This window comes from Novilysobacter erysipheiresistens (assembly GCF_036663935.1).
Lineage (GTDB): Bacteria > Pseudomonadota > Gammaproteobacteria > Xanthomonadales > Xanthomonadaceae > Novilysobacter > Novilysobacter erysipheiresistens.
In genome coordinates this window covers 282,243-338,321 of sequence record NZ_JAXGFP010000004.1, presented here as the reverse complement: position 1 = coordinate 338,321, position 56,079 = coordinate 282,243, and the positions used below count along the sequence as shown (strand labels likewise).

The window sequence follows — 56,079 nt, the reverse complement described above, 5'->3', positions numbered from 1 at the left end:
CTGCGCCAGCGCGCCGGTCTCGGCCACCCGCTGCCAGAACACGTGGTTGCAGAACACCGAAAAGAACAGACTGGACAGCAGTGCCAGCGTTTCGATGCGCAATTGCGGCCGGTAGGCCAGGGTCTGTAGCAGGTCCTCAGGCGTTCGGGGCTGGACGACGCTGCTCACGGCTGGCAACCAGGTGCGCGGCTTTTGAGCCGGCCGTGGTGTCGGATGTCCAGATGGAGGCTGTAGGCGGCGGTGAAGGCCGGGAACAGGTTCTGGATGACCCCGACCGAGTCCTGGTTGTGGGAGAAGATGAAGTAGGAAAGCGTCATCGTGCTCCCGATCAGGCTCATGTACCAGAACAGCCGCGGGATCATCGGTCGTCCGGCACGCTTTGACGCGATGAACTGGACCAGCCAGCGCCCACCGAACATGAAGGCGCCGGTCCAGCCGATGAGTTTCCAGATGGACAGGTGCAAACCGGTCCATGCCAGGAACGGAAGCGGGATATCCATGAAGTTCATGGTTCGTCCATCCTGATTAGCGGGTTAACGGTTGCCGCACGAGGAACGCAACCCGGAACATGGGCGGCACCCGGTACGAGCACCCAGTCGCGACGGCTGGTGCGTTCCAGTTCGATCAGTTGCTCCGGGTCCACGCAGTCGCGTGCGACGTCCTTGAGGGCGAACAGCCAGCGGTCTTCTGGTGCTTGCGCCAGCCACGCCAAGGCGTCGCGCCATTGCGCCTGGAAATCCCGTTCGAATCCGAACTCGCGTACCGGACCCTGCGCCTGCAACAGGTGCTGCTCGCGCCAAGCGACCAGCCCCAGTTCGGCGTCGCTCCCGATCCGGGTGCGTACGTCGTGCATGAGCTTCCGGGCCGAACTGCTGGCGTCCAGATTGGGGGCCAGCGCCAGCCCGTAGAACGTCCACACCAGCACGCTCGCGCCCACCACCGCAGTTGCCGCCCGTCGCGGGCGCGCCCACCCCGCCAGCAGCAAGAGGCCACCGCCCAGCACCACCAGCCATGTCAGCAGCGTCTGCATCACCGGTTCGCTCAAGCTGCGATCCGCCGCGATGCGCGCCGCCCACGCGGCACCCGCCAGTCCGCTGGCACCCAGCCCGGCCAAGGCGAGTCCGAGTGCCACGACATATCCGAGCAGCACGTACCGCACGCCGGCCCGGCGCAGCAAACCCGGAAGCAGCGGCGCGGCGGCGATGCACATCGCCGGCAGCGCCGGAAACAGATAGACCTCGCGCTTGCCGGGACTGACGCTGAAGAAGACCAGCACCAGCACCACCCAACCGACCAGACAAAGGGTCCGGCGATCGCCCCGGCGGATGCGTCGCCACCATGCGGGTGCCAGCCAGGGCAGCAGCAATGCGCCGGGCAGCCAAAGGGTGGCGATCACCTGCAGGTAGTACCAGAACGGCCGGACGTGGTGCCACGATTCGACGTATCGGGTTCCGGTCTGCCGGAACAGGATCTCCGACGCGTACCGATGCAGTTCGGGGTTGTCACTGCCCAGTACCGTGACCAGCATCGGCAGCAGCCAGACCGCGACGCCGGCGAGGAACGCCGCCGGCAGCCACGGCCAGAGGCGCACTGCGGGGACGCGCGCGTCATTGCCAACGGTTGCATCGTCCATGCGCCGGTCGAGCCACCACGGCAACAGCATCAGCAGCGGCAGGAAGCCCACCCCCTTGGTGACCGTGCCGAGGCCGGCCGCGAATCCGCCCACCAGCAACCCGTTTCGGTTGGGGCCGCACAGCAGGTGCCGCGCGAGTCCCCACAGCGACACCGTGGTCCAGAACACCAGCACCATGTCGATCTGGCCGCGCTTGGCCTGCAGGCCAAATTGCAGCGTCGCGAACAGGGCGAAGGCCGCGTGATTGGCGATCCGTCGGTTCCACAGGCGCCGGGTCAGGTCCCAGGTCAGCCAGAGCGTGCCCAATGCCGCCAGCAGTGAAGGAAGCAGGAATGCGATCTGCCAGTCCTCGACCACTTGGTAGGCCGAGGCCTGCAACCACATGAATAGTGGCGGCTTGTGGGCATACAGTTCGCTGCCGCGATGCGGTATCAGCCACTGGCCCGACTCCACCATCTGCCGGGCGGCCAGCACGAATCGAGGTTCGTCGGGCGGGGAGGGATCGCGCAACCCCAGTCCCGCGCCCAACGCCATCGTGGCCAGCAGCAGGATCCAGAGAGCGGCGTTGGAACGGGGTCGGAACAAGCGCGTGTACCGGCAACACATCGGGAGCCGGCATCATGGGAAGGTGGGCATCGGAAATTTGTCGCAATCGTTCCGACAGTCTTCCGACGCTCGGGCTAACACCCTGTCACCCGCGGACCACCGGCCGGAAACAGCAATGCGCGTGCTCGTGATCGAAGACAACCAGAACCTGGTCGCGAACCTGTTCGACTACCTGGAGCCGCGGGGCCATGTCGTCGACGCCGCGCCCGATGGCCGCACCGGCCTGCACCTCGCCACGACCCAGCCGTACGACGTGGTCGTCCTCGACTGGATGTTGCCGCGCCTCGACGGGCCGGGGGTGCTGGATGCGCTGCGCAACGAGTTCGGCAGCGATGTGCCGGTGATCATGCTGACCGCGCGCGACGAACTGCCGGACAAGATCGCCGGATTCCGCGCAGGTGCGGACGATTACCTGACCAAACCGTTCGCCTTGCCGGAGCTTGAGGTACGCCTGGAGGCGCTGCTGGTGCGTGCCCAGGGCCGCGGCCGGACGAGGGTGCTGGAGGTGGGCGACCTCCGCTACGACCTGGCCACCCTCGAAGTGGTTCGCGCCGGGCGTCTGCTGCATTTGTATCCCGCCTGTCGTCGCCTGCTGCAGGAGCTGATGCAGGCCAGCCCCGGCGCAGTGACCCGGGAGCGTCTCGAACACGCGTTGTGGGGCGACAATCCACCCGATGGCGACATGCTGCGCTCGCATGTCTACGAACTGCGACGCAGCGTGGATGCCGACTTTCCGGTCAAGCTGATCCACACCCTGCCGCGCGTCGGTTACCGTCTGGCGGTGACGTCGCCGGAGAATCCGAAGGATGCCAGGCGTGAAACATAGGCCGGGGCTGCAACGAGCGCTCACCATCGGGGTGCTCGCTTACATGGTGTTGTTGAGCCTGGCGGTGATGGCGCAAGGCTGGCTGGTCAACGAGCGTGCCGAGCGGCTGGTCTGGGAGTCCCTGCTGGCGACCGAGATGGACTACTTCCTTGATCATGTGCAGGAGCCCGGTTGGGCACCGCGCGAGTCGGGGCTGATCGAGTTCTTCGCCGAAAGCCGCGGTCAGTCGGCTCCGGCACCGTTGGCCGGGCTGGAACCTGGACTGCATGACGAAGTGCCGGTCGGTGACCGCCAGGTGGTCGCACTGGTGCGCATCCACGACGGCACGCGCGTGGTGCTGGCGATGGACATCACCGAGCTGGAGCGTGCGGAACACGAGCAACTGAGGATGCTCGGGCTGTCCAGCCTGCTGGTTGTGGCGCTGCTTGGGGTGGTCGTGGCCTGGGGCGTGGCGCGCATGATCGCGCCGCTGCGCGATCTGGCGCAGCAGATCGGTCGGTTGCGCCCCGACCTTCCGGGCCAGAACGTGGCGGTTTCCGAACGTGCCAGCGCCGAACTGGCCGTTTTTGCCGACGCGTTGAACCTGTATCTGGGTCGCCAGGACCAGTTCGTCGAACGCGAGCGCGCCTTCATCGACAGCGCCAGCCATGAATTGCGTACCCCGATCGCAGTCATCGCGGGGGCGAGCGAGCTCGCGCTGGAGGCCGGCATGTCACCGCCGGCCCAGGCGCAGGTACAGCGCATACAACGCACCGCTCGGGGCATCGAGGAACTGATCTCGGCGCTGCTGGTGCTGGCCAAGGATCCCGAGCGGCTGGCGCGGGCCAGCGACCTGATCGAGCTGGACCAGTTGTTGCCTGAAATCATCGACGACCACCGCCACCTGTGCGAAGAGAAGGAGCTCACGCTGAAAATCTCGTCGCTGGTTTCCTGCAGGGTGGTCGCGCCGATCAGCATCGTCCAGGTCGCCGTCGGAAACCTGCTGCGCAACGCGATCGAGAACAGCGACAGCGGCGTCATCACACTGGAGCTTCAGCCGGATGCGCTGGTAGTGATCGAGGACCCGGGCCACGGGATGTCACCCGAGCAGATTGCCTTGATCTACGGCCGCGGGGCGCGGTCCCGCACCCGTAGCGGAGGCATTGGCCTGGATCTTGTTGCGCGTTTGTGCAGCCACTTGGGCTGGAACCTGCAGATCATGCCAAGGCGTGGCGAGCGGGGCACCCGGGCGAGCCTCGACCTGGGTTCGTCCGTGGCTCCCGGTTCACGCGCGCAAGGTGTTCCAACGGTTCTCTGACACTCCGCCCCGGACCATGGCGACAGTCCCCCGAGGTCTGTCGCCATGGTCACGCTTGCCGAGCTCCCAGCGCTTTCCGTAATCATTCCCGTGCACAACGAGTGCGGCAACATCGCGCCCTTGGTCGAGGAGGTGATCGCCAGCCTGCAGGACCGGACAAGCTTCGAGATCATCTGTGTCGACGACGCCAGCAACGACTCGAGCCTAGCGGTGTTGGCGTCATTGACCTTGCGCCACCCTTCAGTCCGGGTGTTCTCGCATCAGCAGCAAGCCGGGCAAAGTACCGCGGTTCGCAACGGGGTAAAGGCCGCGCGCGGGGCTTGGATTGCAACGCTGGATGGCGATGGCCAGAACGATCCGGGTGACCTGCCGCACATGCTTGAAGTACGTAACGCCGCACCGGCGAACGTCAAATTGGTCGGCGGTTGGCGGACGGAACGTCGTGACAGCTGGAGCAAGCGTCTGGCATCCGCGTTCGCCAATGCGCTGCGCAAGCGGCTGCTGCGCGATGGAACACCGGATACCGGTTGCGGCATCAAGCTGTTCGAGCGGGAGGCGTTCCTGGAGCTGCCGTACTTCGACCACATGCATCGCTACCTGCCGACGCTCATGCAGCGCGCCGGGTGGAAGACGCTGAGCGTTCCGGTGCGCCATCGCGAACGATACAGCGGAAAGTCTCACTACAACAATTTCGGTCGTGCCTGGGTAGGCCTGTCCGACCTGTGCGGCGTCGCGTGGTTGATGCGGCGCAGCCGCGTCGTGACGGTCCGGGCGATGCAAGCGGCAGCACGAGCTATCGACGGCCCCGAACCGGCTCTGAAGGGAGGCGGCTCGACCCACGAACTACCTAAGAGAGACCTTCGAGCGAATATTGCTTAGCACGGGTCACTATCGAGCCGAGGCGGAATAGGGAGGTGGCGGTCATTGTGGTGCTGTCCGGCGCCGCCAAAAGAAAACGCCCCGCTTTCGACGGGGCGTTCTTTCACTGGTTTGCAGATCAGCAACAACCCAACGGGCATCCTGCCGCGGCCCAAGCCGCGAACGTGGTGGCGAACAGTGCTATACCCACCAAGACTTTCGTCTTCATCAGAAAGATCCTCCAGTTGAATGGCCCATGGCATCGGTGAGGATGGACCTGCCCGTGAGGTCAGTCAAATCGAGCTATTCCGGCGCGTCTTTATCATTCGAGCGCGACCAGCCCCACGCGATCGCATGGAACCAGCGTCGCATGACACAGCGATGCCTGATGTAACAAACGCGCTGCCACACGCGCGGTGGCGTCATCGCGATCGAACGTGGGCGCAAGCTCGGCAACGTCGCACAGCTTGACCCGGCCCGTACCGACGATCCCAGCCAGCAACGCTTCGACGACTTCAATGGCCACGCCCCGGGCACTTGGGGCGCTGACGCCTGGCGCGGTGGAAGGAGGCAGGACATCCAGGCAAATCGTCAAATAGATGACTTGCGTAGGCTCGAGCCATTGCAACAACTGCGCGATCTTCGCGTCCACGCTTGCAACCGTGAGTTCACGATCCCGGAGGTAGCGGGTTCCGGTCGCGTCGGCAGTGCTGAACAAGCGCCGTGTGTTCGCTGATTCACTGACGCCAAGGCAGAAATAATCGAGGGCTATTCCATGTGCTATCGCATACCTGATGGCCTGCAGGAATGGAGTGCCTGAACTCGCGTCCAAACTGTCTCTCAGATCGAAGTGCGCGTCCAGGTTCACGATAGCGATGCGCTTCCCTAAAGCGATATCGCTGTTGGCGAGCCCGAGGTAGCTGGCATAGGCGACCTCATGGCCACCGCCCATGCCAATCGGGAAGTGGCCCGCATCGAGCAGCGCAGTGACCTGCCGGGCGTACACGATCTGTGCATTTTCCAGATCGGTATAGGTGCAACTCACATCACCGGCATCGTAGATCGGGAGATTGCTGGTCACTGGCAGATTGGAGAGTGCGCGGCGCAGCGCGCCAGGCCCTTCCGCGGCCCCTTGGCGACCACCATTCCGCCGGACTCCCTCATCGCATGCGAAACCAATCAGCGCGATTCCAGGCGGCGCGTCCGGTTCCACGGCACGCACGACCTGATGCCAGCGAAATGCCTCCGGGTCATCGACAGAGTCGACGCGGCCGTGCCAGCCGTTCATCAGGCGACGTTCTCTGGAAAGGCCGTCAAGAAGGCGGAAAAAGCTCCGTTCGCGATTAACTGGTCGGCGGCAGCAATGTCGGGTGCGAAGTACCGATCCTGGTCGTAGGCGGCAACTGCACCGCGAAGCAGGGCATGCACGGACTCGAGGGTATCCGACGAGCGCAGGGGACGGCGGAACTCGATGCCTTGGGCGGCGGCCAGCAACTCGATAGCAACGATGCGGCGCACGTTGAGAGCGACGTCGACAGCTTTTCGTGCAGCAAAGGTCGCCATGCTGACGTGGTCTTCCTGGTTGGCCGACGTCGGCATGGAGTCGACGCTGGCGGGATGCGCCAGCGTCTTGTTCTCGCTGGCCAGGGACGCCGCGGTTACATGCGCGATCATGAATCCGGAGTTGATCCCGGCATCCGCAACCAGAAAGGCGGGCAGGCCCGAGATACTGGCATCGATCAGCAGGGCGATACGCCGCTCCGACAGAGCCCCCACCTCCGCGGTCGCGATCGCGATCTGGTCGGCCGCAAACGCGACCGGTTCGGCATGGAAGTTGCCGCCGGACAGCACTTCGCCGCTGTCGGCGAAAACCAGTGGATTGTCGGAAACAGCATTGGCCTCGATCAGCAGGGTAGCGGCCGCCTGGGTGAGCAGGTCGAAGCTGGCGCCCATCACCTGCGGCTGGCAGCGCAGGCTGTAGGGATCCTGGACACGGGTGTCCTCGTAGCGGTGCGACTCGCGGATGGCGCTGCCGGCCAGCAGATCCCGATAGAGACCGGCGACGTAAATCTGGCCGGGCTGACCGCGGACGGCATGGATGCGCGAATCGAACGGTGTGTCTGATCCGCCTGCAGCATCGACCGTCAATGCGCCGACAACCACCGCAGCGGAGAACGCCTGCTCCGCGGCAAACAAGGCCATCAACGTAATGCCGGTCGACACTTGCGTGCCGTTCAACAGCGCCAAGCCTTCCTTCGCGGCCAAGCGAATCGGCTCGATGTCGGCGCGCCGCAGGGCATCCGCTGCGTCCAGAATCTCTCCGCCGACTCGCACTGAGCCTTCGCCCATCGCCGCGAGCGAGAGGTGCGCCAAAGGCGCGAGATCACCGGAGGCGCCGACGGAGCCTTGGCAGGGAATACATGGCCAGATCTGCGCGTTATACATGGCAATCAACGTCTGCAGTACCTGCCAACGCACGCCGGAATAGCCGCGCGCGAGCGACGCGATCTTGAGCGCGAAGATTAGCCTGACGCTTGCGTCATCCAGCAATGCGCCAACACCGGCCGCATGCGATCGCACCAGATTGACCTGCAGCTGCTCGAGCTGGTCGTCTGGGATCTGCACCTTGGCAAGTTTCCCGAAACCGGTGTTGATGCCGTAGGCGGGTCTACCGGCGGCGACGATGTCCTGGACGGTGGCCGCCGAGGCGCACACAGCTGCTTCGCATTCGGAAGCCAGTGCGATGGGGGCGAAGCGCGTGGCAACAGTGCGCAGTTGGGAGAGGGACAGTTGGCCCGGGATAAGCTTCATCATGGTCGGTTATCCGGTGATTGCGGGCAGCTTCAGACCGTGGTCTTTCGCGCATTGCAGAGCGAGGTCATAGCCGGCATCGGCGTGCCGCATCACGCCGGTACCGGGATCGTTCCACAGCACCCGCGCGATGCGCTTGTCGGCTTCCTCGCTGCCGTCGCAGACGATCACGATGCCGGAGTGCTGGCTGTAACCCATGCCGACGCCGCCGCCGTGGTGCAGCGACACCCAGGTCGCGCCGCTGGCGACGTTGAGCATCGCGTTGAGCAACGGCCAGTCGGATACCGCGTCGCTGCCGTCCTTCATCGCCTCGGTCTCACGATTGGGCGAGGCGACCGAGCCGCTGTCGAGGTGGTCGCGGCCGATCACCACCGGTGCCTTCAGCTCGCCGTTGCGGACCATCTCGTTGAACGCGAGGCCGAGCTTGTGGCGCTGGCCGAGGCCGACCCAGCAGATGCGTGCGGGCAGGCCTTGGAACTCGATGCGCTCGCGCGCCATGTCGAGCCAGTTGTGCAGGTGGGCGTCGTCGGGGATCAGTTCCTTGACCTTGGCGTCGGTCTTGTAGATGTCCTCCGGGTCGCCCGACAGCGCGACCCAGCGGAACGGGCCGATGCCGCGGCAGAACAGCGGCCGCACGTAGGCGGGCACGAAGCCGGGGAAATCGAAGGCGTTCTTGCAGCCAACATCTGCCGCCATCTGGCGGATGTTGTTGCCGTAGTCGAAGGTCGGGATGCGGAGCTTCTTGAACGCCAGCATCGCCTCGACGTGCACGCGCATGGACTTCTTGGCCTCGTCGCGCACGGTGTCGGGGTCGGCCTTCTGCGCGCCCAGCCACTGCTCGACGGTCCAGCCGATCGGCAGGTAGCCGTGCACCGGGTCGTGGGCGCTGGTCTGGTCGGTGACCGCATCGGGACGCACACCGCGCTCGACCATCCGCGGCAGGATCTCGGCCGCATTGCCGAGCAGCGCGATCGACCTGGCCTGGCCGGCGGCGGTGTACTTCTCGATCCGCGCCAGCGCGTCGTCGAGGTCGCTGGCCTGCTCGTCGACGTAGCGGGTCTTCAGGCGCATGTCGATGCGGCTCTGCTGGCATTCGATGTTGAGGCTGCAGGCGCCAGCGAGGCTCGCCGCCAGCGGTTGCGCGCCGCCCATGCCGCCGAGGCCGGCGGTGAGGATCCACTTGCCGGTGAGGTCGCCGCCGTAATGCTGGCGACCCATCTCGACGAAGGTCTCGTAGGTGCCCTGGACGATGCCCTGGCTGCCGATGTAGATCCAGCTGCCGGCGGTCATCTGGCCGTACATCATCAGGCCCTTCTTATCGAGCTCGTTGAAGTGCTCCCAGGTGGCCCAGTGCGGCACCAGGTTGGAGTTCGCGATCAGCACGCGCGGCGCATCGGCATGGGTCGGGAAGATGCCGACCGGTTGGCCGGACTGCACCAGCAGGGTCTCGTTGTCGTCGAGGTTCTTCAGCGATTCGAGGATCGCGTCGAAGCTGTTCCAGTTCCGCGCGGCGCGGCCCGTTCCGCCATACACCACAAGATCTTCGGGGCGCTCCGCTACTTCGGGATCGAGGTTGTTCTGGATCATCCGGTACGGCGCTTCGGTCAGCCAAGACTTGCAGCTGAGTTCGGTGCCGCGCGGGGCGCGGATGACGCGTGCGCCGGTACTGGAAGGGCTGATGGGGGTATCCATGATTGACTCGTCAGGAAGTGGTGTCGCCGACCTGGAAGGAACCGACAAACCGGTACTTCGCAGCGGGGTGTGTGAGACGGACATAGCTGGCGACGTGGCCACGCGACCACGTGCGCCGGCTCAGGGTCAGCAATGGATCACCGGGTGCAACATCCAGTACCCGGGCTAGGCGCTTGTTTGCGGCTTCGGCCTCGATCGTGTGCTCGGTGCGCTGCAACGGCGCTGTCCGCATCAGGTACTGGTGCGGAATCTCCTCCTGGAAATCAATTCCCAGGTAATCGGGTGCGCAGATCGGATTGACGAAGCGATCTTCCAGTTGCAGAGGCTTGCCATCAGCCAAGTGGAGCAGCCGCGAATGAAACAGTTCGTGGGCGGCGGGCAGGCCGAACTGCCGCGCTGTGGTGGACCGAGCGGAGACCGGCTCGCAGATTAGCACTTGGACCATATGCGTCTGGCCCCGTGCCTGGATCTCGTCCCGAATGCTGCGTACCTCGAACATTGCGGATTCGGCTTTGGGAGCGGCCACGAATGACCCGACACCTTGCACCCGGGTTACCACTCCTGCGTCGGTGAGCTCGCGCAAGGCCCTGTTGACGGTCATGCGGGATACGTCGAATTTCCCCACCAACTCGTTCTCGCTCGGAATGCGGCTGAGCGGCGGCCAGTCACCGTTGGTGATGTGGCGCAGGATGTAGTGCTTGAGCTTCAGATATTGCGGTTTGGGTTCGTCCATCTGGTGATCATGGCATGTCTATACAAGCAGTGAAAGCGTGCAACGGCAAGGATCGCGGGACGATGATCACGAAACAGCGCAGATCCATAGCCCGCGCCGCCATTCATCTGAAGGGAGTGTTGACACTCGCTTTCAACGCGTGATATCTGGTGGTATAGACAACCGGATACCCGTCCAAGACTCATGCCGCCGTTCCCGCTAATCATGCGTTGCCTGTTGATCGCGGCCTTGTGTCTCGATTTCGGCGTGGCGCAATGGACTGCCAGCGCGATGGCGGTGACGGAGGCGCAACAACCATCCATTCAAGAGCACAATGCTTCGGCAGAGAACGCCGAAGACTGTGATGACGGCGCTCCGCAGGGTAGTTCCGACACGTCCAGCCATGAGGGCGAGTGTGATTCCGGCTCGGCGTGTTGCGCTGCCTGCGTCTTTCCGGTGGCGGCGATCATCCATGCAGTGCCGTCCGGCGCCAAGCACCTTCTGGTCGATCAGCCGCGGCCCCGATCGATCCATCTAGCAGTTCAACGCGACAACGGGCGCGTCTTCAGACCTCCCATCGGTTGATCTTGTCTGGCCACTGAGCAGTGGCCTTCCATTGCCTTTTAGCGTTTCAGTCGCGCGACTCCCGTGCCGGCTGCGCTGCCGGCATTCGATAGCAAGATCAGACACCGTAAGGGGATTCATTTCATGTCCTGCAAGCGCAACCATCTAGCGTTGGCGATCGGCGCGTTGCTGTCCGCCGGGATCGCGAACACCGCCTTCGCCCAAACCGCCGAGCCGGCGGCCACGTCCGCTGACACGGCGCAAGATCCGAAGACCATGGATACCGTGACGGTCACCGGCAGCCACATCAAGCGCGCCCAGATCTCGGGCGTAGGCCCGGTCACGGTGATCGACCGTGAGGCAATCGAGCGCTCCGGTGCCATCTCGGTTGAAACCCTGCTGCAGAGGTTGCCCGCGGCTGCCGGCTTTGCCGGCAATCAGACCAACGCCTATTGGGCCAGTAATGGCTACGGCACTACCCAGGTGAACCTGCGTGGCTTGGGCATCAACCGCACGCTGGTCCTGCTCAATGGTCGCCGCATCGTCAATGGTGGCACCGGCGCCAACAGCTCGGTCGACCTCAACATCATTCCCGTCGCGCTGATCGAGCGCGTCGAGGTCCTCAAGGACGGCGCCTCGGCGATCTACGGCGCTGATGCCGTCGCCGGTGTGGTGAACATCATCACCCGGGATGAATTCGATGGCGCCGAAGTCTCGGTGAGCTACGGCGAGACCTTCCAGCAGGACGGCGAGGAAGGCTCGGTCGATCTGACGTGGGGCATGACCGGCGATCGTGGGTCGATCATGGGAGCCATCAACTACTCGGCCATCGGCACGGTCAACATGGCGGATCGCGCCCCATGCGGTCTGGGCGAGTCCGACGGCGAACTGGTTTGCATCGGCAGCTCGACCACGATCGGCGGCCGGGCGGTGCTCGCCGATGGCAGCCGCGTCAACTTCAACCAGGATCCCAACGGTGATGGTGACGCGTTCGCGCCCTATTCGCCGGAACTGCACAACCTCAACTTCACCCCCTATCTCAACGCAGTCAATCCGATCCGGCGACTGAGTTTCAGCACCTTCGGCAACCTGTCGTTGAACGACAACGTGACGCTGTTTACGGAGCTGATGTACACGAACCGCCAGTCCGACCAGCTCGCAACGCCGGGTGCACTGGGCGCGTATCGACCGATCAACATCGCTGCGGACCATCCCACCAACCCCACCGGTCAGGATCTGTTGCTTCAGCGCCGCAGCCTGATGGAGGCCGGTGTGCGCGAGTTCTACCAGGAGACCAACACGTTCCGCACGGTCTTGGGACTGGAGGGACAGTTCGAAATGGGCGGCGGCTGGTGGGATTGGAGCACCGCCGTCAACTGGGGACGGAACACCGGCATCGACGGGTCCACCAACGTCGCCAACCTCGACCGCCTCGACCAGACCCTTGATACCTCGGTGTGCAGCAGTGCGCCCGGGGCGGCGATTCCATGCGCCGACTACCTGGGCGCCGGTGACGTCACTCAGGAAGTGCTGGACTACATCCTGTTCACCAGCCGGGACACCGGCGGCAATGAACAGAAGAGTTTCATCGCCAACGTGAGTGGCCAGCCGTTCGAACTGCCCGCCGGCTGGGTGGGTGTCGCGACTGGCATCGAGATTCGTGAGGAGAGTGGCTGGCGTGATCCGGATCAACTCACCATCCTCGGAATCGCCAACGGCAATCAACAGGATCCGATCGCGGGCGAGTACACCGCCAAGGAAGCGTTTGCGGAAATCGCATTGCCGTTGCTCAAAGACAAGCCGTTCGCCGAAATGCTGACGCTCAATGCCGCGGTGCGCTACTCGGACTACGATTTGTTCGGCGCTGACACCAACTACAAGGTCGGCCTTGACTGGCAACTGGTGCCATCGTTCAAGATTCGCGCCAACTACGCGACTGCGTTCCGCATCCCGAATGTGCCCGAACTGTTCGGAGGCGTCGCGGAAGGTGGGCTGACCACCACCGACCCGTGCAGCGGTTGGAGCAGCTTGTCGCCATCTTCCGTCGTCTATCAGAACTGTCAGGCCTCGGGTGTTCCGGTTGGCTTTACCCAACTGGGCAATTCGATTCTCACCACGGTCGGAGGCAACGCCAATCTGGAGCCCGAAGATGCCGAAACCCTGACGATCGGTACGGTGTGGACGCCGACCTTCGCGCCGAATCTCACCCTCACGCTTGACTACTTCAACATCAAGATCGAGAACGCGATCCAGCGTATCGACGGCTCCACCAAGCTTGCGATTTGCTACGAGAGTCAGGGGCTGTCCCACCCGTTCTGCAGCAGCTCCAACTTCACCCGCAATGCATTGACCGGCGAAATTAACTTCCTCTCGGCCCAGCCGGTCAACGCGGCCAGTGAACGCGTCTCCGGCCTCGACCTGGGCATGCTTTACCGGTTCGACGTTGCGGGTATCGACGCCAACGTGAGCTGGGACGTGTCGTACCTGAAGAACTATGACGTTCGTCCATTCCTGGGCGCGGAGGAGATCAACTACGCGGGCATGATCACGGGCGGCAGTGGCAGCTTCACGCACTGGCGCTCATTCGGCTCGTTGACGTTGGTCGAGGGTCCCTGGTCTGGCTCGTACTCGCTCCAGTACATCGGATCGGCGGAGGACATCAACGCATCACCCGGCGACATTGGTGATCACTCACCCAGCGTGGCTTACCACAATGCACAGGTGAAGTACGCCTTCAGCCCATCGTTCGATCTAGCCTTCGGCGTCGACAACCTGTTCGATAAGAAAGCGCCGTTCATCCAGAGCTGGACAGACGCGAATACCGACACGATGACCTACGACCTGCTGGGCCGCCGCTGGAACGCCAAGCTGACTTACCGCTGGTAATCAATCAGCCCGCAACCCCGTCGGCATTCGGTGCCGACGGGTTCTGGCCGCTCCCGCGCCAACCTGCAGACGGATAGCTACTTCCATGAAACCCGCATTCTGGGCGCGTCGTGCCCACAAGTGGATCGCCCTCGTGATCGGCGTTCAAGCATTGCTATGGATGCTGAGCGGCGTGTACATGACGGTGATCTCGATCGACATCATCCATGGCGACCACCTCGCCCACGCCGGAGCCAAGCCGCTGTCGGCATCCGGACCGCTTATTGATCCCGACGCGCTGGCGCAGCAATACGCCGGCCTGACTTCATTCCGGCTGAAAAGGTTCATGGGCGATGCCGTCTATGAGGTGCATCAGGCCGACATCATAACGCTGGTAGACGCGCATTCCGGCGCCCGGCTCAGTCCATTGAACGAAGAGACCGCGGGTCAGCTGGCGCAGTCGCTCTATACCGGCGACGCGCCGATCCTGAAGATCGAGTTGGTTACGGAGGCTCCGCAGGAAGTCGGCGGAGCATCCGTACCAATGTGGCGTGTCGAATTTGCCGACACCAGCGAAAGCACGCTCTACCTCTCACCGCAAACCGGCGAACTGATCGCCAAGCGGCACGACTTGTGGCGCTGGTTCGACTTTCTCTGGATGTTCCACATCATGGATTACGAAGAGCGCGCCGACGTGAATAACTCGCTGTTGCGCGTGGCCGCATCGCTGGGCCTGCTATTCGCGCTCAGCGGAGTCTGGTTGCTCTTCTACAGTTTCAGCAATAAGAGGCGCAGCGCATGACACCCTGGATGCGCAAGCTGCACAAGTGGGTGGGCCTGATCATCGCCTTGCAATTCGTCGTCTGGACAGCCAGCGGCCTGACGATGAGCTTGCTCGATGCCGAGACCGTAGCGGGGCAGCAGCATCGCGCCGATAACGCGGACGAGCCTCGGATATGGCCTACAGGCATGCTCTCGCCGGCGCGGATCGTCGCGATGGAGGAGCGGCCCGTACAGACCGTCGAGGCGTTCTGGTTGCAGGATAGACCGGTGTATCGATTGGTCTACGAGTCCACCGCATGGCTCGTAGACGCTGCCAACGGGCAACCTGTATTGGTTGACTCGATGATTGCGAGCGAGATCGCCGCTGAGGATTATGCCGGCAGCGGTGCAGCGGGCGAGCCAGAGTGGATGAAGGTCGCCACCTTGGAAGTGCGCGACCACCAAGCACCGATGTGGCGCGTGCCGTTCGAGGATGGCGAAGGCACCACGCTTTATGTTTCGGGGCAGGACGGTCGCGTCCTGGAACGTCGCAACGACACGTGGCGCATCTTCGATTTCGTGTGGATGCTGCACATCATGGATTACACCGGTCGGCAGAACTTCAACAACCCACTGGTGATCATGGCGGGCTCCGGCGGCTTGTGGATCGCGCTTTCCGGATTCTGGTTGCTGGTCACGAGCTTCCGCTTGGGCGAATTTGTTCCGAAGCGCTGGCGTCCGGCCCGCGAGTTGACGGTGTTCGATCCAGACGGCACCAAACTGCGGTCGGTCGAATCACACACCGGCGATAGCGTTTATCTGGCACTGGCGCGAAACGGCCTGCAACTGCCGTCCAATTGCGGAGGCGGACAGAGTTGCGGATTGTGCGAAGTACGCGTCCGCGGCTCCGCGCCAGCGCCGACGAGTTCCGATCGGGAGCATCTCTCGCAGAGTCGGTTGAAGATGGGCCACCGCTTGGCCTGCAATCTCACGGTCAAGGGCAGTACGCAGATCGAGGTCGCCGGTGGTGCCGGACTATGGACCGAGCGCACCGCCAAGGTCGAGACAGTCACGGCGGTGACGCCGTTCCTACGTGAAATCGTGCTTGCGACCGACACACCAGCCGGACCGGAGTTCCAGCCGGGCGCCTACCTCCAGGTGCACGTGCCGGACTACACGTTGCAGCGCCACGACATCGACCATCCCGAACATCACCGCAATGACTGGGCGGCACTCGACTTGCCGGCAACCCTTGCCAACAAGGAGCCGGTACGACGGTCCTACTCGCTGGCGCTGCCGATCGAAAAGGCGGGAGGGCACCTGACGCTGCTTGCGCGATTCAGCCCAGGCGGGCAAGGCAAGAGACGCCATCCCACTGGCAAAGGCTCGACTTACCTGTATTCACTCAAGCCGGGCGACATCGTGCGCTTCAGCGGGCCATTCGGTGATTTCGCGCTCCAACCGGGGAATAGGGAGAAGATCTTCATCGGTGGTGGCGCCGGCATGGCGCCGCTGCGGGCGATGGTCCATGCGCTTCTCGACAGTGGTGCCAACGAGCGTGTTCATTTCTGGTACGGCGCGAGAAACCTGCGTGAGGCGCCGTATGTAGAGGAGATGGCGGAGTTGGCCCAGCGCCATCCAAATTTCACTTGGCACCTGGTGCTGTCGGAGGAAGCGGAGCATGGCGCAGGGCTGGTAAAAGGTCTGGTGCACGAAGCAACGCACGATGCCTTGCTGCGTGACCACCCCGACATCCATTCCTGCGAGTTCTATCTGTGCGGACCGCCTGCGATGCTTTCGGCGACGCGCCAGTTGCTACACAAATTGGGTGTCGATGAAACGATGGTGGCGTACGACGATTTCAAGATTTGATGTTGGAGAAGATGTCGGAAAATTCGATCAGGAACGTCTGGATAACGGGCGCGAACACGCGCCCGAAATCATCAGTGGTCAGAAGATCGGTAGACATGCCGACCTCGGCCAGTCGACCATTGGGCAGGGCTTCCGCCAACTGTTTCGCAAGGCCGGCCGGATGGCGCCAGTCGGCCCCCGGGATGATCAGGGTGGGGACATCGATCGCTAGGAGTTCGTCGATGCTGTCGAATGCGCGGTCGTAGCCGATAGCGGCTGCGGCGGCGGCGCTGGCGGGATCAGCGTGCGGCAGCGCTTCGCGCACCATCGCGCCGATCACGGGGGAGAGGTGGGGCAGGATAGGGTTCCAAGCCGCTGCCAGTCCGTCCGCGCGTACACGCGCTGCGAATGCCTCCATGAACGCTATTTCGGCTTGCTTCGCGGCGTCGTCTTCGATGTCTTCCAAGCTGATCAACACCAAGCCAGCGACGCGCTCGGGATTGGCTAAAACCGTGCGCAGGCTGATGGTCGTTCCCAACCCCGCGCCGCCAATGAGTGCACGATGCACGCCGAGATGGTCCAGCAAGGCGATGACGTCTTGTGCGTACTGCGCCCAGGTGTGCCGCGCCGGAGCTCCACATACCGAGCGGCCGTAGCCGCGAATGTCGGGCAGGATCACGTGGGCGCTGCCAGCCAGACGCCGTGCGAGCGGAACGAGGCTGCGGTGATCCGGCCCACCTCCATGCATGAGCACCAGAACGGGTGCCTCAGGTGGTGCATCTTCTGGAATGAAGGCGATCAGCGGCCATCCGTCGTGTCCGGTGTATCCGATGGGCATCATGTCGCGTGAGACTCGATCTGGGCTGCCGCGCGTGCAGCCGTGGCTGGAGTGGCGCATCTGAGCCGCCCACTTGACCTGGGTCAAGGGCGGCCCCGTTCAGGTCGTCCGGCGGGCCAGCATCCACCACGCTTTCAGAAGTCTCGTAGTAGCATCACGCCTATGCCGCTTCGTCGCCACCACCGCATGCGCATCGCTCTTCTAGTGGTGCTGTGTCTGCTGTTCCAGCAGATCGCAGTGGCGGCCTATGCCTGCACGCTTCCGGAGATGCCGCCGGATCCGGTTGCCATGACCGAGGACTGCAGCAGCATGGAAATGGACGTGGTGCAGGAGGCGCCGGCGCTGTGCGCCAAGCATTGTTCGCCCGACCACGCTGTTACAGCTGATCTGGCCGCACCGCATGTGCCTCCCTTGGCTTTGCCGCCGCTGCTGTTCGAGCCGGTGCTCGCTTCGCCGCACGCCCGAATTGCTTTCGCAACTTACGGGCCGATCGACCACTCCGGTCCACCACCGCGACTGCGTTACTGCAGCTTGCTGATCTAGACCCCAACGACACGTAGCTACGGCCGCGGGCACCGAAAGTGCCTGCGCAGTCCCGATGTCGTTGGAGGTCCCATGTTTCCGCTTCTTTTGAACGCCCGAGTGGCGCAGCCCTGCGGCCGCGCGACCGGTGCCCGGTTGCTTGTCTTTCTGCTGCTCCTTTGGCCCGTCATCGGGTCTGCACAATCCACCTTGTCACTCGATCAGGCCATGCGTCTGGCGGTCGAGCGCGCGCCGATGCTCGATGCTCGCCGTGCCCAGGTCGAGGCAGCCCGCCAGGATTGGCGTCGATCCGGCCGCTTGCCGGATCCGATGCTGATGGTCGGCATCGACGACTTGCCGGCCAGCGGTTCCGACGCGTTCGATCCCACCGCAGACGCCATGACGATGAAACGGATCGGTATTCGTCAGGACCTGCCGGCGCGGGCTGAGCGCGCCGCCCGTCGCTCTCTGGCGGCCCGCACCATCGACGAAGCACAAGCGGTCGGGCAGGCCGAAGCCCTTGCGATACGCCGCAGCGCTGCAGAAGCCTGGATCGGCCTGTGGGCGACGCAACAGGAATTGGACGAACTGATCGCACTGCGCGAGCAGACTGATCTCGCCAGCCGCTTGGCACAGGCTCGCGTCGCCGGCGGGACCGATCCGGCGGCCGACGCCTTGGCTGCCGAAGCGGCGGTGCTGGAGCTGGAGAACCGGATCGAATCGGCACGTGCTGCACATACTGCGGCGCAAGCCGGATTGGCTCGCTGGATCGGCACCGACCTGTCGGGCGTGACTGCGGAAACGCCGGATTTCTCCCATTTGCCGATATCAGAAGCGCAACTGCAGGCGTCGCTGGATCGGCTGGGTCCCCTGTTGCCGATCACCGCACGGCTCGAGACCACCGCGGCGGCAGTCGATCTCGCCCGGGCAGAGAGGCGTCCGGATTGGAGCGTTGCGGCCTCCTACGGCGAACGCAACGGCGGCGGCAGCGGCATGCTCATGCTCGAAGTCGCGATCCAGCTGCCGCTGTTCACCGGCAATCGCCAGGACCGCGATGTGGCTGCGCGCCAGGCCGACTACCAGGCCGCGCTGGCGAGCCGCGAAGCCGTCCGTCGTGAGCAGATGGCCGCGATCCGTGGCCAGGTCGCCCGATGGGAGTCGCTCAAGCGCCAGGTGGAGCGCGAGGAGAGCGCATTGTTGCCACTGCTGCGCGACCGGAGTGCCACCGCCTTGGCCGCCTATCGAGCCGGCGCACCGGTGCGGCCGTGGTTGGATGCCCGCGGTGATGAACTGCAGGCCCTGATTGAACATGCCCGCCGTACAGGTGAACTGGGGCGTACCTGGGCGGCGCTGGCCTTTCTGTTGCCGCCGGAGGTGGAGCAATGAGCCGCACGCAGAAGGTTTACGTCGCTCTCGCCGCACCGATGGTGCTGGTTGCCGGCATCGTGCTGGGCATCTGGTGGGCAGGGAACTCGTCCCCCTCGACAGCGGACGGACAGGCAGCGAGCGCTTCCGGTGAGCGCGATGTGCTGTACTGGTACGACCCGATGCAACCGGACCAGCACTTCGACAAGCCGGGCAAGTCGCCGTTCATGGACATGCAGCTGGTGCCGAAGTACGCCGACGAGGCGACCGGACCCCGTATCTCGATCGCGCCAGGCACGCGCGCGAACCTGGGTATCCGCACTGTTGAAGCAGAACGTGGCAGCCTGGCGGGTACGATCAGTGTGCCGGGCACGATTGGCTGGGACCTGCGCCAGGAGCATGTCGTCAGTGCGCGCGTCGACTCGGTGGTCGACCGGCTTTTCGTCAAGGCTCCGTACGAGCCGGTGCGCGCCGGTCAACCGTTGGCGGGCATCATCGCCCCCAACTGGAACACAGCGCTGGCGGAGGTGCAGGCGCTGCAATCGGCGGATTCCGCGGCGGCGCAAGCCCTACAGCCCGCAGCTCGGGAGCGCCTGCGTGCGCTCGGCCTGCCGTCGCATGCGCAGGTGAGCAACGGCCGCATCGTGCTGACCGCACCGGTCAATGGCATCGTCAGCGAGATCGCAGTGCGCGAAGGCGCGGCTGCGCCAGCGGGTACATTGCTGTTCCGCGTCAACGGCACCGATACGGTGTGGCTGGAGGCCGCGATTCCACAAGCGGGGATCGGCGGTGTCACGCCTGGTACGCCGGTCGAGGCGCACGTGAGTGCCATCCCCGAGCGCGTGTTCGAGGGACGAGTGGAATCGCTGCTGCCGCAGATTGATGCGGGAAGCCGCACCCAGCAGGCGCGCATCGTGCTGGAAAATCCCGAAGGGTTGCTGGTGCCGGGGATGTTCGCGCAGGTCACGCTAGACCCGGTCGAGAGCATCGAGCATGTACTCTTGCCATCCGATGCAGTCATCGGTGCCGGCGCGAAGGCGCGTGTGGTCGTCATGGAAACGGACGGCCAGTTCCGGCCTGTGGCAGTGCAAACCGGGCGCAGCGGCGGGGGGAAGACCCAAATCCTGTCCGGTCTGCAGGAGGGCGAACGCGTTGTGGCCTCCGGCCAGTTCCTGATCGATTCGGAGGCCAGCCTTTCCGGTGCACTCGAGCGGCTCGATGCAACCCCAGCGGACGAAATGCCGGCGATGCCGGACCGCGGGCTAGTACCGGACACCGATCCGGGAGCTGGAGCGGAGCCGACACGATGATTGCTTCGATCATTCGCGCTGCGATCGCCAATCGCGTGCTCGTGTTGATGGCGGCGCTCCTGCTGACGATCTGGGGCGTGCTGTCGGTGCTTCGCACGCCATTGGACGCGCTGCCCGACTTGTCGGACACCCAGGTCATCATCCGCACCGAATGGCCCGGGCAACCGCCCCGCATCGTCGAGGACCAGGTCACATACCCGCTGAGCGCGACGATGCTGTCGGTGCCGGGGGTCAAGGCGGTGCGTGGCTACTCGTTCTTCGGTGACTCATTCGTCTATGTGCTGTTCGACGACGACACCGATCTGTATTGGGCACGTTCGCGCGTGCTGGAGTACCTGAGCCAGGCGCGTGACGGGTTGCCCGAAGGCATCACGCCGTCGCTCGGACCCGATGCGACCGGCCTGGGCTGGGTGTACCAGTACGCGCTGGTCGACCGCACCGGCCAGCACCATCTCGGCGAGCTGCGCGCGCTGCAGGACTGGTTCCTGCGTTACGAACTCAAGACCATTCCCGACGTGGCCGAGGTCGCCAGCATTGGGGGCATGGAGCAGGCGTGGCAGGTCGTGCCCGATCCGCAGGCGCTGGCGGCGCGAGGCATCACCGTTGCGCAACTGGTCGATGCGATCCGCGGCGCAAACGGGGCAACTGGTGGTTCGGTGATCGAACAGGCCGAAGCCGAACTGATGATCCGCAGCGAGGGCTACCTGCAGAGCCTGGAAGACTTCGAAAGGATCCCGGTCACGACGGGCAGCGTGCCCGTGCTGCTCGGTGAGGTCGCGCGCGTGCGTCGTGGCCCGACCCTGCGCCGCGGCATCGCCGAACTGGACGGCGAGGGCGAGGTCGCGGGCGGCATCATCGTGCTGCGCTCGGGCAAGAACGCTCTCGCTGCGATCCGAACGGTCAAGGCGCGACTTGACGAATTACAGGACAGCCTGCCGCCGGGTGTCGAAGTGGTGACGGTGTACGACCGTTCCGAGCTGATCCTCGATGCGGTGACCAACCTGACGCACAAGCTGATCGAAGAGTTCCTAGTCGTCGCGCTCGTTTGCGCGCTTTTTTTGTGGCATCTGCGATCGGCACTGGTCGCTGTCATCAGCCTGCCGATCGGCGTATTGGCAGCCTTCATCGTGATGCGCTACCAGGGAGTGAGCGCAAACCTGCTGTCGTTGGGGGGCATAGCAATTGCGATCGGAGCCATGGTCGATGCGGCCGTCGTGATGATCGAGAATGCTCACAAGCACTTGGAAGAGTTCAGCGCACGCCACGGGCGCGAGCCGCAAAGGCAGGAGCGCTGGCGCCTGATGGGCGAGTCGGCCACCGAAGTCGGGCCGGCGCTGTTCGTCAGCCTGCTCGTGATCACCCTGTCTTTCGTACCGGTGTTTTCGCTGCAGGCGCAGGAAGGTCGGATGTTTTCGCCACTGGCGTTCACCAAGACCTACGCGATGGCCGCCGCGGCGGGCCTTTCGATCACGCTGGTTCCGGTGTTGATGGGATACCTGATCCGCGGCCGCATCCGGCCGGAACAAAGCAACCCGATCAACCGCGGGCTCATCAAGGGCTATAGTCCGGTGCTGGAGGCTGCGCTGCGCCATTCGCGCCTGACTTTCGCGCTTGCTGGCGCCGCGCTGCTGCTGACCCTGCTGCCGCTGCTGCGGTTGGGCAGCGAGTTCATGCCTCCGCTCAACGAAGGTACTTTGTTGTACATGCCGACCGCACTGCCGGGATTGTCGGCCGGCAAGGCGGCGCAGCTGTTGCAGCAGACCGACCGCATGATCAAGACCGTGCCGGAGGTGGCCCATGTATTCGGCAAGGCCGGACGCGCCGACACTGCGACCGATCCGGCGCCGTTGGAGATGTTCGAGACCACGGTAACCTTCAAGCCGCGTCGCGAATGGCGTCCCGGCATGACGATGGAAAAGCTCGAACAGGAGCTGGACGAGGCGGTCCATGTGCCGGGTCTAACGAACCTCTGGGTGCCGCCGGTCCGTAACCGCGTCGATATGCTCGCCACCGGCATCAAGAGTCCCATAGGCATCAAGATCTCCGGACCGGATACCGACGTGCTTGCACAGCTCGGTGACCGCATCGAGCAGGTGGCCGGTGCCGTGCCGGGAGTAAGTTCGGCCGTGGCCGAACGAGCCGCCGGCGGACGCTACCTGGACGTTGAGGTGGACCCCATGGCGGCCGCGCGCTATGGGCTCACCCAGGCTGACGTGCAGAGCCTGATCGCAACCGTCGTCGGCGGCCAGCCGATCGCCCAGACCATTCAGGGCCGCGAGCGCTATCCGGTGGTCGTGCGCTATCCGCGCGGGCTGCGCGACTCCGCGGCCGAACTCGCCCGATTGCCGCTGATTGCTCCCGGCGGAGTGCAGCTCACGCTGGGGCAGGTGACGGAGATTTCGTACGCCGCCGGTCCACCGATGCTCAGGAGCGATAACGGTCGCCTGACAAGCTACGTCTATGTCGACGTTGCGGGACGAGACTTGGGTTCGGTGGTTGAAGACCTTCAGCGCGTCGTGGCCGAACAGGTGGAGATGCCGGCCGGGTACTCGGTTGCGTGGTCGGGCCAATATGAGTATCTGCAGCGCGCGAGCGAACACCTGCGCGTGGTGGTGCCGGCTACGTTGCTGATCATCTTCGCGCTGATTTCCCTCGTGTTTCGCCGCTTCGACGAGGCGGCGATCATCATGCTTAGCCTGCCGTTCGCGCTGATTGGCGGACTCTGGCTGGTGTGGATGCTTGGCCATGCAGTTTCGGTTGCGACCCTGATCGGCTTCATCGCACTCGCCGGCGTGGCCGCCGAGTTCGGCATCATCATGCTGCTGTACCTGCGCCAAGCCTGGGAGCGACAGTTGTCCGCCAACCCCAATGCCGGTGAAGTCGAGCTTGACGCAGCAATCCGCGAAGGTGCGGTACAACGCGTACGGCCAAAGGCAATGACGGTGGCGGTGATCCTTGCCGGCCTGTTCCCGATCCTGATTGGCGGCGGCGCGGGTTCGGAGATCATGCAGCGAATCGCTGCGCCAATGGTAGGTGGCATGCTCACCGCACCGCTGCTGTCGATGCTGGTGATTCCAGCCGCCTATCGATGGCTGCGTCGACGTGAATTGGTTCGCAATCATTCCTTCAGCCACGGGAGAACCGCATGAAGATCTTGACCGCGTTACTAGTGCTCGGCCTGTTAGCCGGGTGCTCATCGCCCAACGATCAATCCGCCGGGCGCACCGAAGCATCGATCGCTGAGACGACCCAAACGGCTGTACCACCTTCCACAACCGTTGCTTCGGCCACCGGCGTCGTCGAATCCGTCGATGCTGAAGCAAAGACCGTCACCATAGCCCACGGACCAGTTGCCGCCTTGGAATGGCCCGCAATGACGATGACGTTCCAAGCCCCGAACGTGGACCTGACCGCCGTTGAAGAAGGCGATGAAGTCTCGTTCGATATCACCTCGTCGGGCACGGACACAACGATTACGTCGATTACACGTCGATAGTCCAGAGAGGCGTGCAGGCTGACAGGTGAGGCACTGCATGGCCGTGAGGACGCCCATGACTTGACCCATACGAAACGTGTTGACCGCTTTTGGCCGCAAGCGGTCGCAGTGACAACAGGGCAGCAGAGCCAGGTTGAGAAGGGGGTACTGCAGGGCTTCCACGACATTGTCTGAGTGCCATAACCTGATAGTGCCGGCCAACTTGTGCTTTCTCAGAGCGGCCAACTGATGCTTTAACGCACAGGCTGCCTTTTCGATGTGGTCTTTTTGTTGCCGCGGCGTGCTCTAAACACAACTTAAGCACGGCAAACGAAAGCGCTACTCGCCGCCTCTGCGGGCCGCCCAAGTCAGAAACTGCAGCGCCCTTACCGATGATCTATCCTCGGTGGTGAACTTGGGGGAGGAGCTAGGAATGGAGCTGTTGGACCTTCTGCATGGTTTGCGCCGTGCACCGTGGATGGGAATTGGTCGCCATATCGTGCTTCGAGCTGGATTCGATACCGCTCGGGGCTATGAAAGAACCGTAGGGGCAATATTGGCGGAAAAGGAGGATTCCTCAAAGATCAAATTGCTTGCTAACGGCCTGACGGAGCATTTGGTTGCGGGTGAGAAACTCATCCAGTTGGTCCGGTTGGAGGGAAAGGACAGGAACGTGCTCCAAAACTGGATCCGGACAAAGCGGCGGCACTCCAACGCGCTTACTGATGCATTTCCAGGCGTTGCGCCCAAGAGCGCAGTCGTAACCTTCCGGGATCAACCGGTGACTTCAGTTGGTTCGGTTGATCTTGAAGTCGGTGCTGCAGCTCTCTTCACTGCTTCTCGAAATTACGTCGAAACAGTAGACGTTCCGCCCAGCAGGTTGAAGGCAGGCGCTGCTGAAGGCTTTGAGAAGCTAGTCGGCTATCAGCGGGTATACATGCAAACCTACGAGGCGGTATGGCTGCCTCCACAGGGTGACTACGCATGCATCGCCGTGGATCTGCCTCGTGGCATTCCCAAGTCATTTGCCCAAGCCTCTGCAGATGCTTTGCACCATGCCGTACGGCAGCAGCTCGGGCACCAGCTCAAGCTTCTGAATTTTTGGCCCGCCGTCTATGGCCTCTATCTTGCGTCTGATGGAAAGCTCGTGGATTACGGGTTCTCTGTGGCCGGTCAATCAGTAAACCACCACAAGGCGCGGCGTAGGTCCGAGTGTCTGCGCAAAGCGGTGTACGATGCTGCCGGAGCCAAGGCTGTCGCGGCCGCCGGTGACGAGCTTGAGCTATTCAAGGTCGCAATGCAGTGGCAGTTGAAGCAAACGGACGGCGTCCTCGTCGAGCCCGAAGTGCTGGTTCCAGGGGTTGCCGCAGACCTCAATAAGGCCATGCCGATCGTCAATCACGTCATCTTAAGAGACTGTCTCACCACACGAGACCTGGAGTTTGTAGTCTCCAAGCTCGCACCTCACGTAAAGTGAAATGACCTCAATTCAGGACATTCGCGTAGAGGCACTCTCCCTCCCCGATCCCGAGGTGAGGGAGATTTGTACGCGTTTGGTCGATGGGTTAGCTAATCGCGTCGCGACCAATACGACTCGCTGGACGTTTAAATCCCTCTCAAAGCTGGCGCAGCGTCAGCCAGACGATCCGCTGCTTCAGCGTTGCATACAGATTTTGACCACGCGTCCGCGTGTGAAGATTCTCGATATGCATTTTCTTTTCTTCGATCCACTAGTGCCAGACAGCATCGGCGAGCCGATCGATGATGAAGAAGTCGCTGCCGCGTACTCTCAGGGGTTCTTGGTAGATCCCCTCAAGGGGCGAGAGATTCAAAACTTTGAGAAAGCGCTCGTGCCCTATTTTCAGATTGTCGAGGGCTTGGAGGCGCATGGATCCCACCGTTGAGCAGCTGCGCAAGCGTGCAGAAGAAACAGTAGTCGGGCGACTGCACTTCCAACAGCTGATGTGGCGTTTCAACAAGCCCAAGTATCCTGAATGGGTTCAGCACGTCGAGGAAGGAGTCGCGCATCAAATCAGTGAGATGGCAAGTCGTCGAAATGATCTGCATGACTTGGACGAAGATGCATTAACTGCCGTTGTTGTTATTGCCCTTCGAAACCTGGACATGGATATTGACGGCAAAGTTGTTAATGGGAATGCCGACCTTTCGATTGAATTCGATGACTATAGATGGCTCGGAGAGGCCAAGATTGCATTAGATGCAAGCAAGCTTTATCACGGTTATCAGCAGCTAACCAGCAGGTATTCCACGGGGCTCCCGAATGGAAGTGCAGGTGGCATGCTCCTGTACTGCACGCACGACTCGGCGAAAGTCATTTTGGATGGCTGGAAAGCAGCGCTGGAGCATCAGGTGCCGCATTCAAATCCTATTGACGGCGAAATGCCCCTTTCTTTTCGGTCTACGGACACCTGCGGCTCGACGGGACTCTCATTGGATATCGTTCACCTCGCGTTTCCGCTGTTTCACAAACCGCTAGAAAATGAGTCGAAGCTATCCAAGAAAGCCATTATGGAGGCTCGTAACGCAAGGGCGAAAGCTAGGAAATCGGCGTCATAGAAAATATGGCGAAGCTGTTCGGCTTCTACTACTGCCGCCAATGGGACTTCTACCCGAGCCGTAGGCCTTCTATGAGCTGCGCAAGGAACTCGGCGCCCGCTGGTCGCAGGGCGGCCGCGCCCGCGTGGAGGAGCCGGTGACGATCCCGGCGCCGCCGGCCCCAGCCAAGCGGGCGCCCGTGCCGGCCTGATCGCTCCGATCACCGCAATACCGCAGAAGCCGCCTCCGGGCGGCTTCTGCATGTCTGGAGGAGTGTTTTCCGGTCGTTTTGGGCCGAAATGAGGTTCCAGACCCCATCGATGACCTCCAGTTGGCCGTCCACGAGGTCCGCGAGGCCGTCGACGATGTCCCGGAGGTCTCCGGCAGATGCCCAGGAGGTCATTCGAAGACCTCCGCAAGGTCTCCAGCAGACCTCCGGAAGGTCTCCGGCGATGTCCGCGAGGTCTCCGGCAGGCCTCCACGAGGTCTTCGATAGATGTCCCGGAGGTCTCCGGCAGATGCCCGGGAGGTCTCCGGCAGATGCCCGGGAGGTCGTTCGGAGATCTCTGGAAGGTCACCAAGGGCCTGTCCACCCACTGCCATCGAACCGCAGCGAGTCGGTCACACTCCGCGCCTAACCTGCCGCTGTTTCGTGGCGCAGGGGGCGCACGCGTGCAGCACACAGCGACACCACTGCGGCGGGCGGTCCCGGTGATCCTGGCGATGTCGGCGTGCATGGCCGGTTGCGGACCGGCCGAGCCTGCAGCCGGCGCAGCCCCGCCAGCCCTGGAAGCGGCGCCGCGGGAAAACGTCGCCGCGGCCGGCCTCCACTCCCGGAGCGGCGAACCACACGGCGATCTCGGCGCGCTGGCGCGGAAGGCGATGGCGGAAAGCCGCATCCACTCGCCGGCGGGCGACAGCGCGATCGACCATTACCTGGCGTTGCGTGAGCACACGCCCGACGACACCGGGGTGGCGGCGGCGCTGGCCGAGCTGTCGCCGTACATGGTGATCGCCGCAGAGCAGGCGATCGGGCAGGGGGATGTGTACGAGGCCGACCGGCTGCTGGAACTGTTGTGGCGGATGGATGCCGGCATGCCGGCGCTCCCGCGGCTGCGCGGGACCCTGCAGGCGCTGCACCAGGCCCGTCAGGCCGAGATGGAACGCGCGGCCCGGGCGCCGCAGTTGACCGCAGCGCCGACGCTCGCGGCCGATTCGAAGCGCGCCGCCGCCGCGACCCCGGTGCGCGTTGCCGCGTTGCCGCCGTCCGTCCCGCGCGCGGCGCCGGACACCGGCGTGGCCAGCGCGCCATCGGCACCGACGCGGACCACGCCAGTACCGCCGCCGATTCCCCGCCTGATCACCGATGCCGTCCCGCAATACCCGCTGTCGGCGCTGCGCCGCGGCATTGAAGGCCGCGTCCGGGTCGCCTTCACCATCGAGCCCGACGGCAGCGTCAGCGCGCCGCGACTGGTCTCGGCCAGTCCGGCGGGTGTGTTCGACGAAGCGGCCATGGCCGCCGCGAAGCGCTGGCGGTTCGAGCCCGGCGCGACGGCGGTCAGCACCAGCCGCGTGCTCGACTTCTACCTGCCTGAAGGCTGACGGGGTGCCACATCTTCACGCTCCATCCATGTATTCCAACGTCTGCTGAATGCGTCACATGACTCCGGCAGAAAGGTCGCTATATTCCGAGACCCCCAGAGAAGGAGAGTTGGCATGTTCATGACCAAGCAACACCTGACAACGGCGCGTACGCTCGGCATGGCGCTCGTCGCCGCCGTGGGTCTTGCCAGCTGCGCCACCTATGACGACGAGTTTGCAGGAATCAACACGCGTCTCGATCAACTCGACACGAGGGTGCAGGACGCAGCCCAGAGCGCCGAATCCGCCAATCAGTCCGCGCAGCAGGCCAACCAACGGCTGGATCAGATGGAAAGCCGCGTCCAGCAGCTCGAAGCGGCGCCGGTCCGCGCGCCGCGCGGTTAATCGCTCCCGCTCGATTCGCGACAACGCCTGAACCTGGACCCGGTGGCCCTTGCTGGCCACCGGACTCCTTGTCTTCACCCAGGCGTCTTCACCCAGATTTCGTTCCAAGGAACCGCCCTATCAATACATGCACCCACCCTGCGATCCGGGCCGCTTTCGGTGCGCTGGTGCTGGCGCTGGCGTCCGCGGGCTTCGGCGTGGCCGGCGCCGAGGAGGCCGCCGCGCAACCGGTCGCGGCCGTCGACCAGCTTCCGCGCGGCCAGGATGTGTCCGCCACGGTGATCGAGCTCGCGGGCTGGGTTGTCGCCACCAGGGACAACCAGGGCTATCCGTTTGCGGTCATCGACAAGGCCGCCGCGCAGATCCTGGTGTTCGACGGCGACGGCAAGCTTCGCGGCGCGGCACCCGGGCTCTTCGGCTCGGCGGTCGGCGACCATACGGCCCCCGGCATCGCCGGTCTCGCGCTTCGCGAGATTCCGGGCCGGGATCGCACGACGCCTGCGGGTCGCTTCGTGGGCGGCTTCGGTCCGTCGATCGACGCCGGGCGCGTGCTGTGGGTGGACTACGATTCCGCAGTCTCCATCCACCCTACCGCTACCGGCGTCCCGGCCGAGAGGCGCGTCGAGCGCCTTGCATCTCCTACGCCGGACGACAACCGCATCAGTCATGGCTGCATCAACGTCTCGCCCAAGTTCTACGAGCGGATCGTCAGTCCGACGTTCGAGCGGGGTGGGGTGTTCTATATCCTGCCGGACGAGGCGCCGATAGCGGAGATCTTCCCGGAGTTCGCGCAAAGTCGCGCGACTACGCAACGCGACGATGGGAAACACGCACAGCCCGCCAGCCAGTGAAGGGTGTGCGAGGCAGCGCAGCGGCACAAAAAGCCCCGCCGAAGCGGGGCCTTTTTATGGGTTGCAGCAAGTCGGTTCGATCAGAACCGGAAGCCCACCCGCCCATAGTAGAAACCACCATTGAAACCGTACGGCGCGTGCACCGGATACTCCGCGCCGGCGACGCCGCCCCACGGATTATCGTCGGGCACCTCGTCGAACAGGTTCTGCGCGCCGACGCTGAAATACAGCCCCGAGGCGAGCGTCCAGCCGAGTTCGGCATCCACCGTGACCGCGCTGCCGCCGTAGATCGGCAGGCCGCCGTCGGCCGCCAGCACCACGTCGCTGTCGAGGTGGTCCTCGTAGAACGAGCCGTAGTAGTTGACCCGGGCGTTGGCGTGGAAGACCTCGCGCTGGTGGCTGATGCTGAAATAGCCCTTGGTGCTGGGCAGCGATTCCTCGATCTTCTTCACCCGCGCCTCGCTGATGATGCCCGGGGTGAAGTCGTCGACTTCGGTCTGGTTCCAGTTGGCCGCCAGCGAGTAGGTCGTGTCGCCGCCGAAATGCTCGCTGTCGAAACTGGCGACCAGGTCGACGCCGCTGGTGGTGGTGTCGAAGTCGTTGACGAAGAAGCCGACGCGGCTCAGCGAGCCCAGGTCCGGGCGACCGCGTGCGGCCAGTTCGTCGCGCTGCGCCTGGGTCACGTCGAAGTCGGTGCTGCGGGCGATGCGGTCGGTCACCTCGATTCGATAGGCGTCGGCGGTGACCAGCCAGTTGCCGCTGTTCCAAACCAGGCCCAGCGAGGCGTTCTTCGATTCCTCCGGCTGCAGCGGCTCGGCGCCGGGGAACAGGCCGGCGAGCAGCGCCGGCGGCAACGTCGCGGTGTCGCGCAGTTCGCCGTCGATGAACGCGGTGGTCACCTGGCTGACGTTGGCCTGGCCCGGGGTTGGCGCGCGGAAACCGGTGCTCAACGCGCCGCGCACGGCGAAGGTGTCGGTGAAGTCGTAACGGCCGGTCAGCTTCCAGTTGGTGGTGGTGCCGAAGTCCTCGAAGTCCTCATGCCGCACCGCCGCCGCCAGCAGCAACTGCTCGGTAAAGCGGGTTTCCAGGTCGGCGTAGACCGCCCAGTTGGCGCGGGCGAACGTGCCGGCGGTGCCCGGGCTGAAGCCGGGGAAGCCGTTGGAGCCGATGCTGAAACCCTGCTGGGTCAGCGGGCCGATCGCGGTCGACGGACCGTCGCCGGCCTTGATCTCGAACTCCTCCTCGCGCCACTCCACGCCGGTCGCCACGGTCAGCGGACCCTCGCTGAAACCGGTTTCGAAATCCCGGCTCAGGTCGAAGTTGAAGTTGGTTTCGCTCTGCACGTTGCCACCCGGCACGAAGCGCAGGCCGGCGGGCTGGTTGGGGCCCTGCGAGGCGTTGACGGTGTTGAGCATGTAGAAGTCGATCTCGTTGCGGCCGTAGGAGCCGCTCACGTCCCAGTACCAGCCGTCGCCCCACTCGCCCTTGACGCCGGCCACGATCGCGCTGTCCTCCATCTCGCCGCCAAACTGCGGGGTGAAACCGCCGGGCAGCTGCGACAGGAAGGTGAAGCACTCCGACGGCAGCGCGGCGACCGCGGCGCCCACGCCCGCGTAAGGCAGCAGGTTGCCGTCGGGGTCGCGCAGGGCGATGGTCGGGCAGGTCACCGCGTTGCTGGTGTCCAGGTCGCCGACCAGCAAGGTCTGGCCGCCGTCGTTGGAGTACACGCCGGCGCGGGTGGTGGGTTCGCGGTAGTAGAAGCCGCCGGTCACGTCGCGCTTGGCGTAGTTGCCGAACAGGTAGGTGTCGACGTTCTCGCCGGAGATGCCGAGGTTGGCGACGAACTTGAAGTCCTCGTTGACCTCGGGCAAGCCCCAGACCTGCGCCGGATTGTTCACCTGCGGATAGCCGGCGGCGGCCGCCGCCGCGGCGTCGTCGCGCTGCACGCTGCGCGAGGTCGGGTCGGCGCTGCGCCATTCCGCGGTGAGGGTCGCGAAGCCGTTCGCGGTCAACGGCAGGCCGACCTGCGCGCTGTACTGCTGGGTGAAGCCGTCGCCTTCGTAGTACTGCCCGCCGAACGCTTCGACGGTGCCGCCGTGGTCGAGCTCCTTCAGGCTGAAGTTGATCACGCCGGCGATGGCGTCGGAGCCGTACTGCGCCGCCGCGCCGTCACGCAGCACTTCGACCTGCTCCAGCGCCAGCGACGGGAACACCGAGATGTCCGGGCCCTGCGAGCCATCGGACAGGCCGTGGCCGAGGAAGGTGATGACCGCCGCGCGATGGCGACGCTTGCCGTTGACCAGCACCAGGGTGTTGTCCGGCGGCAGGCCGCGCAGGTTGGCCGGGCGGATGAGGGTGGCGGCGTCGTCGATCGGGATGCTGCTGACGTTGAACGAGGGCACCAGCGCGCGCATCTTGTCGAGCACGTCGACCGAAGGCTGGTTGTGGAATTCCTCGCCGCCGAGGATGTCGATCGGCACTGCCGAACTCGCCTCGGTGCGGGGGTTGCTGCGCGAGCCCAGCACCGACACCGTGCCCAGGTCGGTTGTTTCGGGGGCTTCGGTGGCGGCCGGCACCGGGGCTTGCACCTGCGTCTGGGTATCGATCTGGGTCTCTTGCGCGACGACCATGCCGGTTGCCGACAGCGCGGCGGCGGCCAGGGCCAACCTCACGCCCGCGGCCAGTGAACTCGCGGCGAACGTGCGCGGGGCTCGATTGCTGTTGCTCATGGGTTCTGTCTCTAGGGAAAGGGGCGTTGGGGGACGGCCCCCGGTCGGTACCGAACGCGGTCCGGGCCGGCGAGCTCGATCGGTATTAACAGGAAATAAACATAATTGGCAAATGAATTCGACAAATTCTGCAAAGTATTTCGGGTGTTTTTGTGGTTTGCGCCAGCAAGACGGAGCGCGACCCCCCGCGCTCGGTGGCGCGCGTCTTCGAGTCGTCGGTGCCGGGTTGGCCGGCAACGAACCGGGCGGCGACAATGTGGCGATGAACGACACCTCGGCCGCCGCCTCTCTCCTGCAAACCGTCGAACTCGAAACCGGCCCGACGCCGGCCTGGACCGTGCTGTGGCTGCATGGCCTCGGCGCCGACGGCAACGACTTCGCGCCGATCGTGCCCGAGCTGGTCCGTCGCGACTGGCCGGCGCTGCGCTTCGTGTTCCCGCACGCGCCGGTCCGGCCGGTGACGATCAACAACGGCATGTCGATGCGGGCCTGGTACGACATCGTCAGCCTCGATGCCGGGCGCATGGCCGACCGCGCCGACGAGGCCGGGGTCAACCAGTCGGTGGCGCAGGTCGAGGCGCTGATCGCGCGCGAAGGCGAACGCGGCATCGCGCCCGATCGCGTCGTGCTGGCCGGGTTCTCGCAGGGCGGCGCGATCGCGCTGGCGGCGGCGCTGCGACGCTCGCAGCCGCTGGCCGGTCTGGTCGCGCTGTCGAGCTACCTGCCGCTGTCGACCGCGGTGCTGGCCGGCCTCGATGCCTCGGTGCCGGCTGCCGCCCGGACCCAGCCGCTGTTCATGGCCCACGGCCAGTTCGACCCGGTGGTGCCGTTCGCTGCCGGCCAAGATGCCGCCGCGCGGCTGCGCGGGCTGGGTTTCAAACTCGACTGGCACGACTACCCGATGGCCCACCAGGTCTGCGCCGAGCAGATCCGCGACCTCGGCGACTGGCTGGGCAAGCGTTTCGCCGCCGGCTAGAACGCGAGATGGCGAAGCCGGCAACGACGGCCGCCGCGCTAAGATCGGGCCGCTGGCCGATCGCGGCCGGGTGAACACGGGGGACAGGTCGATGAAGGTGGTCATCGCCGACGACGAGCCACTGGCGCGCGAGCGCCTGCGTAGCCTGCTGAGCGAGGCCGGCGGGATCGAGGTGGTCGCCGAGGCCGGCGACGGCAGCGAGGCGTTGCATGCCTGCGCCGAACATTCGCCGGATCTGGTATTGCTCGACATCGCGATGCCCGGCATCGACGGGCTGGAGGCGGCGCGCCACCTGGCCGCGTTCGAGCCGCGCCCGGCGGTGGTGTTCTGCACCGCCTACGACGCCCACGCGCTGTCCGCGTTCGAGGCCGAGGCGATCGACTACCTGGTCAAGCCGGTCCGGGCCGAACGCCTGGCCGCGGCGCTGGAGCGCGTGCGCACTTTTGCCGCCGGCCGCGAACGCAGCAGCCGGAACGCCCCCGGCCCGCGCAGCCACCTGTGCGCGCGCCTGCGCGGCAGCCTGCGACTGATTCCGCTGGAGGACGTGCATTACCTGCAGGCCGAGGAAAAGTACGTGATCGTCCACCACGCCCGCGGCGAGGACCTGATCGAGGAATCGCTGAAATCGCTGGAGGACGAATTCGGCGAGCGCTTCGTGCGGATCCACCGCAACTGCCTGGTCGCCCGCCACGAGATCACCGAATTGCGCCGCTGCCCCGACGGACACACCCAGGCGGTGCTGCGCCACGCCGCGCAGCCGCTGGAAGTCAGCCGCCGCTGCGTCGCCGGCCTGCGCGACACCCTGAAACACCTGTAGGAGCGGCTTCAGCCGCGATCTGGAGTCGGCGCGGGCGGACGGTTCCAGATCGTGGCTGAAGCCGCTCCTACAGAGGCAGCGCCGCCCCTGCGATAATCGCCGGATGACCACGCTGCGCATCGCCACCCGCAAGAGCCCGCTCGCCCTGTGGCAGAGCGAACACGTCGCCGACGCCCTGCGCGCGGCCCATCCGGGCCTCGCGGTCGAACTGGTGCCGATGAGCACCCGCGGCGACGAGGTGCTGGACCGCTCGCTGGCCGCGATCGGCGGCAAGGGCCTGTTCCTCAAGGAACTGGAGCTCGCGATGCAGCGCGGTGAAGCCGATTGCGCCGTGCACTCGCTCAAGGACGTGCCAATGGAGCTGGAGCCGGGCTTCGCGCTGCCGGCGATCCTGCAGCGCGCCGACTACGCCGATGCCTTCGTCAGCAACCGTTTCGACGACATCGCCGCGCTGCCGCCGGGCGCGGTGGTCGGCACCTCCTCGCTGCGCCGCCAGGCCCAGTTGCGCGCGCTGCGCCCGGACCTGCAGTTGCGCGACCTGCGCGGCAACGTCAACACGCGGCTGGCGCGGCTCGACGCCGGCGACTACGACGCCATCGTGCTGGCCTGCGCCGGCCTGCAGCGGCTTGGTTTCGACGCCCGCATCCGCTCTCGGCTGCAGGCGCCGGATTGGTTGCCGGCGCCGGCGCAGGGCGCGATCGCGATCGAATGCCGCGACGACGATGCCGCCACCATCGCGCTGTGCGTCGCGCTCGACCACGCCGATACCCGCCGCTGCGTCGAGGCCGAGCGGGCGATGAACCGCGCCCTGCACGGCAGCTGCCACGTGCCGGTGGCGGGGTTCGCGACCCTCGCCGGCGGACGCCTGCGCCTGCACGGCCTGGTCGGCTCGGCCGACGACGGGCGCGCGGTGCGGGCGCAGGGCGAGGGCGAATCCGCCGACGCGCTGGGTCGCGAGGTGGCCGGCGAGCTGCTCGCCAGCGGCGCGGCGGAACTGCTCGCGCTGTAACCCACGTCGCCCCGGTTCAGAAGTCGTAGGTGACGTTGACCGTGGTCAGGGTGTCGGTCTTGTGCCGGCCGGGCAACGCGTCGGTGTTGTGGCGCATTTCGACCCCGGCCTTGAGTGCCATCGACTCGGTCATCTTGACCCGCACGCCGATGTCGTTGCGGGCGAAGGTGTTGTCCTCGCCGGCCTCGACCAGGAACGTGTCGTAGATCGAGGTCGACTCGTTGAACTCGTGGCCGAAATCCATGTTGCCGCGCACGACCGCGCCGTTCTCGTGGATCCGCACGTCCTGCCGCTTGGACCACTTGTAGCCCGGGCCGATCTCGAAGCCGAGATGGGTGGTGTCGGTCTGGATCACCTGGTTGCCGTAGCCGAACGCGAGGGTCGACTGGTACTCGTAGGCGGCCACGTGGTCGCGCTCGGTTCGCGCCGAACCGAACAGCTGGTGGTGGTCGCCCAGGCGGAGGTTGCTCTTGCCGAACGCTTCGTAACGGTAGGCGCTTTCGACCCCATCCTGCTCGCCGTACAGGAAGGCCAGCCCGACCTCGTGCTTTCCCCGCTCGTTCGCGGTCGCCAGGCCGAGCCGGCTGCGCAGGGTCTCGCTGTCGGTATTGCCGCGCGAGGCCGCCAGGCCAAATTCGACGGTGCCGGTCCAGCCGGCATCGTCGGCGTCGGTGGTTTCATCGGCGAGCGTAATGGTGGGGACCATGGCCGCACCGATGGCGGCGGCCAGGACGAGCTTGCGCATGGATGCCTCCGGCTGGAACACGCGGCATTGTCCCCGCCAGCCAATGAATTGTCGTGGAACCCGCCGCAACCGCCATCATCGGTCAAGGCTTGCGCGCGCCCTTCAGCAGGACCAGGCCGATCGCGAATACCGCCGCCGCCAGCAGCACGCTGGGCAGCAACCCGAGCAGCAGCGCACCGGTCGAGACCGCGCCGGCCTGCAGGTCCAGCCCGATCGGGTCGATCACGCCGTAGCCCAGCATCACGATGATCGCGAAGCCGAGCGCGACACACAGGTAACCGGCGACCAAGCGCATTCGATTCATTTCCGCCTCCTTCGCGTTCGGTGCAAGTGTGCCGGGCGTGTCGCGATTACGCGACCTTGCGCCTGTTCATCCGGCGCCTGCGGCCGATCCGGTAGTGCCGGCACGTTGATTCCGGAACGCGGGCGCGCGGCGACGGCGCATCACCGGTCAGGAGAGGCGATGGCGAAAATCGTAAAAGTTCTGTTGGCCGCGATCGTCGTGGCCTCGTCATCGGCGGTCCGGGCCGGCGACGGCTTCGGCGTGGGCGGCGGCGTAACCGACGAGATCGACGGCCAGCGCACGCCGGTCGTGACCGTGTCTTGGCTCGGCGCAACTCGCCATCCCTGGGAATTCTCCGCCGGCTATCTTGGCGACCGCGACCGCCCCGTGTCCGGCCGCGCGCCGGTGACGGTGTTCGTGGCCGTCAGCAAGCGCCTCACCTGGCGCGGCTGGTTCGCCAGCGGCGGGGTGGCGCTGATCGACCGCGACAGCGACGTGCTGTCCGGCTACGGCCAGTTCTACACCGGCGCCGGCTATGCCGGGCCCCGCTGGACGCTGTCGCTGCGGCACCTGTCCAATGGCGACACCGGTGGCGACAACCTCGGCGAAACCTTCGTGCTGCTCGAATACCGCTTCTAGGGCGGATGGCGCGTGCATGGCATCCTTGCCGCGGGATCGCCCCGATCCGCCAACGCGCCCGACCATGGAACGCATCGAACGCATCCACGCCCTGCACCGCATGCTCACCGCCGCGCGCTACCCGGTGACGGTGCAGCGTTTGCAGGAAGAACTGGAATGCTCGCGCGCGACGGTCTACCGCGACCTCGCCTACCTGCGCGACCAGCTGATGGCGCCGGTAATCGGCAACGGCGAGGCGGGCTTCCGTTACGACCCCGACGACAGCAGCCGTTTCGAGTTGCCGGGCCTGTGGCTGAGTTCGGACGAGTTGCACTCGCTGCTCGCCGCGCAGCAGTTGATGTTGCGCAGTGGCGGCGGGGTGCTGTCGAACGCGCTGGCGCCGCTGCAGCAGCGCATCGAGAAGCTGCTCGACGACCACGCCGGCGGCCGTCGGGTGCCGGTCGAGCGCGTGCGGGTGATCCCGCACCGCACCCGCAAGCTCGACGAGACCGCGTTCCGCCACGTCGCCACCGCGGTGCTCGACCGCAGGCAGCTGGCGTTCGAATACCGCGCCCGCTCGACCGACCAGCACACCCGCCGCACGGTGTCGCCGCAGCGCCTGACCCACTACCGCGACAACTGGTACCTCGACGCCTGGGATCACGAGCGCGACGGCCTGCGCAGTTTCGCGGTCGACCGCATCAGCGCCGCGCGCCAGCTCGACGAAGCCGCCCGCGACGTCCCCGACGAGGAACTTGACCGCCAGCTGGCGTCGAGCTACGGCATCTTCTCCGGCACCCCGAAAGGCTGGGCGACGATCATGTTCAGCGCCAAGGCCGCGCGCTGGGTCGCCGACGAGCACTGGCACTCGCAGCAACAAGGACGGTTCCTGCCCGATGGTCGCTACGAACTGAAGATCCCGTACAGCTCCGGCCGTGAGTTGCTGATGGACGTGCTGCACCACGGCAGCGATGCCGAGATCGTCGAGCCGCAGTCGTTGCGCGAGCAGGCCCGCACGCTGCTGTCGCTGGCGATCGCCAACTACGAGCGCGACCCGAAGTGATGGCCGATGCGCCGAAGATCGAGCGCGGCGAACCGGTCGCGCTGGTACTCGGCGCCGGCGGCGCGCGCGGCTTCGCCCAGATCGGCGTGATCGAGGCGCTGCAGGCGCGAGGCTTGCGGATCGTCGCGGTCGCCGGCTCGTCCAGCGGCGCGCTGGTCGGCGGCGTGTTCGCGGCCGGCCAGCTCGGCGTGTTCCGCGACTGGCTGTTGTCGATGAGCCGCACCGACATGCTGCGGCTGCTCGATCCTGTTTTTGGGCAGCCGGCGCTGTTCGAGGGCAGCCGGCTGATGGCCGCGCTGCGCGAGCGCACCGGCGACTTGCGGATCGAGGAACTGCCGATCGACTTCACCGCGGTCGCGGTCGATCTGGCGCGTCAGCGCGAGGTCTGGTTGCGCGAGGGCGACCTGTGGGACGCGGTGCGCGCCTCGATCGCGATCCCCGGCGTGTTCACCCCGCATCGCGTGCACGGCCGCGAACTCGTCGACGGCGGCCTGCTCGCGCCGCTGCCGATCACCGCGAGCCGGCTGTCGGACGCGCATCGGTTGATCGCGGTTGACATGAACAGTTGGCCGAGCAACCCGCCCGGCAGGCCCGCCGAACCGGAGCCCGGCAACCCGGCGCTTACCGGGACGACAGACTTCGACGAAGAGCCTGCCTCGCCCGGCGACGAGACGCCGTCGCACTCGCGCCTGCTGGCGTGGTTCGAACACCGGTTCCATCGCCATCCTGCCGAGACCGCCGCCGCGCTTGCGACCGCCGCCGGCGCGCGCCCGTACAGCCTGGTCGAGGTGATGGCGCGCTCGCTCGACACCATGCAGGCGCAGATCGCCCGCGTGCAGATGGCGCTGGACCCGCCGGAGCTGGTGATCCGGATCCCGCGCGACGCCTGCCAGTTCTACGAGTTCTGGCGCGCCCGCGAGTTGATCGAGGTCGGCCGCACCGAGGCCGACAAGGCGCTCGATGCCGCCGGCTACTGACGCCTTCGTACCTGCCGGGCTGCCAGCCGACTTGACGTCGTTCCCTGTAGGAGCGGCTTCAGCCGCGATCTGAAACCGTCCGCTCGCGCCGATTCCCGATCGCGGCTGAAGCCGCTCCTACACAAGTGCGCCGCCACGTCGCAGCCTGTGAGAACCCCCGGCGCAATCCTGCGGCTCCAGCCACCAGGATCCGTGCCATGAACCGTTCCGACCCGCCCGCCGCCGATCCCGTCGACCCGCGCATCAAGGATGTCCTGCGCTACGCCATCGCGATCGGCGCGACCCTGTTGCTGCTGGTCCCCGCCGCCCGCGGCTCCAGCGAGACATTCGGTTGGCTGCCCCTGTGGCTGCTGGCGATGCCGCTGAGCGCCTGGTGGGCGTTGCATCGTTTCCGACTGCCCGCAGCCACCGCCGAGCGCCGCGCCCCTGCCGCCCGCCGCCTTCGCAGCGGCCCGCAAGCCCGCCGTCGCGCCCGCCCATCGCCCCGCCCCGCGCTCCCAAAAGCCGCATAGCCAAGCAGCCCTCGTGTAGGAGCGACGCAAGTCGCGACCTGTACATGACCTCCAGCGTTCGGCGGGTCGCGACTCACGTCGCTCCTACAACGAAGCCGCCCGAAGCCAGACAACCGGAGGGGAGTCGGCCCGTGGGGTGTTGCGCAAAAGCGGCCATGGATGGCCGCGGCCCGAGTCAGTGCAGGACGGCCTGACCGAGGGCTGGAGCAACACCCCACGGGCCGGCTCCCGCTCGCGCAGCTTCCCGAAGCCCCCAGACATTCAAGCATCAACGCAACCCGGTTCCAGCAAGAACCCCGCGTGACTTCAGCCACGCCACCGCCCAACCACCCCGTGCTAGCGTGCAAGCTTCGTGTTTTCGCCCAACCCCGCCCCCCCGGAGCGCCCATGCCCAAGCTGTCGCAGGCCTGCCAGGCCGTCATCCTCGCCGCCGGCCTCGCCGCGGCCTCGGGCGCCGCCCACGCCCAGGAGCCCGCCGTGACCGACCCCTACCTCTGGCTCGAGAACGTCGAAGGCGAGAAAGCCCTCGACTGGGTCAAGGCCCGCAACGCCGTCACCGAAGCCGAGCTGGCCGCGACCCCCGAGTTCAAGCAACTCGAAGCGCAGATCCTCGCGATCCTCGACTCCGAGGCGAAGATTCCCTACGTCGAGAAGATCGGCGACCACTACTACAACTTCTGGAAGGACGCCCAGCACCAGCGTGGCCTCTGGCGGCGCACCACGCTCGCGTCCTACCGCAGCGACGCCCCCGAATGGGAAACCGTGATCGACCTCGACGCCCTCAACCAGGCCGAAGGCGAGAACTGGGTCTGGCACGGCGCCGACTGTCTCCCGCCGGAGTACCAGCGCTGCCTGGTCGCGCTGTCGCGCGGCGGCGCCGATGCCGACGTCACCCGCGAGTTCGACCTGCCCAGCAAGCAGTGGGTCGAAGGCGGCTTCTTCCGCGACGAAGCCAAGGGCGGCCTCGGCTGGATCGACCGCGACAACGTCTACGTCTTCACCGATTTCGGCGACGGCACCATGACCGAGTCCGGCTACCCGCGCATCGTCAAGCGCTGGACCCGCGGCACGCCGATGAGCGAGGCGACCGTGGTCTACGAGGGCAAGCCCGACGACATGTACATCGCGGCGATGCACGACCACACCCCCGGCTTTGAGCGCGACTTCGTCAGCCGCACCCTCGCGTTCTACAACGACGAGCTGTACCTCATCGGCGAGGGCGGCGAACTGCAGAAGATCGATGCGCCGAACTCCGCCAACAAGTCGGTGCACAAGGACTGGCTGGTGCTGGAGCTGCGCGACCCGTACGAGGCCGGCGGCAAGACCTACCGCGCCGGCAGTCTGGTCGCCGCCAACTTCGATGCGTTCATGGCCGGCGGCCGCGACTTCACCGTGCTGTTCGAGCCGACCGACACCACCTCGCTGGCCGGCGTCACCGCGACAGCCAACCACCTCGTGCTGAACGTCCTCGACGACGTCAAGAACGACCTGCAGGTGTTGACCCCGCCGGTCGACGGCGAAGGCGAGTGGGCGCGCAGCGACTTCACCGGCCAGCCCGAGGGCAGCGTCAACGTGAGCGCGGTCGATCCGCACCACAGCGACGCGGTGTGGGTGCAGGCCGACGGCTACCTGAGCCCGGCAACATTGGCGATCGCCGAACCCGGGCAGTCGCCGCAGGTGCTCAAAACCATGCCGGTGTTCTTCGACGCCAGCACCCACGAGGTTGATCAATTTTTCGCCACCAGCAACGACGGCACCCGCGTGCCGTACTTCATCGTCAAGCCGAAGGACCTCGTGCTCGATGGCAGCACGCCGACCCTGTTGTATGGCTACGGCGGGTTCGAAATCTCGATGACGCCCGGGTATTCGGGCAGCGTCGGCAAGGGCTGGCTCGAGAAGGGCGGCGTCTACGCGGTCGCCAATATCCGCGGCGGCGGCGAGTACGGCCCGCGCTGGCACCAGGCGGCGCTGAAGCAGAACCGCCACAAGGCCTACGAGGACTTCGCCGCGGTGGCCAAGGACCTGGTCGCGCGCAAGATCACCTCGGCGGACAAGCTCGGCATCCAGGGCGGCAGCAACGGCGGCCTGCTGATGGGCAACATGCTGACCCAGTACCCGGAGCTGTTCGGCGCGATCGTGGTGCAGGTGCCGCTGCTCGACATGCAGCGTTACCACAAGCTGCTGGCCGGCGCCTCGTGGATGGCCGAGTACGGCAACCCCGACAAGCCGGAAGAGTGGGCGTTCATCCAGACCTTCTCGCCGTACCACCTGTACCAGCCGGGCAAGGACTACCCGCCGACGATCTTCATGACCTCGACCCGCGACGACCGGGTCCACCCCGGCCACGCCCGCAAGATGATGGCGAAGATGCTCGAAGGCGGCGAGGACGTGCGCTACTACGAGAACATCGAGGGCGGCCACGGCGGCTCGGCCAACAACAGGCAGGCCGCACACATGAGCGCGCTGGCATATACGTTCCTGTGGAAGAAGTTGAACGACTGATGGAACGACGGGCCGGCTTCTAGCCGGCCCGTCTTTTCCCGTTCGCCGGTTGCACTTCCCATCCCCGGACCCCATCCCATGAAACCCACCTTGCTGCTGGCCGCCTTGATGACCCTCTCCAGCCCGACCCTCGCCCAGGACCTGCCGGCGCCGCCCGACGTGGCGCAGCGCCCGCACACCGTCACCGCGCCGCACGGCGCGCAGCGTCAGGACGAGTACTACTGGCTGCGCGACGACGACCGCAACGACCCGGCGATGCTGGCCTACCTCAACGCCGAGAACGCCTACGTCGACGCCGCGATGAAGCCGCTGAAGCCGCTCGAGGACGCGCTGTACGAGGAAATCGTCGGCCGGATCAAGCAGGACGACAGCTCGGTGCCGTACCGCGAGCGCGGCTGGTGGTACTACACCCGCTTCGAGACCGGCCAGGACTACCCGATTTACGCGCGACGGCAGGGCGACATGCAGGCGCCCGAGCAGGTCCTGCTCGACGTCAACCAGATGGCCGCCGGCAAGGACTACTTCAACGTCGGCGACTGGGAAACCAGCCAGGACAACCACCTGCTGGCCTGGGCCGAGGACGACGTCGGTCGTCGCCAGTACGTCATCCGGATCAAGAACCTCGACAGTGGCGAAGTGTTCGACGACCGCATCACCGGCACCTCCGGCGAGATGGTCTGGGCCGACGACAACAAGACCCTGTTCTACGTCGAGAACGACCCCGAGACCCTGCTCACCGTGCGGGTGAAGAAACACGTGCTCGGCACTCCGGCCAGCGACGACGTGCTGGTGTACGAGGAGGCCGACGACAGCTTCTACATGGGCATCGGCCGCACCCGCGACGACCAGTACATCTGCATCGGCGTGGAGAGCACGGTGTCGAGCGAGATGCGCTGCGCGCCCGCCGCCGACCCGCGCGAGTTCACCGTGCTGGCGCCGCGCGAGCGCGACGTCGAGTACGACGCCGACCACCACGGCGGCCGCTGGGTGATCCGCACCAACGCCGACGGCGCGGAGAACTTCAAGCTGATGACCGCGCCCAGCGACGCAACCTCGCGCGCGCAGTGGCGGCAGTGGATCGGCCACGACGAAGACGTGTTCATCGACGGCTTCGAGCTGTTCGATGGTTTCACCGCGATCGGCGAACGCTCCGGCGGCCTCGAGCGCATCCGCCTGCTGAAGGGCGAGCCCGGCATCGCCGACGCGCCGGCCGAATACGTCAAGGTCGACGAGTCCGCCTACTCGATGGGCCTGTCGGTCAACTCCGAGTCCGACACCGACTGGCTGCGCTACAGCTACACCTCGCTGACCACGCCCGACACCACTTACGAACTCAACACCAGGACCGGCGAACGCCGCCTGCTCAAGCAGCAGCCGGTGATCGGCTACGACCCGTCGCAGTACACGACCGAGCGCCTGTGGGCGACCGCCCGCGACGGCGTCCGGGTGCCGGTGTCGGTGGTGTATCGCAAGGGCTTCGCCAAGGACGGTAGCGCCGCCCTGCTGCAGTACGCCTACGGCAGCTACGGCTACTCGATGGATCCCGGCTTCAACCTGCCGGTGGTCAGCCTGCTCGACCGCGGCATGGTCTACGCGATCGCCCACATCCGCGGCGGCCAGGAAATGGGCCGCAAGTGGTACGACGCCGGCAAGCTGCTGAACAAGAAGAACACCTTCACCGACTTCATCGACGTGACCCGGTTCCTCGTTGACCAGGGCTATGCCGCGCCCGACCGTGTCGCCGCCTACGGTGGCAGCGCCGGCGGCCTGCTGATGGGCGCGATCAGCAACATGGCGCCGGAGAGTTACGACGTGATCCTGTCGCAGGTGCCGTTCGTCGACGTCGTCACCACCATGCTCGACGCCTCGATCCCGCTGACCACCAACGAGTACGACGAGTGGGGCAACCCCGAGACCAGCGTCGAGTCGTACGAATACATGCTCAGCTATTCGCCATACGACAACCTCGACGCGCAGGCCTACCCGGCGATGTTCGTCGGCACCGGGCTGTGGGACTCGCAGGTGCAGTACTGGGAACCGGCCAAGTACATCGCCCGCCTGCGCGACCTCAACACCTCCACCGAGCCGGTGCTGTTCCGCACCAACATGGACGCCGGCCACGGCGGCAAGTCCGGCCGCTTCCGCCGCTACCGAGAGCTGGCCGAGATGTACGCGTTCATGCTCGACCGGCTGGACGTCGCCGAGCCCGCGCAATAGCGGGCTCTTGTAGGAGCGGCTTTAGCCGCGATCGGAAATCGTTCGCCCGCGCCGACTCCAGATCGCGGCTAAAGCAGCGCTTACGACCGCAGGAAGTCCAGTGGGACAATAGCGGCCATGCCCGATACCGAACCCGTGCCCACGTTCCCGCCCAGCCGCCTGCGCTGGGCCTGGTGGCTGGTGGCCTACCTTGCGCTCGGGCTCGGTATTGTCGGCATCGTCGTCCCCGGCCTGCCAACCGTGCCGTTCGTGCTGCTGTCGGCCTACGCCGCCGCCCGCGGTTCGCAACGGCTGCACCGCTGGCTGCTGGGCCACCGCCAGTTCGGGCCGATGATCCGCGACTGGCAGCGCTCCGGTGCGGTCTCGCGGCGGGCCAAGTGGTTCGCGCTGGTGAGCATGGCCGCGTGCGCGGGGCTGATGTTCCTGACCGCGCCGCGGCCGTGGATGGCGATCGCCGGCACCGCGATCATGGCCGTGGTCGCGACCTGGCTGTGGGCGCGGCCTGAACCGCCATCGCGGTGAGCTTCGCAGCCGCGACCGCCGCGGCTACACTGCGGCGATGAACGCACGACACACTGCACGACACCCGCTGCTGCTCGCCGCCCTCGTCGTTTGCCTGCCGCTGGCGCTCGCAGGTTGCGGCAACAAGGGCCCGCTGGTGATGTCCGAGGAACCGGCCGAGATTGAGGCTCCGCCGACCCCCGAAGGCGGAGTGCCGGTCGAGATCGCGATACCTCAGGCACTCCCGGCCGAAGCGCCGGTCGCCCCGGCCACCGGCGATCCGGCGACGACAGATGACTTCGACGACGCGGCACCGCCCGAGCCGCTGATTGACGACCCGCGCATTCCGATCGACCCGGCCACCGTGCCGCAAAACGACAGCGACAACGACACTGACAGCGACAACCCCCCCGCGACGGGGACGGTTGACGACGGCAATGGCTGAGCCGGCGACTGCAGTGACGGCGGACCTGCGCTTCAGCAAGATGCACGGCGCCGGCAACGACTTCGTCGTGCTCGACCAGCGCGGCAATGCGGCACCACCGTCCGCCGAGCTGTGCCGGGCCCTGGCCGATCGCCACACCGGCGTCGGCTGCGACCAGATCCTCACCGTCGAAGACCCGCGCGAACACGGTTCGATCGCCAGCTACCGGATCTGGAATGCCGATGGCTCGGCGTCGCAGCAATGCGGCAACGGCGCGCGTTGCATTGCTGCGTGGCTGGTCCGCGACGGCGCCACGAACGCGCCCGAGTTCATCCTCGACAGTCCGGTCGGAAGCCATGCGGTGAGCCGGCTCGCTGACGGCTACCGGGTAGTCATGGGCGCGCCGGAATTCGAGCCCGCGCGTATCCCGCTGCATGGCTTCGACGGGCCGCGCGATCCTTACGTGCTCGGTATCCGCGGCGCGATCATCGGTTTTGGCGCGGTATCGATGGGCAACCCGCACGCGCTGGTCGAGGTCGACGACATCAGCGCCGCGCCGCTGGCCAGCACCGGCCCGTTGCTGCAGCAGCACGAGTGCTTTCCGGAATCGGCCAACGTCGGTTTCGTCCAGGTCGAATCGCGCCAGCGCATCCGCCTGCGGGTGTACGAGCGCGGGGTCGGCGAGACCCGGGCCTGTGGCAGCGGCGCCTGCGCGGCGGCGGCGATCCTGATGCGGCGCGGCAAGATCGACCGCGAGGTCGACGTGGTGCTGCCGGGCGGCGAACTGCGGATCGCCTGGCCGCGCGACGATGCGCCGGTCACGATGGCCGGCCCGGCGACATTCGTATTCGAAGGAGAATGGCGGCAATGAGCGAGACCACCGAAAAACTCGGGGCGCACGAGGTCGCGGCCTGGCTGCGGCGCCACCCGAATTTCCTGCAGCAGTTCCCGGACCTGTCGTTGAGCCTGGTGGTGCCGCGCGAGGAGGGTTCGGCGGCGTCGCTGGCGAGTTACCAGCTGGAGGTGCTGCGCGACAAGAACCGCGAGCTCAACCGGCGCCTTCATGAGTTGTCGGGCAATGCGCAGGAGAACGAGCGGCTGGCGGTGCGTACCCACCAGTTGACGCTGGCGCTGATGCGCCAGGGCAGCGCCGCCGACACGCTGCGGGCGATGGCGGCGAGCCTGGCCGAGGATTTCAATGGCGACCTGGTGCGGCTGGTAATGTTCGCGCCGGTCGGCGGTCTGGAGGAAGCCGACTGGCTGCAGCAGATCGACGCCGATGATGCGCGGCTGCAGCCGTTCCGCGATTGCCTCGGCGATGGCGAGCCGTTGTGCGGGCGGCTGCAGCCGGACAAGCATGCATTGCTGTACGGGATGCGTGCCGATGAGGTGCAGTCGACGGCGTTGTTGCCATTGCCGGGGGTGGGGCTGGTGGCGGTCGGCAGTGCCGATCCGAACCGGTTCTTCCCGGGGATGGGGACGCTGTTCCTGCGGATGATGGGCGAGGCGCTGGAGACGGCGCTGGCGAGGTATGCGCGGTAACTCTGGTCCCGGGAGGAGCAAGAGCGGGTTCTCGGCTTCGGGGGGAGCGGCGCCCTGTCCGGGGTTTGCTACCCGGTTCGGTCAGGCCATCCATGGCCTGACTCACCGCCGCGGACCATCCATGGTCCGCTTTTCGCAAACCCCGGACAGGACGCCGCGTCGCGATCTGGCGGCGCTCCGGTTTGTGGCCGCAAAGCCGTGAGCGCGTACCCCATCGACGAGTTCCTCGCCCACCTCGCGGTGGAGCGGCGGATGTCGCCGCACACGCTCGACGCATATCGGCGTGACCTTGCGGCGCTGTCGCAATGGGCCGAAGAACAGGGCATTGCGATCCTCGATGTGCAGGCCGAGCAGTTGCGTGCCTTCATCGCCGCCGAGCACCGTCGCGGGCTGTCGCCCAAGAGCCTGCAACGACGGTTGTCGGCGTGTCGCAGCTTGTATGGCTGGCTGTTGAAGCAGGGCAGGATCGTGGCCAGCCCGGCGGCGGCGATCCGCGCACCGAAGGCGCCGCGCAAGTTGCCGCAGGTGCTCGACGCCGACGAGGTCAAGGTGCTGGTCGAGGTGCCGACCGACGTGCCGCTCGGGTTGCGCGACCGGGCGTTGCTGGAGTTGTTCTATTCCTCTGGTTTGCGCCTGAGCGAGTTGTGCGCGCTGCGTTGGGGCGATCTCGACCTCGACGAGGGACTGGTCACCGTACTCGGCAAGGGCAGCAAGCAGCGCAGCGTGCCACTGGGCTCGTTCGCGCGGGCGGCGCTCGCGGAGTGGCGCGCCTCGACCGGCGCCGGGCGCGAGGCGCCGGTGTTCCCGGGGCGCAACGGTCCGATCACCTCGCGCGCGGTGCAGTACCGGCTGCGCCAGCTGGCCCAGCGCCAGGGATTGTTCAAACGGGTGCATCCGCATTTGCTGCGGCACAGCTTCGCCAGCCACATCCTCGAGTCCTCCGGCGACTTGCGCGGGGTGCAGGAGCTGCTCGGCCACGCCGACATCGCCACCACCCAGATCTACACCCACCTCGACTTCCAGCACCTCGCCAAGGTCTACGACGCCGCCCATCCGCGCGCCAAGCGCAAGCGCTAAGCCGCAACGGTGCCTGTAGGAGCGACGTAAGCCGCGACCTGCAGATCGCCTCAAGGGTTCGGCGGGTCGCGACTTACGTCGCTCCTACATCGAACCACCATCGCGCGTAGTCAATGCGGCCCCTTGCGCCCGCAGCCGCCCATCCCCATCCAAGGGATTCGACCCCCGGAGCCTGCAATGGACCCCAGCCAGAACCCCAACGTGTTCCACGCCACCACGATCGTCTCGATCCGCCGCAACGGCCGGGTCGCGGTCGCCGGCGACGGCCAGGTGACGCTTGGCCACACGGTGATGAAGGCCAACGCGCGCAAGATCCGCCGGCTCGGTAAGGACGGCCAGGTGCTCGCCGGGTTTGCCGGCGCCGCGGCCGATGCGTTCACCCTGTTCGAGTTGTTCGAGGCCAAGTTGCTCAAGCACGGCCAGCTGACCCGCGCCGCGGTCGAGATGGCCAAGGATTGGCGTACCGAACGCCGCTTCGGCAAGCTCGAAGCGTTGCTCGCGGTCGCCGACAAGGAGACCTCGCTGATCATCGGCGGCACCGGCGACGTGATCGAGCCCGACGACGGCATCATCGCCATTGGTTCTGGCGGCATGTACGCGCTGTCGGCCGCGCGCGCGCTGCTCTCCCACACCGAACTCGACGCGAAGACCATCGCCACCGAGGCGATCAACATCGCCGGCGACGTCTGCATCTACACCAACCGCAACGTGGTGGTCGAAGAACTGTGAACATGAAACCCGACACCTCCAACACCACCATGACCCCGCGCGAGATCGTGCAGGCGCTCGACACCCACATCGTCGGCCAGCACGACGCCAAGCGCGCGGTCGCGATCGCGCTGCGCAACCGCTGGCGGCGGATGCAGCTGGAGCCGGAACTTCGCGACGAGGTGATGCCCAAGAACATCCTGATGATCGGCCCGACCGGCGTCGGCAAGACCGAAATCGCGCGGCGGCTGGCGACGCTGGCCAACGCGCCGTTCGTCAAGGTCGAGGCGACCCGCTTCACCGAGGTCGGCTACGTCGGCAAGGACGTCGAGCAGATCATCCGCGACCTCGCCGACACCGCGGTCAAGCTCTATCGCGAGCAGGCCAAGGCCAAGGTCCGCACCCAGGCCGAGGAACGCGCCGAGGACCGCATCCTCGACGCGCTGCTGCCGCGTCGCAGCAACCCCGGCGCGACTTCGTTCGGCTTCAACGTCGCCGACGCCGCCCGCGACGAGCCGTCCGCGCAGGCCAACACCGCCGACGACGGCACCCGCCTCAAGCTGCGTCGGCAACTGCGCGCCGGCGAACTGGACGAACGCGAGATCGAGATCGAAGCGGCGGTAAACGTCGGCGTCGACATCATGGCGCCGCCGGGCATGGAGGAGATGGGCCAGCAGCTGCGGCAGATGTTCTCGCAGGTATCCGGCGGCAAGACCCACAAGAAGACCCTGCCGATCAAGGTCGCGCGCAAGCAGCTGATCGAGGACGAGGCCGCGCGCCTGGTCAACGAGGAGGAAGTGCGCGAGGCCGCGGTCGAGGCCTGCGAGCAGCATGGCATCGTGTTCATCGACGAGATCGACAAGGTCGCCAAACGTGGCGAGAACGTTGGTGGTGGCGATGTCTCGCGCGAAGGCGTGCAGCGCGACCTGCTGCCGCTGGTCGAGGGTTCGACCGTCAGCACCAAGTACGGCTCGATCAAGACCGACCACATCCTGTTCATCGCCTCCGGTGCATTCCACCTGGCCAAGCCGTCCGACCTGATCCCCGAACTGCAGGGCCGTTTCCCGATCCGGGTAGAACTGGGCGCGCTGAGCAAGGACGACTTCGTGCGGATCCTGACCGAGCCGCGCGCAGCGCTGACCACCCAGTACGTCGAGCTGATGAAGACCGAGGGCGTTGAGCTCGCCTTCGCCGACGACGCGATAGAGCGCATCGCCGAGATCGCCGCGCAGGTCAACGAGCGCCAGGAAAACATCGGCGCCCGTCGCCTGCACACCGTGCTCGAACGTTTGCTCGACACCATCAGCTACGAGGCCCCCGACCGCGACGGCCAGTCGCTGACCCTCGACCGCGCCTATGTCGACGCGCACCTGGGCGAACTGGTGAAGGATCCGGACCTGAGTCGTTACATCCTGTAGCGTCCGGTTGTCAGGTTTTTCGTGCGACGGGCGACTAGCCCGGCAGACCCAAACGGAAAACACACATGGATGCCACGGTCCCGTTCGCTGCGGCCCACGCCCGCCCCGCCCTGCAGATCCTGTCGACCTGGCTGGTCGACGCCTGGCGCATGTTTCGCCGTGCCCCGGTTCGCCTGTTCCTGCTGTCGTTGCTGCCGGTCGTGGTGGAAGCCCTGATCCAGCTGGCGCCTGGCGTGGGTATCGTGCTGTCGAAGCTGCTGACACCGCTGGCCGGTGCCTGGGTACTGGCGCTGATCCATCACAAGTCACGTGACGACGCGTTCGCGCCTGCGCTGGCGGGCCGGCTGTTGCTGTCCCGGCTGGCGCCGCTGCTGCTGGTGTCATTGCTGGCCGCCGGGGTGTTCGTGTTCCAGTTGCTGGTCACGGTGGCGCTGGGCGGCATCGACCAGGCGATTGCGCTGGCAACGGGCGATATCGCCAATCTGCATTTGGGTCGGGTGGTGTTCGCTTGCATCCTGGCGTCGGGAACGGTGCCGGCGGCGCTGTTGATGTTCGTGATGCCGCGGGTGTTGCTTGATGGCGTCGGGGTCGGTCTGGCGCTGGGCGAAAGTCTGGGGTGCGTTGTCCGCTATTGGCGACCGGTAGCGCTGCTGACCGCACTGGTGGCAGCCATGGTGGGTGCCATTCTGTGGTTGCTGCCGTTGTTGCTGGTGCTGCTGCCATTCGCGACGTTGGTCGGTTACACGAGTTACCGCGATGTATTCGACCGCGCCCGAGTTGATTGAGTCGGCGCCGGCGGCGATCGATATCGACGAGGTGCTCAGGCAGCACAGCGCGATGCTGTCGCGCATCGCCGCCAGCTACGAGTTCGAGTCCGGCCGGCGCGAGGACCTGCTGCAGGAGATCAGCCTCGCCCTGTGGCGCGCGCTGCCACAGTGGCGTGGCGAAGCCTCGTTGCGCACCTTCGTCGCCCGGGTCGCGCACAACCGTGCGGTAGATCATCTGGGCAAGTACTGCCGATTGAACGAACACGCGATCGACGAGTCCCACCCCGATCCGATCGCCGATCCGCAACACCACGCCGAAGCGCAACAACGCCGCGACGCCTTGCTCGCCGCAGTGCGGCGCCTGGCGCTCGGTCAGCGACAGGTCGTGGTGCTGGCGCTGGAAGGCTTTTCGCAACGCGAGATCGGCCAGTCGCTGGGGCTCGAGGAAAACACCGTGGCACAGCGGCTCAGTCGTGCCCGCAAGCAACTGGCCGAGTGGCTGGGAGGCAATCCATGAATATCCCGACCGAAAGCGTCGGCGTCGCGGCACCGATCAACGGTGGCTGGGATGCATTGGCCGCCGACTGGCGCGCGCAGCCGACGGCGGTGGTCGATGTCGATGCCCTGCGCCGCGACGTCACCCGGCACCGCCGCCGGATCCGCGCCTGGCTCGCGTTGGAAATCCTGCTGACGACGGTGGGGGTCGGCGTTTGCGCGTGGGCGACTCTTGGGATCGACCCGCCGCTGTTCTCGCCGTCGGCGCTCGCCGTGACGATTGCGCTGTTGCTGGGCTTCCAGGGCTGGTCGCTGTGGATCCGGCGTCGCCAGGTCCGCGACAGTGGTTTGGACGTGCGCGCGCTGTTGGCGCTGGAGCGCGATCGCATCTCTACCTCGCTGCTGTACTGGCGGGTCAACTCGTGGCTCGCGGTCGCGATGTGGGTGGCGCTGTTTGGCCTGCTGCTGGCTGGGGTGCTGGCGCCGGATGCGATCGCGCTGCCGATGACGCCGCGGCAGGCTGCGCTGTCACTGGCGATCAACATTCCGCTGGTGCTTGGCCTGGCGGGCTTCGCTTGGTGGTGGTGCCGTCGCAGCCGGTCACGGCTGGCGCGCGTACAAGCGTTGCAGGACGAACTCGACGCCGATTGATCAGCACCGGTGTTGCTGCGCTGCGCGGCCGCCCGACCGGCGGGCGCGGGTTCGAAGACCCGCATCTGCGGACCTTCGCTTTTCCCAATGGCACCGGTGCGATAATCCCGGGATGAGCGAGCAGACCCCCCACGAAAACAAGCCCGGCACCACCCACTTCGGCTTCCGCGACGTCCCCACCGGCGACAAGCAGAAGCTGGTCGGCCAGGTGTTCTCCTCGGTCGCCGGCAACTACGACCTGATGAACGACCTGATGTCGATGGGCGTGCACCGGGTCTGGAAACGCTATTTCGTCGCCACCGCGCAGGTTCGGCGCGGTGACCGCGTGCTCGACCTGGCCGGCGGTACCGGCGACATCGCGCTGCTGTTGCGCAACCGGGTCGGCGACAGCGGCTCCATCGTCCTGGGCGACATCAACGGCGACATGCTGCGGGTCGGCCGCGACCGCATGGTCGACAAGGGCAGGGTCGCCGGCTTCGAGTACGTGCAGATGAATGCCGAGAAGCTGCCGTTCCCCGACGCCAGCTTCGACCTCGTCACCATTGCCTTCGGCCTGCGCAACGTCACCGACAAGGACGCCGCGTTGCGCGAGATGCATCGCGTGCTCAAGGTCGGCGGGCAGGCACGGGTGCTGGAGTTCTCGGCGGTCACGGCCGATTGGTTCAAGCCGCTGTACGACTTCCACTCGTTCAAGGTGCTGCCGCGGCTGGGCAAGCTGTTCGCCAACGACGCCCACAGCTACCAGTACCTCGCCGAGAGCATTCGCAAGCACCCGCCGCAGGACGAGCTGAAGACGATGATGGACGAGGCCGGATTCGCCCGCTGCGACTACCGCAACCTGTCCGGCGGCATCGTCGCGATCCACACCGGCTACAAGGTCTGACGGCCGCGCCAATCGGCACAACCGGCACTTCGCGCCGCCGCCCGGGCGGCGCTACACTCGGCCGCTCACCCGTAACCGTGGGCCTGCCATGCGTTCCTCGATACTGACTTTCTGTGTTGCCGCCGCCGTGATCGCGGGCGGCTGTTCGCGCGACGCCGCGCCGGCCGGCGACACCGCCGCCACGCCTGATGCCGAAGCCGCCGCGCCGGTCACCGAGTACGACTCGCTGTCCTACGCGCAGCCCGACCAGGTCCGGATCGAGGACCTCGCGCTCGAACTCGCGGTCGATTTCGACAACAAGCAGCTTGCCGGCAGCGCGACCTACCAGCTCGACTGGATCGATCCCGACGCCACCCAGCTGGTGCTCGACACCCGCGACCTGACCATCGAGAAGGTGGTCGGCGAGCGCAGCGACGACAAGTGGGTCGACCTCAAGTTCGACCTGGCCGAGCCCGACGAGCGGCTTGGCAGCAAGCTCACGATCCAGGCGCCGCAGCAGCCCGAGCGCATTCGCGTGACCTACGAGACCTCGCCCGAAGCCTCCGGCCTGCAGTGGCTGACCCCGGCGATGACCGAGGGCGGCGAGCAGCCCTTCATGTTCAGCCAGTCGCAGCAGATCCATGCGCGTTCGTGGGTGCCGTTGCAGGACACGCCGCGCGTGCGTTTCACCTACACCGCCCACGTGACCTCGCCCGAAGACGCGATGGTGCTGATGAGCGCCGACAACGACCCGAAGGCCGAGCGCGACGGCGACTACAGCTTCAAGATGCCGCAGGCGATCCCGTCCTACCTGCTGGCAATCGCCGCCGGCGACCTGGTGTTCGAGCCGATCAACGAGCGCAGCGGCGTCTGGGCCGAGCCGGCGATGGTCGAGAAGGCCGCCGCCGAGTTCGCCGACACCGGCAAGATGATCGACGCCACCGAGGCGATGTACGGCCCGTATCGCTGGGAGCGCTACGACATGCTGGTGCTGCCGCCGTCGTTCCCGTACGGCGGCATGGAGAACCCGCGCCTGTCGTTCATCACCCCGACCGTGATCGTCGGCGACGGCTCGCTGGTGTCCTTGATTGCGCACGAACTGGCGCACAGCTGGTCGGGCAACCTGGTGACCTTCTCCAGCCCGAAGGACCAGTGGCTCAACGAGGGCATCACCACCTACGTCGAGAACCGCATCGTCGAGTCGCTGTACGGCAAGGAGCGCGCCGACATGGAGTTCGTGATCGCGCGCAACGAGCTGCGCGAGACCATCGGCGAGATGGAGCCACAGGCGCAGTCGCTTGCGATCCGCCCCGACGTGCAGGTCAAGGCCGGCGATACCCTGACCGCGGTGGCCTACGACAAGGGCGCGTGGTTCATGCAGTTCCTCGAGCAGCGCTTCGGCCGCGAGGCCTTTGACGAGTACCTGCGCGGTTACTTCGACCACTTCGCGTTCCAGTCGATCCCGACCACCACGTTCGTCGAGTACACCCAGAAAAACCTGCTCGACAAGTACCCGGGCAAGGTCACCGAAGCCGAGCTTGACGAGTGGGTCTACGGCACCGGCATCCCGGATTCCGCGCCGGAGACCGAATCGCCGCGGATGGACGCGGTCGACACCGCGCGCAAGGCCTGGCTCGATGCCGGCACGCTGCCGGAAGCCTCGGTGACGGAGGCCTGGACCACCCAGGAATGGGTGCACTTCCTCGAAGGCATGCCGGAGACCCTGACCACCGAACAGCTGGCCGCGCTGGATGCCGCGTACGAGTTCACCGGCACCCCGAACGGCGAGATCGCGATGCGCTGGTACCCGCTGGCGGTGCGCAGCGGCTATGGCGAAGCCAACGATGAGATCGCCGCGTTCCTCAAGAAGATCGGTCGCCGCAAGCTGATCATGCCGACGTACGAGGCACTGGTGAAGACGCCGGAAGGGTTGGCGCTGGCCGAGAGCACCTTTGCCGAGGCGCGCCCGGGTTACCACCCGATCACCACCGGTTCGGTCGAGGCGGTGATCGCCGAGGCCAAAGGCGAGGACGCCGCACCGGTCCGCGACTGATTGTTGCCAATTGAGATGCAAGCGCGGCCGCCCTCGGGCGGCCGCGTTGTTTTCGTGGTCCACATGCTCTTGTAGGAGCGGCTTTAGCCGCGATCTGGAATCGTTCGTCCGCGCCGACTCCCGATCGCGGCTAAAGCCGCTCCTACAATGAGCAAAATCCATTGCCCGAGGAGAGCCCGATGAAGATGCCAACCACGTTGTTGTCCGCCGCGCTGCTGCTGGCCGCCTGCCAGCCCGCGCCCGACCCTGAAGCCGTGCGCGCGCAGCAGGCCGCGGCGCAGGAACAGGCGGCCGAGGCGATGGCCAAGCAGTTCGATGAACAGTTCGCCGCGCAAAACTGGACGCTGGCCAAGGCCCACGGCGACGTGTTGCGCGCCGAGTACCCGGACAGCCAGGCCGCCGCGCGGATCGAGGCCCAGCACGCCGAGGCGAGCGCCAAGGCCGACGCCGCCGCCAACGCGCAGCGGGTCGAGGCGTTGTGGGCCTACCAGAGCGAGCCGGTCGGCGACGAGCAGCAACTGTCGGCGGCGATCTACGCCAGGGCCAACGTCGAGACCGACGGCGCCAGCCCGCGTCCGGTGCGGCTGATCTTCCGCGACCATCCCGAGTGGGGCGACAGCGCCTACCTGACTCTGGAAGCCGGCGACTTCGACTGCTACGGCGGCTGCAAGGTGCAGATCGCGCTCGACGATGCCGCGCCGAAGCCGATGGCCGCGAGCCGCCCCGACACCGACGAGGCGATCGCGATGTTCATCGAGGACGAGGCCGCGCTGTGGAAGCTGGCCAACGACGCCGAGGTGATCGCGATCGAGTTCCCGGTCAAGGTCGGCGGCAGCCGCACCGCGGTGTTCGAAGTCGGCGGACTCGACGCCACCAAGCTGCCCGACTGGAATTGAGCGCACGCGGCGCGCGACCGGCGCGTCGGCGGCGGCCAGCAACCTGAAGCTGCCATCACGTCGCCGCCGCGGCGCGGGTGTATCGTCGGGTCGGCAATCGCATGGACGCGTGCCCGCGTCCACCGATCGCCCCGCCGCGACGGAATCGCCGACGGGACGGGGGAGGCAGCCATGCTTGCTCCACGCCTGCACAACTTTCTCGACGAGCACCACGCGCCGTACGCCACGCTCGCCCACGACCGCGCGATCACCGCCGAGGCCACCGCCCACGCGGCGCGCATCGGCCCCGGCCAGTTCGCCAAGACCGTCATGCTGAAGGTCGACGGCAAACTTGCAATGATGGTGATGCCGGCCGCCTACCGGGTCGACCTGACCCGACTGTCACGCGCGCTCGGCGGTTTCGAGGTCGAGCTGGCCGAAGAGGCCGAGTTCCGCGATGCGTTTCCCGATTGCGAGCTCGGCGCGATGCCGCCGTTCGGGCATCTTTACGACATGCCGGTCTACGTCGACTCGCGACTCGCCCAGGAGCCGGAGATCGCGTTCAACGCCGGCAGCCACACCGACGCGTTGCGGATGTCCTACGCCGAGTTCGAGCGCCTCGCCCAGCCCGAGTTACTGTGGCTGGCGCACGTGATGTGAGGCGCCGATCCCCGCGAGCGGTCAGAGCGCGTAGCCGAACTGCTGCTTGAACTGCTCGGCGAACTCGTCGTGGTCGAAGCGCTGGTTCTGGGTGCCCGGGTGTTCGACCTTGAGCGCGCCCATCAGGTTGCCGATGCGACCGATGGTCATCCAGTCGCAGCCCTTGAGGATGCCGAAGATCAGGCCGGCGCGGAACGCATCGCCGCAGCCGGTCGGGT

54 protein-coding genes and 1 pseudogene (2 of these 55 running past the window's edge) are annotated in these 56,079 nt (G+C 66.0%); 42 read left to right on the top strand and 13 right to left on the bottom strand.

Annotation, left to right across the window (positions count from 1 at the left end; genetic code table 11):
- The 3 genes in view from SNE34_RS09940 to SNE34_RS09930 are tightly spaced (each overlapping or abutting the next) and all read right to left on the bottom strand, a layout consistent with a single transcriptional unit that may run on beyond the window.
- On the bottom strand, nt 1-168 hold the start of the coding sequence (locus tag SNE34_RS09940; protein ID WP_332616824.1) for a phosphoethanolamine transferase. The gene continues 1,491 nt to the left of window position 1, outside the view; the window shows 168 of its 1,659 coding nt (coding positions 1-168); the start codon lies at nt 166-168; its stop codon lies off the left edge, out of view.
- Entirely contained in the window at nt 165-509 is a 345-nt protein-coding gene (locus SNE34_RS09935) for a lipid-A-disaccharide synthase N-terminal domain-containing protein (RefSeq protein ID WP_332616823.1), read from the bottom strand. The genes SNE34_RS09940 and SNE34_RS09935 overlap by 4 nt, the downstream gene beginning before the upstream one ends.
- Entirely contained in the window at nt 506-2,167 is a 1,662-nt protein-coding gene (locus SNE34_RS09930) for an ArnT family glycosyltransferase (protein WP_332616858.1), read from the bottom strand. Before SNE34_RS09930 ends, SNE34_RS09935 begins: the two co-directional genes overlap by 4 nt.
- A gap of 187 nt (nt 2,168-2,354) precedes the next feature.
- Between SNE34_RS09930 and SNE34_RS09925 the strand changes: the two genes are divergently transcribed.
- The 4 genes and pseudogenes from SNE34_RS09925 (at nt 2,355) to SNE34_RS09910 (ending at nt 5,489) form a co-directional block, all read left to right on the top strand.
- On the top strand, nt 2,355-3,065 hold the full coding sequence (locus SNE34_RS09925; RefSeq protein WP_332616822.1) for a response regulator transcription factor: 711 nt from the start codon (nt 2,355-2,357) through the stop codon (nt 3,063-3,065).
- A 43-nt stretch (nt 3,066-3,108) separates the two neighbouring features.
- A complete protein-coding gene (locus SNE34_RS09920) occupies nt 3,109-4,362 on the top strand; it encodes a sensor histidine kinase (protein ID WP_332616857.1) in 1,254 nt (417 codons plus the stop codon).
- 45 nt (nt 4,363-4,407) lie between these two features.
- A pseudogene (locus SNE34_RS09915) lies at nt 4,408-5,130 on the top strand (glycosyltransferase family 2 protein); the annotation flags it as partial.
- 146 nt (nt 5,131-5,276) lie between these two features.
- On the top strand, nt 5,277-5,489 hold the full coding sequence (locus tag SNE34_RS09910) for a hypothetical protein (protein WP_332616821.1): 213 nt from the start codon (nt 5,277-5,279) through the stop codon (nt 5,487-5,489).
- A gap of 53 nt (nt 5,490-5,542) precedes the next feature.
- On the opposite strand, the gene hutG is transcribed toward SNE34_RS09910, so the two are convergent.
- From hutG to hutC, 4 genes are read right to left on the bottom strand one after another with little or no spacing between them, the layout of a single operon-like run.
- Nucleotides 5,543-6,508, bottom strand: a complete 966-nt coding sequence (gene hutG, locus SNE34_RS09905) for a formimidoylglutamase (protein ID WP_332616820.1) — start codon at nt 6,506-6,508, stop codon at nt 5,543-5,545.
- Entirely contained in the window at nt 6,508-8,034 is a 1,527-nt protein-coding gene (hutH, locus tag SNE34_RS09900; protein WP_332616819.1) for a histidine ammonia-lyase, read from the bottom strand. Before hutH ends, hutG begins: the two co-directional genes overlap by 1 nt.
- Before the next feature lie 6 nt (nt 8,035-8,040).
- Nucleotides 8,041-9,723 carry a urocanate hydratase gene (hutU, locus tag SNE34_RS09895; RefSeq protein ID WP_332616818.1) on the bottom strand — a complete coding sequence of 561 codons (1,683 nt, stop codon included), beginning with the start codon at nt 9,721-9,723 and terminating at the stop codon, nt 8,041-8,043.
- A gap of 10 nt (nt 9,724-9,733) precedes the next feature.
- Nucleotides 9,734-10,456, bottom strand: a complete 723-nt coding sequence (hutC, locus tag SNE34_RS09890; RefSeq protein WP_332616817.1) for a histidine utilization transcriptional repressor HutC — start codon at nt 10,454-10,456, stop codon at nt 9,734-9,736.
- A 204-nt stretch (nt 10,457-10,660) separates the two neighbouring features.
- Here hutC and SNE34_RS09885 point away from each other — a divergent pair, with 204 nt between their 5' ends.
- From SNE34_RS09885 to SNE34_RS09870, 4 genes are all read left to right on the top strand, one after another.
- Nucleotides 10,661-11,020 carry a CopL family metal-binding regulatory protein gene (locus SNE34_RS09885; protein WP_332616816.1) on the top strand — a complete coding sequence of 120 codons (360 nt, stop codon included), beginning with the start codon at nt 10,661-10,663 and terminating at the stop codon, nt 11,018-11,020.
- Between the two features lie 123 nt (nt 11,021-11,143).
- Complete coding sequence (locus tag SNE34_RS09880) at nt 11,144-13,885, top strand: TonB-dependent receptor (protein ID WP_332616815.1); 2,742 nt, start codon at nt 11,144-11,146, stop codon at nt 13,883-13,885.
- A gap of 85 nt (nt 13,886-13,970) precedes the next feature.
- Nucleotides 13,971-14,666, top strand: coding sequence for a PepSY domain-containing protein (locus SNE34_RS09875; RefSeq protein WP_332616814.1), 696 nt, complete (start codon nt 13,971-13,973; stop codon nt 14,664-14,666).
- The gene (locus tag SNE34_RS09870; RefSeq protein ID WP_332616813.1) at nt 14,663-16,498 is read left to right on the top strand and encodes a 2Fe-2S iron-sulfur cluster-binding protein; all 1,836 of its coding nucleotides are present in this window, start codon (nt 14,663-14,665) and stop codon (nt 16,496-16,498) included. The genes SNE34_RS09875 and SNE34_RS09870 overlap by 4 nt, the downstream gene beginning before the upstream one ends.
- Here the strand turns inward: SNE34_RS09870 and SNE34_RS09865 are convergent.
- On the bottom strand, nt 16,488-17,402 hold the full coding sequence (locus SNE34_RS09865; RefSeq protein WP_332616812.1) for an alpha/beta fold hydrolase: 915 nt from the start codon (nt 17,400-17,402) through the stop codon (nt 16,488-16,490). The two genes, SNE34_RS09870 and SNE34_RS09865, sit on opposite strands and share 11 nt — an antisense overlap.
- A 99-nt stretch (nt 17,403-17,501) precedes the next feature.
- Here SNE34_RS09865 and SNE34_RS09860 point away from each other — a divergent pair, with 99 nt between their 5' ends.
- The 8 genes from SNE34_RS09860 to SNE34_RS09825 all read left to right on the top strand — a co-directional run bounded on the left by SNE34_RS09860 (nt 17,502) and on the right by SNE34_RS09825 (nt 26,564).
- A complete protein-coding gene (locus SNE34_RS09860) occupies nt 17,502-17,858 on the top strand; it encodes a hypothetical protein (RefSeq protein WP_332616811.1) in 357 nt (118 codons plus the stop codon).
- A 72-nt stretch (nt 17,859-17,930) separates the two neighbouring features.
- Nucleotides 17,931-19,223, top strand: a complete 1,293-nt coding sequence (locus tag SNE34_RS09855; protein WP_332616810.1) for a TolC family protein — start codon at nt 17,931-17,933, stop codon at nt 19,221-19,223.
- Nucleotides 19,220-20,512 carry an efflux RND transporter periplasmic adaptor subunit gene (locus SNE34_RS09850; protein WP_332616809.1) on the top strand — a complete coding sequence of 431 codons (1,293 nt, stop codon included), beginning with the start codon at nt 19,220-19,222 and terminating at the stop codon, nt 20,510-20,512. The genes SNE34_RS09855 and SNE34_RS09850 overlap by 4 nt, the downstream gene beginning before the upstream one ends.
- Entirely contained in the window at nt 20,509-23,661 is a 3,153-nt protein-coding gene (locus tag SNE34_RS09845; RefSeq protein WP_332616808.1) for an efflux RND transporter permease subunit, read from the top strand. The genes SNE34_RS09850 and SNE34_RS09845 overlap by 4 nt, the downstream gene beginning before the upstream one ends.
- Nucleotides 23,658-24,008, top strand: coding sequence for a copper-binding protein (locus tag SNE34_RS09840; RefSeq protein ID WP_332616807.1), 351 nt, complete (start codon nt 23,658-23,660; stop codon nt 24,006-24,008). The genes SNE34_RS09845 and SNE34_RS09840 overlap by 4 nt, the downstream gene beginning before the upstream one ends.
- 412 nt (nt 24,009-24,420) lie before the next feature.
- A complete protein-coding gene (locus SNE34_RS09835) occupies nt 24,421-25,464 on the top strand; it encodes a hypothetical protein (RefSeq protein WP_332616806.1) in 1,044 nt (347 codons plus the stop codon).
- 1 nt (nt 25,465) lies between these two features.
- Complete coding sequence (locus tag SNE34_RS09830) at nt 25,466-25,891, top strand: hypothetical protein (protein ID WP_332616805.1); 426 nt, start codon at nt 25,466-25,468, stop codon at nt 25,889-25,891.
- Nucleotides 25,875-26,564: a hypothetical protein gene (locus tag SNE34_RS09825; protein WP_332616804.1), complete on the top strand. Its 690-nt coding sequence runs from the start codon at nt 25,875-25,877 to the stop codon at nt 26,562-26,564. The genes SNE34_RS09830 and SNE34_RS09825 overlap by 17 nt, the downstream gene beginning before the upstream one ends.
- A gap of 199 nt (nt 26,565-26,763) precedes the next feature.
- Here the strand turns inward: SNE34_RS09825 and SNE34_RS09820 are convergent, their stop codons facing one another.
- Complete coding sequence (locus SNE34_RS09820) at nt 26,764-26,946, bottom strand: hypothetical protein (protein WP_332616803.1); 183 nt, start codon at nt 26,944-26,946, stop codon at nt 26,764-26,766.
- Between the two features lie 479 nt (nt 26,947-27,425).
- Between SNE34_RS09820 and SNE34_RS09815 the strand changes: the two genes are divergently transcribed.
- The 3 genes from SNE34_RS09815 (at nt 27,426) to SNE34_RS09805 (ending at nt 29,380) form a co-directional block, all read left to right on the top strand.
- The gene (locus SNE34_RS09815; protein WP_332616802.1) at nt 27,426-28,145 is read left to right on the top strand and encodes an energy transducer TonB; all 720 of its coding nucleotides are present in this window, start codon (nt 27,426-27,428) and stop codon (nt 28,143-28,145) included.
- A 114-nt stretch (nt 28,146-28,259) separates the two neighbouring features.
- A complete protein-coding gene (locus tag SNE34_RS09810) occupies nt 28,260-28,529 on the top strand; it encodes a hypothetical protein (protein WP_332616801.1) in 270 nt (89 codons plus the stop codon).
- A gap of 170 nt (nt 28,530-28,699) precedes the next feature.
- A complete protein-coding gene (locus tag SNE34_RS09805; protein WP_332616856.1) occupies nt 28,700-29,380 on the top strand; it encodes a L,D-transpeptidase in 681 nt (226 codons plus the stop codon).
- 80 nt (nt 29,381-29,460) lie between these two features.
- Here SNE34_RS09805 and SNE34_RS09800 read toward each other — a convergent pair whose 3' ends face one another.
- Nucleotides 29,461-32,109: a TonB-dependent receptor plug domain-containing protein gene (locus SNE34_RS09800; protein ID WP_332616800.1), complete on the bottom strand. Its 2,649-nt coding sequence runs from the start codon at nt 32,107-32,109 to the stop codon at nt 29,461-29,463.
- Nucleotides 32,110-32,371: 262 nt separating this feature from the next.
- Here SNE34_RS09800 and SNE34_RS09795 point away from each other — a divergent pair, with 262 nt between their 5' ends.
- From SNE34_RS09795 to hemC, 3 genes are all read left to right on the top strand, one after another.
- Nucleotides 32,372-33,085: an alpha/beta hydrolase gene (locus SNE34_RS09795; protein ID WP_332616799.1), complete on the top strand. Its 714-nt coding sequence runs from the start codon at nt 32,372-32,374 to the stop codon at nt 33,083-33,085.
- Nucleotides 33,086-33,176: 91 nt separating this feature from the next.
- Nucleotides 33,177-33,902 (top strand): LytR/AlgR family response regulator transcription factor, encoded by a 726-nt coding sequence (locus SNE34_RS09790; RefSeq protein WP_332616798.1) that lies wholly within the window; start codon nt 33,177-33,179, stop codon nt 33,900-33,902.
- Nucleotides 33,903-34,005: 103 nt separating this feature from the next.
- Nucleotides 34,006-34,911, top strand: a complete 906-nt coding sequence (gene hemC, locus SNE34_RS09785) for a hydroxymethylbilane synthase (RefSeq protein WP_332616796.1) — start codon at nt 34,006-34,008, stop codon at nt 34,909-34,911.
- 16 nt (nt 34,912-34,927) lie between these two features.
- On the opposite strand, the gene SNE34_RS09780 is transcribed toward hemC, so the two are convergent.
- Nucleotides 34,928-35,656 (bottom strand): DUF481 domain-containing protein, encoded by a 729-nt coding sequence (locus SNE34_RS09780; protein WP_332616795.1) that lies wholly within the window; start codon nt 35,654-35,656, stop codon nt 34,928-34,930.
- An 82-nt stretch (nt 35,657-35,738) separates the two neighbouring features.
- Complete coding sequence (locus SNE34_RS09775) at nt 35,739-35,960, bottom strand: hypothetical protein (RefSeq protein ID WP_332616794.1); 222 nt, start codon at nt 35,958-35,960, stop codon at nt 35,739-35,741.
- Between the two features lie 159 nt (nt 35,961-36,119).
- Between SNE34_RS09775 and SNE34_RS09770 the strand changes: the two genes are divergently transcribed.
- From SNE34_RS09770 to SNE34_RS09675, 20 genes are all read left to right on the top strand, one after another.
- On the top strand, nt 36,120-36,578 hold the full coding sequence (locus SNE34_RS09770; RefSeq protein ID WP_332616793.1) for a hypothetical protein: 459 nt from the start codon (nt 36,120-36,122) through the stop codon (nt 36,576-36,578).
- A gap of 64 nt (nt 36,579-36,642) precedes the next feature.
- The gene (locus SNE34_RS09765) at nt 36,643-37,620 is read left to right on the top strand and encodes a helix-turn-helix transcriptional regulator (RefSeq protein WP_332616792.1); all 978 of its coding nucleotides are present in this window, start codon (nt 36,643-36,645) and stop codon (nt 37,618-37,620) included.
- Nucleotides 37,620-38,597, top strand: coding sequence for a patatin-like phospholipase family protein (locus SNE34_RS09760; protein WP_332616791.1), 978 nt, complete (start codon nt 37,620-37,622; stop codon nt 38,595-38,597). Before SNE34_RS09765 ends, SNE34_RS09760 begins: the two co-directional genes overlap by 1 nt.
- Before the next feature lie 197 nt (nt 38,598-38,794).
- Complete coding sequence (locus SNE34_RS09755; protein WP_332616790.1) at nt 38,795-39,109, top strand: hypothetical protein; 315 nt, start codon at nt 38,795-38,797, stop codon at nt 39,107-39,109.
- Nucleotides 39,110-39,496: 387 nt separating this feature from the next.
- Entirely contained in the window at nt 39,497-41,611 is a 2,115-nt protein-coding gene (locus tag SNE34_RS09750) for a prolyl oligopeptidase family serine peptidase (RefSeq protein ID WP_332616789.1), read from the top strand.
- 78 nt (nt 41,612-41,689) lie between these two features.
- Nucleotides 41,690-43,828, top strand: a complete 2,139-nt coding sequence (locus SNE34_RS09745; RefSeq protein WP_332616788.1) for a S9 family peptidase — start codon at nt 41,690-41,692, stop codon at nt 43,826-43,828.
- A gap of 117 nt (nt 43,829-43,945) precedes the next feature.
- On the top strand, nt 43,946-44,350 hold the full coding sequence (locus SNE34_RS09740; protein ID WP_332616787.1) for a YbaN family protein: 405 nt from the start codon (nt 43,946-43,948) through the stop codon (nt 44,348-44,350).
- A gap of 37 nt (nt 44,351-44,387) precedes the next feature.
- Entirely contained in the window at nt 44,388-44,774 is a 387-nt protein-coding gene (gene lptM / locus SNE34_RS09735) for an LPS translocon maturation chaperone LptM (protein ID WP_332616786.1), read from the top strand.
- Complete coding sequence (dapF, locus tag SNE34_RS09730; protein WP_332616785.1) at nt 44,767-45,624, top strand: diaminopimelate epimerase; 858 nt, start codon at nt 44,767-44,769, stop codon at nt 45,622-45,624. The genes lptM and dapF overlap by 8 nt, the downstream gene beginning before the upstream one ends.
- Entirely contained in the window at nt 45,621-46,295 is a 675-nt protein-coding gene (locus SNE34_RS09725; protein WP_332616784.1) for a DUF484 family protein, read from the top strand. The genes dapF and SNE34_RS09725 overlap by 4 nt, the downstream gene beginning before the upstream one ends.
- Nucleotides 46,296-46,493: 198 nt before the next feature.
- Nucleotides 46,494-47,372: a tyrosine recombinase XerC gene (gene xerC, locus SNE34_RS09720; RefSeq protein ID WP_332616783.1), complete on the top strand. Its 879-nt coding sequence runs from the start codon at nt 46,494-46,496 to the stop codon at nt 47,370-47,372.
- A 177-nt stretch (nt 47,373-47,549) separates the two neighbouring features.
- Nucleotides 47,550-48,101, top strand: a complete 552-nt coding sequence (hslV, locus tag SNE34_RS09715; RefSeq protein ID WP_332616782.1) for an ATP-dependent protease subunit HslV — start codon at nt 47,550-47,552, stop codon at nt 48,099-48,101.
- 2 nt (nt 48,102-48,103) lie between these two features.
- A complete protein-coding gene (gene hslU / locus SNE34_RS09710) occupies nt 48,104-49,498 on the top strand; it encodes an ATP-dependent protease ATPase subunit HslU (RefSeq protein WP_332616781.1) in 1,395 nt (464 codons plus the stop codon).
- A gap of 65 nt (nt 49,499-49,563) precedes the next feature.
- The gene (locus tag SNE34_RS09705) at nt 49,564-50,283 is read left to right on the top strand and encodes a hypothetical protein (RefSeq protein ID WP_332616780.1); all 720 of its coding nucleotides are present in this window, start codon (nt 49,564-49,566) and stop codon (nt 50,281-50,283) included.
- Complete coding sequence (locus tag SNE34_RS09700; protein WP_332616779.1) at nt 50,255-50,782, top strand: RNA polymerase sigma factor; 528 nt, start codon at nt 50,255-50,257, stop codon at nt 50,780-50,782. Before SNE34_RS09705 ends, SNE34_RS09700 begins: the two co-directional genes overlap by 29 nt.
- Nucleotides 50,779-51,411: a hypothetical protein gene (locus SNE34_RS09695; protein ID WP_332616778.1), complete on the top strand. Its 633-nt coding sequence runs from the start codon at nt 50,779-50,781 to the stop codon at nt 51,409-51,411. The genes SNE34_RS09700 and SNE34_RS09695 overlap by 4 nt, the downstream gene beginning before the upstream one ends.
- A gap of 112 nt (nt 51,412-51,523) precedes the next feature.
- On the top strand, nt 51,524-52,294 hold the full coding sequence (ubiE, locus tag SNE34_RS09690) for a bifunctional demethylmenaquinone methyltransferase/2-methoxy-6-polyprenyl-1,4-benzoquinol methylase UbiE (protein WP_332616777.1): 771 nt from the start codon (nt 51,524-51,526) through the stop codon (nt 52,292-52,294).
- Between the two features lie 88 nt (nt 52,295-52,382).
- Nucleotides 52,383-54,326 carry a M1 family metallopeptidase gene (locus tag SNE34_RS09685; protein ID WP_332616776.1) on the top strand — a complete coding sequence of 648 codons (1,944 nt, stop codon included), beginning with the start codon at nt 52,383-52,385 and terminating at the stop codon, nt 54,324-54,326.
- A 179-nt stretch (nt 54,327-54,505) separates the two neighbouring features.
- Nucleotides 54,506-55,222: a hypothetical protein gene (locus SNE34_RS09680; RefSeq protein ID WP_332616775.1), complete on the top strand. Its 717-nt coding sequence runs from the start codon at nt 54,506-54,508 to the stop codon at nt 55,220-55,222.
- Nucleotides 55,223-55,393: 171 nt separating this feature from the next.
- Complete coding sequence (locus SNE34_RS09675; protein ID WP_332616774.1) at nt 55,394-55,861, top strand: aminoacyl-tRNA deacylase; 468 nt, start codon at nt 55,394-55,396, stop codon at nt 55,859-55,861.
- A gap of 21 nt (nt 55,862-55,882) precedes the next feature.
- Here SNE34_RS09675 and SNE34_RS09670 read toward each other — a convergent pair whose 3' ends face one another.
- A protein-coding gene (locus tag SNE34_RS09670; RefSeq protein WP_332616773.1) for a carbohydrate kinase family protein crosses the window boundary here: on the bottom strand, nt 55,883-56,079 show its 3' end. 736 nt of this gene lie beyond the right edge of the window; 197 of the gene's 933 nt are visible here — the last part of the coding sequence; its start codon lies off the right edge, out of view; its stop codon occupies nt 55,883-55,885.

Coding starts and splice junctions, on each gene's coding strand:
- SNE34_RS09795 (WP_332616799.1), top strand. CDS start 32,372: ATGAACGACACCTCGGCCGCCGCCTCTCTCCTGCAAACCGTCGAACTC.
- lptM (WP_332616786.1), top strand. CDS start 44,388: ATGAACGCACGACACACTGCACGACACCCGCTGCTGCTCGCCGCCCTC.
- SNE34_RS09705 (WP_332616780.1), top strand. CDS start 49,564: ATGGATGCCACGGTCCCGTTCGCTGCGGCCCACGCCCGCCCCGCCCTG.
- SNE34_RS09770 (WP_332616793.1), top strand. CDS start 36,120: ATGGCGAAAATCGTAAAAGTTCTGTTGGCCGCGATCGTCGTGGCCTCG.
- SNE34_RS09855 (WP_332616810.1), top strand. CDS start 17,931: ATGTTTCCGCTTCTTTTGAACGCCCGAGTGGCGCAGCCCTGCGGCCGC.
- SNE34_RS09780 (WP_332616795.1), bottom strand. CDS start 35,656: ATGCGCAAGCTCGTCCTGGCCGCCGCCATCGGTGCGGCCATGGTCCCC.
- SNE34_RS09880 (WP_332616815.1), top strand. CDS start 11,144: ATGTCCTGCAAGCGCAACCATCTAGCGTTGGCGATCGGCGCGTTGCTG.
- SNE34_RS09920 (WP_332616857.1), top strand. CDS start 3,109: ATGGTGTTGTTGAGCCTGGCGGTGATGGCGCAAGGCTGGCTGGTCAAC.
- SNE34_RS09775 (WP_332616794.1), bottom strand. CDS start 35,960: ATGAATCGAATGCGCTTGGTCGCCGGTTACCTGTGTGTCGCGCTCGGC.
- SNE34_RS09830 (WP_332616805.1), top strand. CDS start 25,466: ATGACCTCAATTCAGGACATTCGCGTAGAGGCACTCTCCCTCCCCGAT.
- SNE34_RS09810 (WP_332616801.1), top strand. CDS start 28,260: ATGTTCATGACCAAGCAACACCTGACAACGGCGCGTACGCTCGGCATG.
- SNE34_RS09840 (WP_332616807.1), top strand. CDS start 23,658: ATGAAGATCTTGACCGCGTTACTAGTGCTCGGCCTGTTAGCCGGGTGC.
- SNE34_RS09815 (WP_332616802.1), top strand. CDS start 27,426: ATGGCGGAAAGCCGCATCCACTCGCCGGCGGGCGACAGCGCGATCGAC.
- SNE34_RS09790 (WP_332616798.1), top strand. CDS start 33,177: ATGAAGGTGGTCATCGCCGACGACGAGCCACTGGCGCGCGAGCGCCTG.
- SNE34_RS09935 (WP_332616823.1), bottom strand. CDS start 509: ATGAACTTCATGGATATCCCGCTTCCGTTCCTGGCATGGACCGGTTTG.
- SNE34_RS09800 (WP_332616800.1), bottom strand. CDS start 32,109: ATGAGCAACAGCAATCGAGCCCCGCGCACGTTCGCCGCGAGTTCACTG.
- SNE34_RS09755 (WP_332616790.1), top strand. CDS start 38,795: ATGAACCGTTCCGACCCGCCCGCCGCCGATCCCGTCGACCCGCGCATC.
- SNE34_RS09885 (WP_332616816.1), top strand. CDS start 10,661: ATGCGTTGCCTGTTGATCGCGGCCTTGTGTCTCGATTTCGGCGTGGCG.
- SNE34_RS09850 (WP_332616809.1), top strand. CDS start 19,220: ATGAGCCGCACGCAGAAGGTTTACGTCGCTCTCGCCGCACCGATGGTG.
- hutG (WP_332616820.1), bottom strand. CDS start 6,508: ATGAACGGCTGGCACGGCCGCGTCGACTCTGTCGATGACCCGGAGGCA.
- SNE34_RS09875 (WP_332616814.1), top strand. CDS start 13,971: ATGAAACCCGCATTCTGGGCGCGTCGTGCCCACAAGTGGATCGCCCTC.
- SNE34_RS09930 (WP_332616858.1), bottom strand. CDS start 2,167: ATGGCGTTGGGCGCGGGACTGGGGTTGCGCGATCCCTCCCCGCCCGAC.
- hutU (WP_332616818.1), bottom strand. CDS start 9,723: ATGGATACCCCCATCAGCCCTTCCAGTACCGGCGCACGCGTCATCCGC.
- SNE34_RS09750 (WP_332616789.1), top strand. CDS start 39,497: ATGCCCAAGCTGTCGCAGGCCTGCCAGGCCGTCATCCTCGCCGCCGGC.
- hslU (WP_332616781.1), top strand. CDS start 48,104: ATGAAACCCGACACCTCCAACACCACCATGACCCCGCGCGAGATCGTG.
- SNE34_RS09835 (WP_332616806.1), top strand. CDS start 24,421: ATGGAGCTGTTGGACCTTCTGCATGGTTTGCGCCGTGCACCGTGGATG.
- SNE34_RS09725 (WP_332616784.1), top strand. CDS start 45,621: ATGAGCGAGACCACCGAAAAACTCGGGGCGCACGAGGTCGCGGCCTGG.
- SNE34_RS09820 (WP_332616803.1), bottom strand. CDS start 26,946: ATGACCTCCTGGGCATCTGCCGGAGACCTCCGGGACATCGTCGACGGC.
- SNE34_RS09860 (WP_332616811.1), top strand. CDS start 17,502: ATGCGCATCGCTCTTCTAGTGGTGCTGTGTCTGCTGTTCCAGCAGATC.
- SNE34_RS09765 (WP_332616792.1), top strand. CDS start 36,643: ATGGAACGCATCGAACGCATCCACGCCCTGCACCGCATGCTCACCGCC.
- hslV (WP_332616782.1), top strand. CDS start 47,550: ATGGACCCCAGCCAGAACCCCAACGTGTTCCACGCCACCACGATCGTC.
- ubiE (WP_332616777.1), top strand. CDS start 51,524: ATGAGCGAGCAGACCCCCCACGAAAACAAGCCCGGCACCACCCACTTC.
- dapF (WP_332616785.1), top strand. CDS start 44,767: ATGGCTGAGCCGGCGACTGCAGTGACGGCGGACCTGCGCTTCAGCAAG.
- SNE34_RS09680 (WP_332616775.1), top strand. CDS start 54,506: ATGAAGATGCCAACCACGTTGTTGTCCGCCGCGCTGCTGCTGGCCGCC.
- SNE34_RS09845 (WP_332616808.1), top strand. CDS start 20,509: ATGATTGCTTCGATCATTCGCGCTGCGATCGCCAATCGCGTGCTCGTG.
- SNE34_RS09745 (WP_332616788.1), top strand. CDS start 41,690: ATGAAACCCACCTTGCTGCTGGCCGCCTTGATGACCCTCTCCAGCCCG.
- SNE34_RS09685 (WP_332616776.1), top strand. CDS start 52,383: ATGCGTTCCTCGATACTGACTTTCTGTGTTGCCGCCGCCGTGATCGCG.
- hutH (WP_332616819.1), bottom strand. CDS start 8,034: ATGATGAAGCTTATCCCGGGCCAACTGTCCCTCTCCCAACTGCGCACT.
- SNE34_RS09825 (WP_332616804.1), top strand. CDS start 25,875: ATGGATCCCACCGTTGAGCAGCTGCGCAAGCGTGCAGAAGAAACAGTA.
- SNE34_RS09740 (WP_332616787.1), top strand. CDS start 43,946: ATGCCCGATACCGAACCCGTGCCCACGTTCCCGCCCAGCCGCCTGCGC.
- hutC (WP_332616817.1), bottom strand. CDS start 10,456: ATGGACGAACCCAAACCGCAATATCTGAAGCTCAAGCACTACATCCTG.
- SNE34_RS09675 (WP_332616774.1), top strand. CDS start 55,394: ATGCTTGCTCCACGCCTGCACAACTTTCTCGACGAGCACCACGCGCCG.
- SNE34_RS09925 (WP_332616822.1), top strand. CDS start 2,355: ATGCGCGTGCTCGTGATCGAAGACAACCAGAACCTGGTCGCGAACCTG.
- SNE34_RS09700 (WP_332616779.1), top strand. CDS start 50,255: ATGTATTCGACCGCGCCCGAGTTGATTGAGTCGGCGCCGGCGGCGATC.
- hemC (WP_332616796.1), top strand. CDS start 34,006: ATGACCACGCTGCGCATCGCCACCCGCAAGAGCCCGCTCGCCCTGTGG.
- SNE34_RS09760 (WP_332616791.1), top strand. CDS start 37,620: ATGGCCGATGCGCCGAAGATCGAGCGCGGCGAACCGGTCGCGCTGGTA.
- SNE34_RS09695 (WP_332616778.1), top strand. CDS start 50,779: ATGAATATCCCGACCGAAAGCGTCGGCGTCGCGGCACCGATCAACGGT.
- SNE34_RS09870 (WP_332616813.1), top strand. CDS start 14,663: ATGACACCCTGGATGCGCAAGCTGCACAAGTGGGTGGGCCTGATCATC.